The following is a 57,671-nucleotide window of genomic DNA, read 5'->3' on the forward strand; positions in this document are numbered from 1 at the left end:
TTGCCGTCGCCGTTGTAGTCCCCGGACGTCACCTTCGAGGCGTCCCAGTTGAAGGAACCGGAACTGGTCCACGTCTTGCGCGGCGCGTCGAAGCCCGTGCCGTTGCTGGAGAAGGTGAACAGGGAGGTGGCGAACTTGCCCTCGGCCGTCGTGCCTGCGTTGTAGAGGACGGCGATGTCGTCCTTGCCGTCGCCGTTGTAGTCCCCGGACGTCACCTTCGAGGCGTCCCAGTTGAAGGAACCGGAACTGGTCCACGTCTTGCGCGGCGCGTCGAAGCCGGTGGCGGTGCCGTTGAAGGTGTAGATGGTGGTGACGAATTTGCCATCGGCCGACTTGCCCGTGTTGTAGAGGACGGCGATGTCGTCCTTGCCGTCGCCGTTGTAGTCCCCGGACGTCACCTTCGAGGCGTCCCAGTTGAAGGAACCGGAACTGGTCCACGTCTTGCGCGGGCTGCTGAACCCGGTTCCGGTGCTGGTGAAGGTGTACAGCGACGACACCCGGCCGGTGTCGGAGGTGCCCCCGTCGTAAAACACCGCGATGTCGTCCCTGCCGTCCCCGTCGAAGTCACCGGCGACCAGCTTGCTCGCACCGTAGGTGAAACCGCCCGGGGTGCTCCAGACCTTCTTGGGCTCGCCGAAACCGCTGCCCGTGCCGTAGAAGGCGAAGAGCGATACCCGGTTCCTGCCTTCCGGGGACGTGCCGTTGTCGTAGAAGGCCGCGATGTCCTCCTTGCCGTCCTTGTTGAAGTCCCCGGAGACGACCTGGCTCTCGCGGGGCAGGGCACGCACCTGCTGGACCCACTCTCCGATGTCGTCGAGACGCGTCTCCACGGCGCCGCCGCGGGTCGCGTCGGACCCGAGGCAGCCCGCCTGCCACGACGCACTGTGCACGGCGACGAGTTCGACACCGCCGTCCTTCTCGCGCAGCGTGGGGCCACCCGCGTCACCTTTACAGATGCTCCCGCCGTCCCGGTCGATGCCCACGGTGGTGGCCCCGAGCTCCGTCACCGTGAACGGACCGGCGTGCAGCCGGTCCGGGACCCAGGTGTCCCCGGTCCGGCCGTACCCCGCCGCCTGGAGCGTCTCGTCCACCACCGGCGCGGAACCCGCCAGGACGACAGGCGCGATGTCCGTGACCGGCTTTGCCAGCTTGGCCATCACCAGGTCCCGGTCCGACCGGGGCACCAGCTCGGTGACCTCGACCGCCTTCCCGCCCGTGCCGGTCAGATCGGTACGGCCGATCGTCGCCGTGGTCTTCGTGGCCGGCGCACCGGCGGGGACCGGAAACGCGGGCTGCCCCGCCGCCGCGAAGCAGCTGCTCGCCGTCAGCACCCACTGCGCGTCGACGAGCGAGCCGGAACACGCGCGCTCCCCACCGATGTCGAGCTTCGCGGTGAACGTGTACGTGCCGTCGGCGACGGCGGTGCCGATGACGGCCTGGGCCGGGTTGGTGAGAGTGATCGCACCGACCGCGCCGGCGGCGACGATCAGCGCAACGGCACGCCTGCGGCGGGGCGATGGTCCGAAAGGCACGTGAACTTCCTTACAGGGGAGGATAAATGCTGGTGGGAAGGGGTGTGGCCGTCCCCCGCCGGGCGGGGGACGGCCACGCTCAGTCGGCGCTGCCGGTCAGAGCGACCGCGGCGGGGGTGCCGGGGTGGCCGACGACCTGTTCGACGGCGTCCCATTTGCCGTTGTCATGTCGCAGGATGTGCTTGATCCTGCCGTCGGTGGTGACGACAGCGACCTGGAGTTCGCGGGCGACACTCGCGGCGTCGACACTGATCGTCGGTTCCTTGCCGAGTCGGCTGCCGAGGTCTCCGAAGGCGCTCCACTTGCCGGTGGCATCGGCGCGGATGGCGTGTTTCTTGGCGCCGGTGGGGCTGGTGAGGATGACCTGGAGGTTGCTGCCGGTGCCGGCGAAGGCCATGCCGTTGACGGCGTCCAGGCCGGTGGGCAGGTTGCTGATGCGGCCCCAGGCGCTCCAGGTGCCGTCGGAGTGGCGGGTGGCGTGGTATGCCTTCTCGTCCGCGACGACTCCGACCTGGGTGTCCCCGTCGGAGGTCTGGGCGGTGGTGACCTGGGTGGCGTTGCCGAGCAGGCCGAGTTTGGCGCTGACGTCGCCCCACTTGGACCACTTCTCGTCCGCGTCCTGGGTGGCGTGGTAGACGCGCCCGGACGCGAGGCCGACCAGTGCCAGGCCGGAGCCGGTGGAGGTGACCGCGATGCTGGTCAGTCCGGGCTTGGAGCCGACTTCGCCGGTGATGTCGCGGAACGCGGCCCAGCCCCCGGTGGGACGGCGGTTGGCCTGGTAGAGGTGCCCGTCGCCGCCGACGGCGAAGACGTAGTTCTTGCCCTTGATCGCGGCGTCGGCCGCGTGAGCGAGGTCCGTGATGCCTCCGGCGACCTTCTGGACGTCTCCGAACGCCGTCCAGTCACCGTTGCTGTTGCGCATGGTGTGGTAGAGCCCGGTGCTCGTCCTGGCGAGCATCTGGAGGTTCCAGTTGTTCAGGGTGGCGGCGGTGTTCTCGGTGATCCAGGCCCGGATGTCGTCGACGCGGGCGGCGACCGCCCCGGTGCGGGTCTCGTCCGAGCCCAGGCAGCCGCCCTGCCAGGAGTTGGTGACGACGGCGGCGAGTTCGGGACGGCCGTCCTTCTCCCGGAAGACGGGCGCACCGCTGTCGCCCTTGCAGACGGGGGTGCCGTCGATGTCCACCGAGGTCGTCCCGACCGCGCCGACGGTGAAGTCCGCGGTGTGGACGGTGTCGGGGACCCAGGTGTCCTTCGTCCGGCCGTATCCCGCCCCCTTGACGGCCTCGCCCTCGACGGGCGCGGCCGTCGCCGGATGCAGGAAGCCGATCCCGTACACCGGGGCGGAGAGCCTGGCCAGCACCAGGTCACGGTCGTCGCGGGGAACCAGTTCGGTGATCTCCCGCGTCTCGCCGGTGGTCGTGGTCAGGTCGGTGCGACCGATGGTCGCGGTGGACTTGAGCTTCGGCGCCCCGGCGGGCAGGGAGGCCGCCCGGGCGGGGTCGTCGGCGAAGCAGCTCGCCGCCGTGATCAGCCATTGGTTGTTGATGAGCGTACCGGAGCAGGCACGCTCGCCGCCGATGTCGATCTTCGTGGTGAAGGGGTGGCTGCCGTCCGCGGCCGTGGAACCGTCCATCGCCTGCGCCGACGACTGTGCGAGGGTCCCTGCCGCGACGACGAAAGCGAGGAGTGCGGCCCCCCAAACGGAATGGAGCGATCTACGAGACATTCTTTCCCTGTGAATGGTGCGGTGAGCCGGATACGTCGCGGCCCACGTCCGAAATCTTCCGGTGCCGGGAGTCCCTTACTTGACCGCGCGGATCTCCAGGAGTGTGTGCCGCCGCTTCGTCGGGTCGGCGGTTTCTCCCACCGGCGTCCAGCTGTTCTTCGTGATCTGGTAGGACTTCTCCTCGCCGTCGACGGTCATGTCGACCTCGGTCGAGTAGTCGTTGCCCACGACGGCGTAGACGGCGGGCACCTCCAGGCTCAGGTAGCCTCCGTTCCCGGTGACCTTGAGGCAGAACTTCTCCCGGTCGCGTGCCTGCACTTCGAGCAGCCCGGCCCCGCTGACGCAGTCGGCGAGCAGGATGTGCCCGTCGCCGCGTTTGAGAACGATGTCGCGCTCCTGGAGGATCTTGTCGGCGTCCGGATAGGCGAAGTCCTCGACCACGGAACCGGGGGACTCAGCCGCTGCCGCCTGGACGGGCGGAGCGGACACCGCTTCTTCCTTGCCGTGGGCCACGCCGGTGAGGGCCAGGGCGGCGGCTCCGGCCACGACTCCTGCGACAAGGGCGCGGGACAGCAATTTCATTGATTCATGAGCCTTTCTTCTTCTGCGGCGGCGATCGGCCACGGAAGGACGAGCGCCCGGTCGTTCACGGTGCACATCGAAAATCGGGAACGTGATTTCGTCGTCGGCGGAGGACTAATGCGCCCGCCGCTCCACCGGCGATGCGCATTCACCATCCCGAGGCAAGGAGAAACGGAGGCAAGACATCGGCCTCCGAAATATCTCGGCCGCGCACGCCCCACGCAGAAGCCCCCGCAAGTCTTGACGTGCCCACACTCAAGAAGGGTCGATCCGACCCATCAAACACAACGAAGGTACACAGATGTGAAGCACACAACCCCCCGCCCGCTCCGATCGTGACGCCTCTTCATATCACCAGCAACATGGGACTCCGCAAGGGAGTTCGCGCAGATCAGAGGCCACTGAACCGACACACCCGACACCTGACCAAGGGTTGCCTAAGTCAAAAGTAAAATTCACTTGCCCCCAATTGTCCGTTGTACCCGTTCACACAATCTCCACTGACCGGGAAAATCGGGCACTTATCGGATCACGTTGCTTGCGGAATCGATTGAAAACCTGTCAGGTTGTACGGCGTTCAGCGAAGCTCAGGATTTTTCTGTGTTTGGCGACATACACCCGGGGGGAAAGGGGAAAGAATGATGAGGCGTACCTCATCGAGCCGCGACGTGTCCGATTTGGGTCCTTCGCGCAGACGTTTTCTTACGCTGGCGGTCGCCGCCTCCGCCGTTTCGATCGTCGGAACGGGGAGAGGAGTGGCGGCCACTCGGGTCGAGGGAGGAGAGGAACGGAGCCCGCGCTCCCAAGCCGTCGACGCGTGGTGCCTCGGCGGCCAGGCGGTGCGCCAGGAATCGCGGAAGGCGCTGACCGGCACCGAGGCGGCTCTGACGGCCTTCCTCACCACGGGGCTTGCCCGGGCGCGCGCCGAGGACGAGCGCGTCGCCGTTCTGGAGATGCTCAACTTCGCCGGTTCCGGTGTGAGCGAGAAGGCACAGCTCGCCCTGAGCGGATCCGATGACGATCTCCACGCCTTCGTCACCGGGGGCTACGAACTGCCGCTGGCGGACGACCGCCGGGCGGCCGTGCTGACCGTCATGGGAACCGGCGGCAGCGCGGTGGTGAGCGCGGCGAACAAGGCACTGACGGACGGTTCGTCCAAGGTCCTTGACGCCTTTCTGGAGAAGGGGCAGTTCACCGCGCGCGAGGAGGACGAGCGTGTCGAGACGGTGTCCATGCTCGTCGGCGCCGGGCCGAACCTGACCCAGGCCGCCAATCGGGCGCTCAACGGCACCGCGGCCGACATCACCGAGTTCCTGGCGAAAGGCCAGTACCTCGCGCGCGCCCGCGACCAGGAGATGCTGACGATCGATCAGCTGGTCGCCCAGGCCGAGATCGCCGGCGCACGTGCGCACACCGCCACGACCGAGGCGAAGGAGGCTTCCGTACGGGCCGAGGCCGCCTCCGTGGAAGCCAAGAAGGCCGCGCTGACGGCGGCCGCGGAGAGCGCCGCCGCCAAGGACGACGCCGTCAAGGCATCCCGGGCAGCCGGACGCGCGGCGGACGCCGCCAAGGGCGCCGCGGCGGCGGCCCGTACGGCGGTCGCCGCATCACGCACCGCGATCTCCGCCGCCCGCACGGCAGCCGGGGCCGCCCAGGCCGCGGCTGCGGCTGCGGCCACCGCCTCCCAGGCATCGGTCCGCGCCTACCGGGCGGCTTCCGCCGCGTCGAAGGACGCCGGGCAGGCCGCCGCGGCTCGTCAGGCCGCGCAGGTGGCACGTGACACCGCCAAGAAGGCGCGTCAGGCGGCCGCGGCGGCGTCCGCCGCGGCGGACGCGAGCGCGCAGGCCGAGTCCTCCAGCGCGGCCGCGGCACGGGCCGGGCAGAACGCGGCGGCCTCCGCTTCCGCGGCCGCGGAAGCGGCATCGGCCGCCGGTGTCTCCCAGGCCGAGGCCAAGCGGGCCCGGGACGCCGCCGCCCTGGCCACGAGCGCGGCGAACACGGCGACGGCGGCGGCCAACCGGGCCGGAAGCCTCGCGAAACGCGCGGCCGTGGCCGCGCGGGAGGCCAACAAGGCCGCCACCGACGCCGCCAAGCACGCGGAGGCGGCGGCGAAGGCCGCCGAGGATGCGGCGGATCACGCCGGCGAGGCCCAGGACTGGGCCAACGTGGCGACGGAGCAGGCCAACAAGGCGATTCTCGCCGCCACCGACGCCGCCACCGCGGTCACCCAGGCGCAGAACGTCGCGGCTCTCGCCCGCGACACGGAGGCCGCGCAGCTCGCGGAGGACCGCTCCCTGGCCATCGAAGTGGCAAAGGAGCTCAAGAAGGACGAGGCCCTCTACCGGGCCCAGATCGAACGGGTTCAGACCCAGCAGGCGCTGACCGACAAGGAGACCCTCGACCTGCTGACGCAGGCGCGGGCCGAGACCGATGTCGCCCGGATCGCGGACCTGGGTCGCAGAGCCGCGGCGAATCTGATGGACGCGACGGGGACGTGGACCCGTCAGGCCGCCCAGGAGGCCCTGTCAGGGGACGACCAGGCGGTCGCCGACTGGGTCGGTGATGCGCACCGCCGGGCCGAGGCGCTCGACGACCGGGAGAAGGTCCTCACACTCGCCAGTGTGGGCAGCTCGTCGCTGGCGGACGCCGCCCGCGAGGCGCTGGCCGCCCCGGACGAGCAGAGCATCACGGCCTTCCTGACCAGCGGCGCACTGGCCGTCCAGATCGACGACTACCGGGTCGAGGTCGTCAGGACGCTCAACGGTGCGGGCCAGGCGGTGAAGGCCGCGGCGAACGCGGCCCTGAACGACGGCGGCGCGGAGGCTCTTCGGACCTATCTCCTCACCGACTACGTCAAGGCCAAGGAGGAGGACGACAGAGTCGCGGTCGTCACGGCTCTCAACGGAGCGGGGCCCAACGTCGAGGCCGCGGCGCAGGCCGCGCTCGAAGGACCCCAGTGGATGCTTGAGCGCTTCGTCGGCTCCGCCTACTACCGGGCCCAGCAGGCCGATCAGGACACCGACACCCATGTGGCGGCCATCGCGGCGCAGATCGCCAGGGCCGCAGGCATCGCCGCCGTCGCGTTCAAGGAGGCCGCCGAGGCCGCGAAGGCGGCCGCCGACGCGCGCGGTTCGGCAGCCGATGCCAAGAAGTGGGCGGACCAGGCCACGAAGTCGGCGACCGACGCACGGAACTACGCCACCGACGCCGCCAATTCTGCGACCAGGGCGAACGAATCCGCGGCGGATGCCTCCGCCTCCGCCAAGAAGGCGGCGGACGCCGCGTCGGCGGCCCGCTCGGCCAGTCGGCAGGCCAACTACTCCGCCAATCAGGCAATCGCCTCCGCCAGCACCGCGGCCTCCGCGGCGGCAAGTGCGCAGGCCTCGGCCGACCGGGCCTACGCGGCGGCGCGTGCGGCGGGCAAGGACGCGGCCGCCGCCCGGGCGGCGGCCGACGAAGCCAAGTCCATAGCCCGCCAGAAGCGACAGGACGAAATAGCCGCGGAGGCCGCCAAGGCCGCGCAGCGGGCCAGGGAGAACGAGAAGAACAACGTCAATCCCGCCGATTCCGCCGCCAACGACACGGTCGATGTCGAGCAGATCAGGCAGGAGAGTGTGGACGACGCGGCGGATGCCGCGACGTACACCGCCAAGATCAGCTCGGTGCTGGGCTTCGCCGCGGTCACCGCCTCCCTCATTCCCGGTGGGCAGTTGGTGGCGGGCGGACTCGCCGGAGCCTCACTGGTCTTCGCCGGGATAAGCGCCTTGTACAACGCCAAGGCCTACGGGTGGGGAAGTTCCAACTTCGTCGGGTCCGTGGCCGGCATCGCCCTCACCATCGGTCTGGGGGGCGTGGGAAGCCTTGCCGCCTCCCAGATGGTCAGCAAGGTGGGGAAGACCGCGATCAAGGGGGTCCATGACACGGTGTCCTCGGTTGTGGGCTGGTTCACCTCATAACATGTAGCGAATAGCGGGCAGGGGCGGTGAGGGACCACCTCACCGCCCCGTCCGCCAGTGAGGAACGAAAGATGGCGTTGCAGAATTCGCCGCTGTGGTGGCTCTTCTCGGCGGTCTGCGTGGCGGTCTGGTTCGGCGTCATGCTGCCCGCCATGCCCACCAGGAACCACAGGATATTCGTCTCGCTCGGCCCGCCGGCGATCTTCGCGGCGGTCGCGGCGTACTGCGCCGAGTCCGGTGACGCCTTCACGGAGATACTCCCCGTGTACTGCGGACTGGTCCTCGCCGTTCCGGTCGGGATCCTGGGGCATCGCAAGGCGCTGCGCACCGTGCTGAGTGATCCGGACGTTCCCTACGAGGAGGCCTCCGGCCCCTGGACGCTGCAGGCGTCCGTCGCGCTGGCGGTGTTCTTCGGGCTCTCCCTCTTCTACGTGACTCGTTGATCCTCCCGGGCCGGGCCCCGGCCCGCCGGGCCCGGGGCGGGGCAGATTCCGGAACACGCCCGGGAGGGCGTTCACGTCACGGCGACGCGGACAGCGAGAGGGCCGCCTCGCGCCGCGCCGCCGCGGCCAGCGCGTCGAGCACCGGCGCGATCAGCGGGTGCCCCTCCGCCCCGTGCCGCACCGCGGCGAAGACCCGGCGGGTCGGCGCGCTGCCCCGCACGGGGCGCACGACCACCCCGGCCAGCGCCATCCCGCGCAGCGCCGACCGCGGCACCAGTGCCACCCCGGCCCCCGCCCCGGCCAGCGAGACGACCGCCCGGAAGTCGTCCGAGGAGTGCTCCATCCTCGGCTGGAACCCGGCGAACTCGCAGGACAGGACCACCACGTCGTGGCAGGGGTTGCCGGGGTACGGACCGACCCACCGGTCCTTCTCCAGGTCGGCGATCGCCACCCGGTCCTGCCCGGCCAGCGGGTGCGCCACCGGCAGCACCGCGTCGAACGGCTCCGAGTACAGCGGAACCCGGGTCAGCCGCCGGTCGTCCTCGCCCGGCGCGCCCCGGTACTCGACGGCGACCGCCACGTCCACCTGCCGGTCCAGCACCATCGGCACGCTCGCGTCGCCCTCGGCGTCCTGGACCCGGACCCGGATACCGGGCGCGGTACGGGCGAGCTCGGCGATCGCGGGGGCGAGGACCAGGCCGATGCCGGTGGCGAAAGCGGCGACGGTGACCGTTCCGGCGTCCCCGGCGCCGTAGGCGGCCAGCTCCGCCTCGGCCCGTTCCAGCTGGGCCAGCACCGCGTTGGTGTGGGTCAGCAGGATCTCCCCGGCGGCCGTGAGCCGGGCACCGCGCGCACCGCGCTCGACGAGCCGGTGGCCGGTCTCCTGCTCCAGTGCGGCGAGTTGCTGGGAGACCGCGGAGGGGGTGAGGTACAGCGCGGCGGCGGCTGCGGTCACCGTGCGGTGGTCCGCCACCGCGCGGAGGATACGCAGCCGCCGTGCATCGATCACGTGACCCATTGTCCCAGGTCACGAAGGTGCTCCCGACACCCCGGGGACAGCGGGGCTACTCCCCCAGCGCGGCGCGGGCGTCGACGAAGGCGTCCACGGCCCGGTTCACGTCCTCGGTGGAGTGGGCGGCGGAGAGCTGGACCCGGATGCGGGCGGCGTCCTGCGGGACGACCGGGTACGAGAACCCGATCACGTACACCCCGCGCTCCAGCAGCAGTTCCGCCATCCGGCCGGCCTTCGCGGCGTCCCCGATCATGACCGGGGCAATGGCGTGGTCGCCGGGCAGGACGTCGAAGCCCTCCTCGGTCATCCGGGTGCGGAACAGCTTGGTGTTGGCGTCGAGCCGTTCGCGCAGGTCGCCGGCGGCCTCCAGCAGGTCGAGGACCTTGAGCGAGGCCGCCGCGATGACCGGGGCGAGGGAGTTGGAGAAGAGGTACGGGCGGGAGCGCTGGCGCAGCAGGGCGACGATCTCGGCGCGGGCCGCGACGTAGCCGCCGGACGCGCCGCCCAGCGCCTTGCCCAGGGTGCCGGTGATGATGTCGACGCGGTCCATCACGTCGTGCAGTTCGGGCGTACCGCGGCCACCGGGGCCGACGAAGCCGACGGCGTGCGAGTCGTCGACCATGACCATGGCGTCGTGGCGCTCGGCGAGGTCGCAGATCTCGCGCAGCGGGGCGACGTACCCGTCCATGGAGAAGACGCCGTCGGTGACGATCAGGCGGCGGCGGGCGCCGGACGCCTCCTTGAGCTGCCTCTCCAGGTCGGCCATGTCGCGGTTGGCGTAGCGGTACCGCTTGGCCTTGGACAGGCGGATGCCGTCGATGATGGAGGCGTGGTTCAGGGCGTCGGAGATGACTGCGTCCTCCGGGCCGAGCAGGGTCTCGAAGACCCCGCCGTTGGCGTCGAAGCAGGAGGAGTAGAGGATCGTGTCCTCCTGGCCGAGGAACGCGGAGAGGCGCTGCTCCAGTTCCTTGTGGACCTCCTGGGTGCCGCAGATGAAGCGGACCGAGGCCATGCCGTAGCCCCAGCGGTCCAGGGCCTCGTGGGCGGCGGCGATCACCTCGGGGTGGTCGGCCAGGCCCAGGTAGTTGTTGGCGCAGAAGTTGAGCACCTCACCGGGGCGGCCTTCCCCGAGCTCTCGGCTTCGCTCGGGCAGGGGAGACCCCATTGCGGTGACGCCGACGCTCGCGGACTGCGGGGTGCCGATCACGCGCTCGGGCTTGTGCAGTCCGGCGGCCCGGATCTCGTCGAGGGTGGTGCGCAGGTCGTCGCGTACGGAGTCGAACATGAGGGGTGTCTCCCAGCTGCTTGCGAGGGCGTCGCCGCCCATGGGGGGCGCCCACGAGGGATGTCGGGGCGCGGGGCTCGGAACGGGTGTCTTCGGGTCAGACGGTCCAGTCGAGGATGACCTTGCCGCCGCGTCCGCTCGCCGCGTCGTCGAAGGCCGCCTCGAAGTCCCGGTACCCGTACCGTCCGGTGATCACGGGGGCGAGGTCGAGGCCGCCCTCCAGCAGGACGGACATGGCGTACCAGGTCTCGAACATCTCGCGGCCGTAGATGCCCTTGATGGTGATCATCGAGGTGACGACGCGGGACCAGTCCACGGGGAATTCCTCGGACGGCAGCCCGAGCATGGCGATCCGGCCGCCGTGCGTCATGTTCGCGATCATGTCGCGCATGGCCTCGGGCCGGCCGGACATCTCCAGCCCGATGTCGAAGCCCTCGCGCAGGCCGAGCCGGCGCTGCCCGTCGGCGATGGTCTCCTCGGCGACGTTGAGCGCGAGGGTGGCCCCGGCCTTCCTTGCCAGTTCCAGCCGGGCCTCGCTGACGTCGGTGATGACGACGTTGCGGGCACCGGCGTGCTTGGCGACGGCGGCGGCCATGATGCCGATCGGTCCGGCTCCGGTGATCAGCACGTCCTCGCCGACCAGCGGGAACGACAGCGCGGTGTGGACGGCGTTGCCGAACGGGTCGAAGATCGCGGCGACGTCGAGGTCGACGGGGACCCGGTGCACCCAGACGTTGGACGCCGGCAAGGCGACGTACTCGGCGAACGCGCCGTCCCGGCCGACGCCGAGTCCGAGGGTGGAGCGGCACAGGTGGCGGCGTCCGGCCAGGCAGTTCCGGCACTTCCCGCACACCAGGTGGCCCTCGCCGCTGACCAGGTCACCGACGTTGATGTCGACGACGTCGGCGCCGGTCCGGGCGACCTCGCCGACGAACTCGTGGCCGAGGACGAGCGGGGTGCGGACGGCCTGCTGCGCCCAGCCGTCGTAGTTGCGGATGTGCAGGTCGGTGCCGCAGATACCGGTGCGGAGCACCTTGATCAGGACGTCCGAGGGACCGATCTCCGGCTCGGGCACGTCCATCAGCCAGAGTCCCGGCTCGGCCTTCTGCTTCACGAGTGCCTTCACGGCGGTGGCTCCCTGCGCTGTACGACGTCGGATGCCCCGGGCCGGGGGCGCCATGGGGGGTTTGCCCGCGGCCCGGGGGCGATGAGGGGGAACGGCCCGGCAGCGCGTCGATCCGGCCGCCGCGCACCATCCTCCGCCGTCCCGGGGAAAATCTGCCGCACCCCGCGCCACAGGTCCATCGAGGATTTCTTAAGCGCGCCCGCAGTTCCGCTTCATGCCCCGGCCGTCGGGCGTCGCGGCGATCGCGGAACCCGGGCGGGCCGGGCGGGGCTCAGCCCTTGGGGTACGGCCCGAAGAACCGCGCCCGCCCCTTCTCGACCCGGTAGAGGAAGATCCCCGTTTCGTACTTCACCTGACGGCTGGGGTGGAACGACACCGTCCGGGTGATTCCGGGGTGGCTGGTCCGGAACAGCCGCTGCACGACACCGCCGCGTTCGCCGCCTGCCGCGCTCGTGGTTCCGGCCGCGCGGGCGATCAGGCCGACCGCGTCGTACGCCTCGGCGGCCCAGCGGGCCGGTGCGGTGCCGAAGCGCTTCCGGTGCGCGGCCGTGAACGCCTTCGCCCCGGGGAGCGCGGACGGATCGGTGTACGCCTCGGCGAACACCCACCCCTCGGCGGCCTCCCCGGCGTCCTGGCGGAAGGCGGGCGCCAGGACGGGGCCGGTGGACATGCGGGTGCCGGTGAACCCGGCGGAGGCCAGGGCCACGGCCAGACGGGCACCCCGGGTGGGCGACGATCCGGCGTAGACGACCGCGTCCGCACCGGCGGCGACGGCGGCGCGGGCCGCCGGGCCGAAGTCGTCGGTGCCCGCGGCGACCGGGCGCACGGTCACCTCCGAGCCCTCGGGCGGGGCGTCCCGGAAAGTCTGCGCGATCGCCCAGGCGGCTTCGGGAGCGGCTCCGTCCTCGACGACCATCACCCGTTCGGCCGGACTGGACCGGGCTATGTGGGCGACGAGGCCGGCGGGCAGCATGCTGTCGGGCGGGCGGATCACGCAGAGGGTCTTCGCGACGGCCTGTTCGGCGGCGACGGACCGGGCCGCGACGACGACCTGGGCGAGGCCGGCCTTCTCGTAGCGGCCGACGACGGCTTCGGCGACGACGGTCCCGGTGGGGCCGACGACGGCCAGCACCTTCGGATCGGCGGCCAGCCGGTCGGCCGTGCGCAGGGCCTTGGCCGCGTCACCCGCGTCGTCCTCGGTGCGCAGGGCGAGCCGGAACCGGGCGTCGGGGTCGGTGCCCGCGCGGGCGTTGTGGTTCTCCACGGCGAGCCGCATGCCCCGTTGGTGCGCCAGACCGACGGCGCGGCCCGGCCCGGTCAGGTCCGCGTGCAGGCCGATGGTGCGCGTGGGCAGCGTGCGGTGCTCCGTCCCGGTGCCGCGCCGCCGCGTCGCCGTCCAGGCCACGGCCGCGCCCCCCGCCAGCAGGACGGCAGCGGCACCGGCGGCCCCCGCGGTCAGGACGGTCCGCCGGGTGGGACGGGCCGGGCCGGGCTCCGCGACCGCGGTGGGCGGCTCCGGGGCCGGGAGGTCGAGCGCGGCGGCCGAACGGGTGGCGATCAGGGCGGACAGTCCGGCGGGCGCCCAGGCACGCGGGTCCTCGCCGGGCGCCTCGGCCAGCCGTCGCGCCACCTGCCAGGCCGTGGGCCGGTCCGCCGGGTCCTTGGCCAGGCACGCCTCGACGAGGGTCAGCAGCTCGGACGGCAGTCCGCGCAGGTCCGGTGGCTCGTGCACGGTACGGAACAGCACCGCCGCGGCCCCGCCGTCCCCGAACGGGCGGCGGCCGGTCGCCGTGTACGCGAGGACGCAGCCCAGCGCGAAGACGTCGCAGGCGGGCCCGGCCCGGTCCCCCGACGCCTGTTCGGGGGCGAGGTAGCCGGGCGTGCCGATCAGCGCGTCGGGCTCGGTGAGGGCGGTGGCGCCCTCGTGGCGGGCGATGCCGAAGTCGATGAGCCGGGGGCCGTCGAGCGCGAGGAGCACGTTCGCCGGTTTGACGTCGCGGTGGACGAGACCGGCCTCGTGCACCGCGACGAGCGCGTCGGCGAGGCGGGCCCCGAGCGCGCGGACGGTCGCGGGCGGCAGGGGGCCTTCGGCGACGACCTCGGCCAGCGAGGGGCCGGGTACGTACGCGGTGGCGATCCACGGCTCGCGGGCCTCGGTGTCGGCGTCCGTCACCGGGACCACCCATGGACCGGTCACCCGCCGGGCGGCTTCGGCCTCGCGCCGGAACCTGGTCCGGAAGCCGGGGTCGGCGGCGTGTTCGGCCCGGATCACCTTCACGGCGGCGAGTTCCCCGCCGGACGAGCGGGCCAGGTACACGACGCCCATGCCGCCCGCGCCGAGCCGCGCCAGGGCGCAGTGGACGCCGACGGTCCGGGGATCACCCGGGGTGAGTGGCTGCATGCCCGGTCATACCCCTTTCACGGGGGCCGGGCCGAGGTAGCGGAACGCGCCGTCGCGGACACCGTGCAGATGGGCCGCCTGCCCCTTGAGCCGGTGGTCCGCGTCGAAGGCGTAGTCGCGGGAGATGCCGTGGTAGGCGGACGCGGCGATCTTCGCCACGAGGGCGGCCCGTGTCGGCGGCTGCTTCCCCCGGGCGAGGGCGGTGAGGGCGGCGAGGGCGAGCCCGGCCGCGTCGTACGCCTCGGCGGCCCAGCGCTCGGGGTCGCTCCCGTACTTCTTCCGGTGCGCCGCCGCGAAGTCCTTCACGGCGGGAGCCGACGCGCCGGCGAAGGGCGCGACGAACTCCCAGGACTCGGCGGCGCCCCCCGCGTCCTTCAGGAAGCGGGTGCGCATGGCCGTGTGCATCGCCATGCGCGGCCCCGCGAAGGAGGCGGTGGCGAGTGCCCGCGCGGTCCGGGCGGCCCCGGCAGCGTCGCCCGCGTGGAAGAAGGCGTCGCTGCGGTGCGCGAGCATGTCGGCGACGACCGGAGTCAGATCGCGGGTGCCGGCCGGCACCACCCGCGGGTAGGACGTCCCGGTGGTCTTCTGGCCGACGATCCGGTTCAGCAAGGAGCCCACCTGGTAGGCCGACTGGCCGCCCGCCCGGTCGACCAGCACGCCGAGCCGTTCCACGTCGGGCCGGAGCACCAGCCGGTTGATGATGGGGAACGCCAGCGCGGCATCGGCGGGCGCCGCCTGGAAGAAGGACTTCTGGGACCGTGCCGGATAGGCGAGTTGCAGGGACGACACGGTGATCAGGGGCAGCATCGCCTCGTCGTAGGTTTCGAGCACCGCCGTGGTGGCGGGGTCGTGGGTCGGACCGATGACGGCGAGCACGTCGCGGTCACGGGTGAACCGCTCGGCGACCCGCACGGCCGCGGTGGTGTCGCCCCGGTCGTCGAGCGCCTCCACCCGAAGCTCGAAGGGCTTGTCCGCACGGGAGTTGAACCGGTCGACCGCCAGGCGCACGCCGCGTTCCTGGGCCCGTCCGTCCGCGCTTCCGGGTCCGGACAGGTCCGCCTGCACGCCGATGGTCCAGGTGTGCGCGTCCGTCCCGGCCGCACCGGAGCCCCCCGCGTCGTCGCGCAGCCACTCGCGTACGCCGAACACGCCCGCGCCCGCGGCGGCCACCACTCCGGCACCCGCGAGGAGGAGAAGTCTGCGCCGACCCGGTACGGGCGCGGGCACCGCGGGGCCCACGGCGACGGTGGCGTCGACGCCGGGCAGCGCCAGCGCTGCGGCGGACCGGTCGGCGATGAGCCGTACGACGTCCTCCGGCAGCCAGTCGATCGAACCGTTCGGGGCGTCCTCGGCGATCCGCTGGTCGACCCCGGCGGCGGTGGGGCGCCCGGCCGGTTCCTTGTCGAGCAACGCACCGAGCAGTTCGCGCAGTTCGGGGTCGTCGATGCCGTCGAGGTCGGGCGCCTCGTGCACGGTGCGGTAGAGCAGGGCGTCCACGGCCCCGCTCCCGAAGGGCGGTCGCCCGGTGGCGGCGTACGCCAGGAGGCACCCCAGCGAGAAGACGTCACCGGCGGGCCCGACGGCGGCAGCTCCTTCCGTGGCCTGTTCCGGTGCGAGGAAGCCGGGGGTTCCCACCACGAGGTCCGTGGCGGTCAGCGCGGTGGCGTCGGCGACCCGCGCGACACCGAAGTCGATCAGTCTCGGCCCGTCGGCGCCGAGCAGGACATTGCCCGGTTTGACGTCGCGGTGGACGAGCCCCGCCGCGTGCACGGACGCCAGGGCCCGGGCCAGCAGCCGGCCGAGGACCCGGACGCTCCGTGCGGGCAACGGACCGCACCGGGCGATCGTCTCGGACAGTGCGGGTCCGGGCACGAACTCCGTGGCCAGCCAGGGGCGTTCGTCCTCCGTGCCGGAACCGGTCACCCGTACCGCCCAAGGGCTGTCCACCCGGCGCGCGGCCTCGGCCTCCCGGCGGAAGCGGACCCGGAAGTCGGCGTCCTCGACGTGCTCGGGCAGGATCACCTTGACCGCCGCCAGTGCCCCGTCACCGGTCCGGCCGAGGTAGACCACGCCCATGCCGCCCGCGCCTAGACGTCCCAGCAGCCGGTGTCCGCCGATCCACGACGGGTCCGGGCCCCGCAGTTCTTCCATCGTCTCCGTCCTCAGCCCTTCTTCGCGACGGCGTCCTGCATCCGTATCAGCATGGCGGCCTGCGCCTGGTTGCCGAGAGTGCTGATCTCGCCTTCGGTCCACCCCCTGGCACCCTTGGACGTCACCGCCATGGTGAACCGGAGGATCTTGTCCTGGTGCCAGAAGTACGGGTAGGGGCCGCCGAGTTCGGCGCTTCGGTATTCACCGGATTCCATCAGCGCGTCCTCGGAGTTGACCCGCGCGCCTTCCCCCCGCAACATCGCGCCAGCGCCGAGCCCTGCGATGAACTCGCCCTGCCGCAACTGCTGCGTGGGACAGCGCATCGACTCCTCCAGCGACTCGGCCATCTCCCACCGCGCGCCCTCGTCCGTGCGGTGGACGGTCACGATCGCGGCGAACCGCAACGGGCCCTTGCCCCCGCCGGCGGGCAGCTCGAAGGAGCGGGCGAGGGTGGCGAGCACCCCGCTGCCGGGCTTCCGCTGACGCCAGACGCAGTCGGCCCCGAGCACCGGCCAGGTGTCCGGGCCGCTCTCGTACGGGCTTCGCGGGATCACCCCGGGGCCGAAGCTCTCGGGGTCCGCGATGACCCGCCTGATCAGGGCGAGGGCCGCTTCCCGTGTGGCGGGCAGTCGCGCCGGGTCCGCGTCGACGATTGGTCCGCCGTCGCCGTCCGCCCGCGCGGTCGGGGAGGCGTCACCCGGCCCCGTGCCCGTGGCGGCCCCGTGCGGGTTCCCCCGGGCACCCGAGCAGGCCGCCAGCAGCGTGCAGGCCAGCAGCACCGCCCCGTACCCGCGCATCGCTCCGGCCCACGACACGATCGATCACCCCTGTCCGTCCGACACCGCGTCGATGCTATGACCCCCGACCCGTGCGAGGCGGAGCGCATCAGAACTGTTGCATCATCAAGACCTTGCGGAGACAAGAGAGTTGATCCCCAGGCTCGACGGTTGCGGAAGTCGGCGGCTGTCGCGGCGACAGGCACGGCGTGCGACGGGGACGCGACGCGCGCCGCACCCACAGCCCCGCGTCCGTGACGGCCGCGGCCCCGTTCCTGGCATCGTCGTCCGCATGGACACACACGTCACCCCGTTCATCACCCCGCTCCGGGTGAGCGACTACCACCGGATCCTGGCCGATCACCCCCGCTACTGGGGCGAGCGCGACCTCCGGCCGCTGCACCTGCTGGCACTGGTGCAGGAATTCGGCTCCACCTGCCTGGCCGTCCGGGCCGACGACGGGATCCGTGGATACGTCCTCGGCTTCGTCACTCCGGACGGCACCGGCTACGTGCATCTGATCGCCACGCGGGACGACGCCCGCGGCACGGGCATCGGGCGCGCCCTGTACGCGGCCTTCGCGCAGGCCGCACAAGCCCGAGGGGCGCGGCGGCTGAAGGCGATCACCTCGATCGGGAACACCGGCTCGATCGCCTTCCACCGCGGTCTCGGCTTCGACACCGAGATCGTCGACGACTACAACGGGCCGGGCCTGCCCATGGTCGTCTTCCGGCGTGGACTCCCGCTCGGTCTCCCGTGATCCCGCACGCCTCGGCGAGACCCGGAGCCGTGCTCAGCGGAACTCGTGGACCACCTGGATCGGGCCGACGATGTGTGCGTTGAAGGCGTCGAGTTCCTCGGCCGGCACCCAGAGTTCGAGGATCGTCTCGCCACCCGCCTGCCGGACGGGGTAACGGCGCAGGAACTCCGAGTCGACCTCGAAACGCGTGACGAAACCGGCGCCGTCGTGCTTCACGTTCCAGTCCCGCGCGATCGTGATCGCGTAGTCCTCGTCGAGAACGGGATAGAAGATCGGCTGCTCGGGCAGCCGGGGCGGCCACGCGCTCCAGCCCGACGCGCGGACCAGATCGAGTTCGACCGGACCGGTCGGGCGCCAGAGGGTCGTCGTCGCTCGCGGGGTGGTCATGGCATGCACTTTCGAAGAATCGGGGAATCCGCCGGTACGGCCGGTCGGGAGATGGAGGCTACCGGGCACGCCGACCCGTCGGCGAACCGTTTCCCTGCCGGGTCGGCGCGTGTCAGCGGGCGCCGAGCCGTCCGGCGGCGGCACGAATCTCCTGCACCGCACCCGGATGCTCCAGCCTCATCACCCCGACCTCGCGGTCCTCGTGGTGGACGCGCAGTCGCGGACCGTCGACGACCAGTCGGAGCTCGGACCACGGGTGCCGCCAGAGCAGCACGGAACGTTCCCACATCTGCAACCCGCGGTTGGTCACCAGGAGTTCGTACTGCGGGCCCTCGTGGGGAGCGACCGGTGTGTGCTCCGTGTAGGGAGGCCGGACGGTGTAGGTGCCGAGCACGTCCTCCCCGGGCTCCAGCGCCTGGTCACGGATGCCGGACCGACGGCCGATCCGAGCTCCGGTCCAGGCCGCGGGCCACACCACCACCACGGCCGCACCCGCCACCACCCACCAGGGCAGGTCACCCACGACGCCGGCGCCCACGATTGCCACCAGGGCGGCGACCACCGTCGCGACGGCGCCGTTCACCTCCGAGCGCCGCATGCGCCCGTTGTCGCGGCCCTCGATCGCGACCATGCCCGACTCCCCGCCTCGACACGCCCTTCACATGACGACCACAACCCTACGGGAGCGATGAGAACGCGAGCCCGATGGGTGATGGGTAATGGGCGCTGCGATGGGCGATCGGGAACGGACGGAACGACCCGTCACGCCGGGCCCCGCCCCGTCGTGCACGGTCACGCACGTTGCGCAGCTCCCGTACGCCCCGCCGTGTCCGGGCCGTTGACCCGACATTCACCGGTTCCGGACGGGTGCCGCACGCCGTCGGCCGTGCGGCACCCGCGCGGGGCCGCTACTGCCGCGAACCGCACCCCGGGCAGAACGCCGACCCCTGGGGAACGGTCGCGTGGCACGACGCGCACTGCGGGCTCTGGGCGAGGCGGTGGCCGCACCCCGGGCAGAAGGCACCGCCGTGGGTCTCGGTGCGGCACTGCGGGCAGACCAACTGCCGGGCCGTCCGGGCGTCGTAGCCCTGTCCGGCGGTCTGGCCGGCGGTGTATGCCTGGTCGGACACGAAGTCGTTGAGCCCGCGCCGACGGGCGGCTTCCGCCTCGGCTGCGGTGTCGGGGGCGCACTGGAGGCAGAGGCCCTGCTCGGCGTTCCAGCACCGTCCGCAGTCGTACGAGGTGCAGCGGGGGCAGCGGTTGAAGTGCCCTCGCGCGTTCTCGATCGCGCGTTGGAACGCGGAGTCCCGTGCGCCGCCCCAGGTCGCCCCGGCCAGCCCGTCGGCGGCGTTGTTGATCGTGTTGGCACTGCCGCCCAGCAGACCCCAGGCGGCGCTGACGCCCTTGCCTATCCAGCCTGCCGCCTGGCCCGATCTGAAGGGTTCGAACTGCGAGCGCCAGGTGTCCGAACAGCGTTGGCAGCGGAACTCGAACTGGAAGCCCGCGCCGGTGCCGTGCTGCTGCGACAGGTCGCTGTAGTTGTTGCTGAAGTAGATTTCCTCGGCCACGTCTGAACCTCTGAGCCCTCGGGTGGTTGATTCGTTCGCAATGGTCATGATGGCAACGATCGACGGCGGCGGTACAACCTCCAGGTCATGGTTTGGCAATCCCGGCCCCCGCCGGAAGGGCGGGCGATCGGAGCGCCGCCCGGCGCCATGCCTCAGAGCGCCGGTCCGAGGTCGCCCTCGACGACGGTCCGCGGGATCGCGGGCCGGTTCCCCAGGGCGAGGATCTCGTCGGCGAGGTCCGCGATCCGGAGCGGGTGCTGATCGCCGCGGACCTCGATGGCCGCGGCCGACAGTCCGTGCGGCACGGCACCGGCGTCCAGCAGGACGCGCCAGTCCTCCGGCCCGAGTTCGAGGAACTCCAGCCCGGTCAGCCCGGCGATTTCCAAGGGGTCGGCGAGCGTTCCGGCGCAGGCCGAGAGGGTCCGCAGCCGGGGCAGTCCGATCACGGGGGCGAGGCTGACGGGCTCGTCCTCCCATGCGCCGATGCTCAGGACCTCCAGGTCGGGATGGGCGGCGGCCTCGACGCTCGGCAGGGCGCGGACGTTGACCCGGGCCACGGCCGGGAACTCGTCGTGGTGCTCGCGGCCCTCGGCGAGTCGGCCCATCACCAGGTCGGTGAGGGAGTCGGCGATCGGTTCGGCGCCGGTGTCCTCCTCGTGGCTCAGCATGATGACCTGTCCGAGATGTCCGCGCGGGCCCGGTGTCAGGTCGATCGCGAGCCGGTCGCCGCCGCCGTTGTCGCCGAACGCGATCCAGCCGGGCGAGCCGACGAGTCCCTGGACCTTCGCGTCGGGCGGGGTGATGACCGCCTCCATCGCCCCGAACTCCCAGAAGCAGCGACGTGATCGCGCGTCGGCGACGTACACCCGGTCCGGCGGGAGGAGTTCGCAGCCGACCGCCTGCGCTTCCCGTTCGGCGGCTTCGTGGTCGTCGCCCCAGTCCTCCCAGCGCGCCCGCGTCACCCGGTACAGCGCCCTGAGCTCCTCGGGCAGCGTGACGCCCAGGCGCTCCTCGGCGGCGGCGATCTCCTCCTCGGTGGCGCCGATCGCATCGGGCAGCCGTTCGCGGAGGGTCCGTTCCAGCAGTGCCGGGTCGGCGGTCGGTGCCGGTGCCGCCCCGGGCGACGGCTCGGGGAGACGGCGCCAGGGCTCGGGAACGGCGTCCTCGACCAGGAGCAGCGAACCGGGATACGGGCCCAGGCCGAACTGCGCGGCGGGACCGGAGCCGAGCAGGTGGAGCACGGTCCTCCCGGTCGGCGCGATCTCCACCATGAACGAGACGCCGTCGTCGTCAGCCCCCTCCCCGAGAGCGTCGCACACCCTTCCCACCGCGTCGTACTCCGCCTGCACGTCCTCGACCTGGGCGGCCCGTCCCGGCGGCGGGGAGGGGCGGCGCAGCGGCATGCTCCAGCTGTCCCGGCTGATCTGTCCCGCGACGTACCCGTCGGGGGCGGCCAGCTTCTGTGCGTTGCCGTCCCGCAGAAGCCTGAGCAGCGGCTCCCAGGTCGCGAAGTCGTGGATCGAGGACACGGGATGACCTCCGGTCGTTCCGGTGAACATGTCGGAGGCGATTGTCCCGGACACACGCTCGGCCCGGTTCCCCGGCCCGGCCCGGGAGGGCGGGGCCGGGGAACCGGGCCGGTCTGCGCCTCACGGTTCACGGTTCACGGTTCGTGGAATCAGGACGCGCCGATCGCCATCCAGATCGCGCCCGCTCCCGCCGTCACCACGCACAGGACGAGGGAGAGATCGGCACTCGGGCACCGCGTCCAGCGGACCTGCGGCGCCGGTTCGTCCCCGCTCGCCGCCGGACCCGAACGAAGCCATTGGTCGATGCTTCGCCCCGCCCGGTCGCTCGTTCCTCGGAAGCGGTCGACGAGGGAGCCTCCGAAGGCGAACACCGGAATCGTCCGGTCCTCGTCGAGTGCCACCTCCAGTGTGCCGTCGTCGGTGACCGAGACGGCCCGGATCGCCGTCCTCGGGACGATATGGGTCCGAAGCGGGTTGACCACCAGGAGCACCTCGTCGCGCACTATCACTTTGCAGCTCACGACCCTCCCGATGATTCCGGCGAGTGCCAGGTACACCGGAATTCCCTGCCATCCGGTCCGGAAACCGTTCACGGAACTGACCTTGTACACAGCGGCGATCGTGACGATCCCCAGACCGAGGACGAAAATCCCGGAAAGCACCGGCCAGGATCTGCGCCTCAGCACGGTCGAATTCATCGCTCTCTGCCTCACTGTCCTTTGTTCCGGTCGCCCGGGCAGCCCATGAGAGGCTACCCGGGCGCTGATTCAGCAGGCGCCTACGGCATTCCCCGGACTCGCGGCGCCGGCGCCGCAGAATGTTCCGCTCAAACCGGCGTTGAGGCTGACGTTGGCGTAGGTGGCGCCCCAGTCGACCGTCTTGCGGTATCCGTAGATGGTGACGTTCTCCGCCTGGTACACCGACTTGACGCGGGTGCGGCTGACGAAGGCGGATCCCCGCCAGCTTCCCGCGAGGCCCCGTGCCACGACTCCTCCACCGACGGTCCAGGCCAGGCTCTTGCCCGCGGCGGCGTAGTTCCAGCTTCCCGTGGTCAGGCCGTCACCGAGGAATGTCGCTCCCACGATGCCCACCCCGAGCACGGTGCACGCTCCTGCCGAGACCACCAGGCAGGCCCCGAATCCCACGGCCGGCAGAACTCTGTTCTTCCAGCCGTCCCAGGTGCCGAACGTGTCCTTCAGCCCGGATTTGGTCTGGCTCCAGGCGGCGCCCCAGTTCCCCTTCTTGATGTTGCCCCAGATGCCGTCCTTCTTGCGGCGTTCCTGGTCCGCCTTCTTCTTCGCCTGCGCCGCCAACTGCGCGTCGACCTTCTTCCGGGACGCGGCGGCCTGGGAGGCACGCTTGCGGGCGTAGCCGTCGTCGATGAGGTAGTGGGACGGGTTGGCCCGGTAGGCGGCGTACTTCTTGCGGGACGACTTGTCCTTGAGCGGAGTCTGCTTCCAGACCCACTTGCCGTTCTTGTAGACGTAGCCGGCGGACATACCGCGGTCGGCGGCCCAGCGGTCGTCGGCGGCCTGACCGCCGTCGGTGGGGCCGAGCGGGCGCATGCCGTCGGGGTCGGACTTGGTGACCGGGCTGTTGTGCGCGTAGGAGTACGCGTTCATCTGGGCCGGCTCGTCGGCGTCGATGACCGGGTCGACGGAGAGGAAGCGTCCCAGCTCGGGGTCGTACTCGCGGGCCCCGAGGTGGACCAGGCCGGTGGGGTCCTGGGTGCCGCCGACGAAGCCGCGGGTGCCCGGGAGGGTCTCGCCCCGATCGGAGCGCAGCTCGCCGAAGGGGAGCTGCTTGCGCCGGGTGACCGCGAGGGTGGTCATGGCCACGGCGGCCATGGAGGTGCCCTGGTGGTCCGGGAGCAGGAAGGAGAAGCCCTTGCCGGTGCGGACCGCGACGGTCTCGTCCTCGTGGGTGTAGTGGCGCACCCCTTCCTTGGTGCCGTCGGCGGCGATCTTGAGTTCGTTACCACCGGGCAGGGTGAGGGTCCGGCTGCCGTCGGCGTCCTCGGTGATCAGGCGGTCACCGTCGGCGTCGTACAGGTAGCCGGTGGTCCGGCCGCCCTCGGTGAGGGTGGCGAGGCCCCCCTCGTCGTTCCAGGTGAGGTCCTGGGTCCTGGTGCCGATGGTGCGCTTGGTGGTGTTGCCCGCCTCGTCGTAGGCGAAGCTGCTCTTCTGCCCGTCGAGGGCGCCGCCCTTGACCGACGTGGTCTGCACGGCGTGCGGGAGACCGGTGCCGGGGGCGTTGTGGGCGTACGTGGTGGTGGCGTCGGAGCCCGCCAGGGCGCCGGTGCCGTGGTCGGTCCGACCGGTGCGGTTGCCGGCGGCATCGTAGGTGAAGGTCTGCCAGTAAGGGTCCGGTCCGCCCGCGGTGGTGGCCGACGGTGTTGCGGCGCAGTCCTTGGTTGCCGTCCACGCCTCGGACAGGCGGCCCAGGGCGTCGTTGGTGAAGCACTGGGTGTCGGTGGTCCGGTCGGCGTCCTGGCCGGAGGTGGTGGTGATGCCGGTGATGCCTCCGGCGTCGTCGTAGGCGTAGGACGTGTCGTCGATCCGCTGCGGGGCGACGTCGCGGTCGGTGGTCTGCCGGATCACCCGGCCGGTGGACTCGTCGTAGACCCGGCTCCGGTAGACCTTCTTGCCGAGGGTGCCGTACTCGGTGCGCACCGGCCGCGAGAAGACGTCGTGGGAGGTGGCGTTGACGAGGGTGACGGCTCCGGCGGTGGTCTTCTGCGGCAGGTTGCCCTCGCCGTAGACCGTGGTCTGCCGTTCGGCGGGCAGGTTGCCGACGGCCGGGTGCTTGATCCATTCCGGGGCACCGGTGTAGGCGTTGTAGCCGTACGTCCAGGAGTACGTCCCCGCGAGCGCCCCGGCCTCGGCCGGGATGGTGACGGCACTGGCGGTGGGCTGGTAGCGGTCGTCGTAGGCGGTGGTGGCGGAGATGTACTCCTTGCCGTCGATGTAGCGGACGCCGGCGGTGGCCTGGCCCTTGGCGACGGTGTCGTAGGTCCACTTGGCCAGGAGGGCGGAGCCCTTCTTCAGGCTGGTGCGACGGCCGAGTTCGTCGTATCCGGTGGTGAGGGTGATGCCGCGGGCATCGGTGCTCGACGTGGTCCGGCCGAGCCGGTCGTACGCGGTGGTCGAGACGCCCTTGTCCGGGTCTTCGGTCCTGATCTCCTGTCCGCGGGCGTCGAAGGTGTGGGTCCAGGTGTTGCCCGCCGGGTCGGTGACGGTCAGCGGCTCGTCCCACTTGCCGTAGGTGTACGTGGTCTTCTGGGACGTGGTCCGCGCGGCGTCGGTGTACTCCAGGCGCGCGGTGGTCCGGCCGCGGGCGTCGGTGACCGCGGTGGTGGCGGTGCCGCCCGTGGGCGGGATCACCGTGGTGCGGTCGCCCTCGTGAACGGTCCGGGTGCGGTACTTCTCGTCGCCGTAGGAGCGGGTGATCGCGTCGGTGACCCTGCCCATGCCGTCGTGGACGTTCTCGGTCATGGACGGGATCTTGTTGTCCGCGCCGGACACCAGCGCCTCGGACGGCGCGCCGTCCGCGTAGTACGCCGCGTACGTCTTGTACACGTCGCCGCGGCTGTCGTACAGCGTCTCGGTGACCACGCGGTTCTTGGTCCCGATGGCCGGGGCCTGGGTCTCGCGGTCGCGCAGCAGCCCGTCGAACAGCTGGTACGTGGTGGCGTACGAGCCGTCGTACTGGAGCGTCTTCGTGGAGACGGCGTTCGCAGCGGTCCGGGAGATGGTGTAGCCGTACTCGGTGGAGGGCTGGTTCGCGTGGTCCGCCTTGGACCAGCCGGGGTTCCACACCTTGAGGGTGCGGCCGAGCCCGTCGTGGACGGCGTCGGTGCGCTTGCCGTTGGCGTCGACCACGGCCGTGGGCACGCCGCGGGCCGGATCGTTCTCGGTGGCGGTGACGTGACCGAGGGCGTTGGTCACGGTCGTCGTGGTCGGGGCCTCGATCGTGGCCGGCGTGTAGGCGGTGGTGGTGGTCCTGTCGTCGGCGTCGGTCTCGGTGAGCTCCCGGCCATGGATGTCGTAGGTGTGCCGGGCGGTGGTCAGGTAGCCGGTGCCCTTGTCGTCCTGCTCGTCCAGGCGGGTCACATCGCCCTTGACCGGTGCGGTGTCGAGGGTGGTGGCGCCGTCGTAGTAGTGCCGTTCGACGGAGATCAGGTCGGCGGGCAGCGCGGGGGTGCTGTCGCAGGCGACCGCGACCTTGCGGACCTCCTTGACGAGGGTGAGGAGGTTCTTCTCCGTATTGCGGGCGTACGAGGTGGTGGTGCAGCTCTCGTCGCCGGACTTGGCGGTGTCGCCGAGGTCGGACTCGGTCAGCGGCAGACCGTAGGTGTCGAAGGTGCGCGTGAGGCGGGTGGAGCGCCAGCCGTCGCCGACCGCGGTGCGGGTGGTCTCGGCCTTGCTGCCGGTGGCGTACGCCGTGAGGGCGGAGAGCCCGGTGCGCTTGTGGGTCGCGGTGGCGGCGCCGTGCCAGGGCTCGTACGCGGTGGTGGTGACCGGCTTGCCGCCGTCCCCGTCGTACGTGGCCTCCTCGCGGGTCATGCCCGCGAACGCCTCGTGGTCGGTGACCTTGACGCCTTCGTGGTCGGCGACCTCAATGCCGTCGACGCCGCGGAAGTAGCGGTACTCCTTGAGCGTCTGCTTGCCCTCGGCCGGGGCGCCGGTGCGGACCTGGACGCGGCCGTAGCCCTTGCGGTCCCCGTAGGTGAGGTGCTTGGCCTTGGTGAACTCGTCCTCCTCCTTGGCCCAGGCCATGCCGTCGAGGTAGCGGTAGTCGGTCTCCTTGACCGGGGCTCCGCCGGTGTTGTCGGACTCCAGGACCTGGGTGACGACGTAGGTGTGGAACCAGTCGAGGTACGGCTCGTACTCGGCGGCCGGGGCGTCCGGCGGCGACCACATCACCGGGTAGCAGCGACGGGTGTTGGAGGCGGGCTTGGGTACGTCACCGGCCTTGCAGTCGCGTGCGGAGTAGGTGACGCCGATGGTGCCGCCGGTCTCGGTGTCGATGCCGTAGACGCGGTAGCGCACCAGCGGCGGGACGGGGTCGGGGCGGCCGCCGGTGGTGGCTCCCTCGACGCGGTTGGCGAGCTGCTGGCCCTTGAACGTGACCGCGGGAAGCGTGACGTCGCCGGTGCCGGTGTGTCCGGTGCGGGTGATCGACGCCAGCCACAGGGCGGGGTCGGTCCCGTCGCCGGTGGCGGGGAACTGCTGGGTCAGCTTCCAGGTGTCGACGGGCTTGTAGGCGCCGCCGGTGAGCACGGAGGTGTCGATCCGGGTGAGCCGTTTACGGCTCCAGAAGGACGGCGAGTAGCGGTCCTTGCAGGTGTCCCCGGCCTTGCAGTAGCGGTCGAAGGGCACGTCGGGCCAGTTCTTGGCGTGGGCGGAGTCGAAGGTGCCGCAGTCGCTCAGGCAGCGTTCGGACACCGTGAAGTCGACCCGGCCGGCCGCCTTCTTGCCGTACATGGTGTCGGAGCGCAGCCCGTAGTCGATGTGGTCGAGGTGGCCGCCGCGGTCGTAGGCGGTGGCGGTGGAGGCGCCGGTGTTCGCGTCGACGTCACGGCCGTAGTGGTTGGTCTCCTTGTTCCAGTAGTAGGCCATGGCGTCGGAGTGCGGGTCGACGACGTAGTCGAGGTTCCATCGCCATGCCTGCTTGCACCAGGAGTCCTTGAACGCGCCGGCGTGGCACGGCTCGCCGGTGTGGTTGCCGAACACCGGGACGGTCCAGGTGGAGTTGGTCTCCGGCTTGCCCTCGGCCCAGCCGGGCAGTCGGTTGTAGCCGAAGTAGTAGCGGGTGCCGTCGGGGGTGGTGACGCGCCAGTACTCGCCGTCGTTGTCGCCGTTGCCGCGGTCGGCACTGGTGAGCCGGTCGACCTTGGTGCCGTCGTCGCTCTGGAGGTGCCACTCGCCGCTGGTGTCGTCCTTGACGAGCACGTTGGACTGGCCGCCGAGGTTGAGTACGGCGTTGTCGGTCTTCCAGCACAGGTCACCGCTCTTGTCGGTGCCGTTGCCGTCCTTGGCGTCGTCGGAGCAGGAGATGTAGCGGCGTTCGATGTAGCCGGGCTCCATCGACCAGCCGTCGCCGATCCAGTTGGACTGGTTGTTCGTCGCCGCGGTGCGTCCGTCGACGGCCTGCGAGGAGTAGGACAGGCTCAGTTCCGGTTCGGCGCCGCCGGGCACCTCGGGGGTGTCGATGTCGTACGTCCAGGAGAAGCCGCCGTTCGAGCCGCCCGCCGACCAGGACGCGGACGGTGCCAGGGACGTTGCCGCGAAGTCACCGGACGCTCCGGAGGCGGCGGCGGTGGCGGCCAGCAGGACGGTGCCACTGCTCGCGGACAGGCCACTGGCCGACCTCGCCGCGGCGGGGGCGTCCGTCACCGGCGCGGTCCTCGCGTCGGCGGCGGTTGTCGCCGGAAGCGCGACCGACGCCGACAGCGTGGCGTTCCCGGTGTCGTTGACCGTCTTCAGCGAGGTGCCCGTGCCGCATCCCTTGCCACCGGGCGCCAGGAGCACGCACGACGGCAACTGACGCAGTGTCAGCCGCGAGGCCCAGTCGCCGCCGAAGGCGTTCCGGAAGGCGGAGTAGTCGACCTCGACGTCGACCGTGCCGGCGGCCCCGTCCAGCGGGCGCACGGCGAGTACGACGCCGTCGACGCCGAGGGCCTCGGCAGTCTGCCGGTCCAGCACCTGGACCTGCGCCTGCCGGGGCCCGGACGCCACCGCCGCTCTGCCACTCGGCCCCCCGCCGGAGACGCCCTTGCCGGAGACGCCCTTGCCGGCCGTGGACCGGCCGATGCGGACGGGAGTTCCCGCGGCCTCGGCGGTGCCCTCGGCCGGCAGGGCGACCGTGACGGTCGCCGCCTTCGGCCAGGCGGCCTCCCGTTCGTCCTTCGCGGACCGGCCGGCGGTCCGGTCGGGCCTGGAGATCCGGTGCTTCTTCACTTCGGAGGTGGGCACCGGGTCCGGCTTCTTCAGTCCGGCCAGTGACAGTTCGGCAGCGGCAGCCACCGGGCCGCCCAGCAAACTGGCCAACAGATAGGCCACCAGGGACAGTGCGACCCAACGCGCCGCGCGCATACGTCTGTTGACCGCACGGCCGGGAAGCCGGAACGGTCTCGCCCGCAAAACTGACACCGAATTTTCCCCCACAGAATATTCATAATGATGGAGATCTCCGAGAACCTAACACCATGCAATGACCACGTAAAGAGAAGATCGCAAACGGGCGGAACGCATGGACGATCACCCGTCGACCACTCAAAAAGTGTCCCTGCGGGGGAACTTGCCCCCGAACGGACACATCCGGGTCCAGGACACATCATCCACCCGGGGAGATCTGCGGAAGCATGAACACAACGGCACCCAATCCAGACATAGTTGGCCATTGAATACGTTTCACGACTCATCACTCCTCTTTCCCCGCAACCTCACCCGGCAAGGTTGTAGGGTGCGCGGAAAATCATGTACGAATTGAAAAGGAGACGTAATGAGTAGCCAACGGAGACGGCTGAGATCCGGCCGTCCTCGCCGCATGCCCATCGCTATCGCATGGGCATGCGCCGTGGCTGCCACGGCGGCGATATCCGTGCCGGCGAGCGCGCACGACGGCGTCGCGGACGAGCCGTCGAGCCCGGTCCCGGCATACTCGGCCGAGGAGACCGGGGCGCTCGCCCGGGCGGAGTCGAGCGGGGAGCCGGTCGAGGTGCTCTCGCACCGCACCGAGGCGTCGCAGGTGTTCGCCAACCCGTCCGGCACGTTCACCGAGGAGCGGTACGCCACCGCTCAGTGGGTGCGCCAGGGAAACAAGTTGGTGGACCCCGACACCGATCTGGTGGCCGGCCGCGACGGGCGGATCAAGCCGAAGGCCGTGGCGGTGGGGCTGGAATTCTCCGGGGGCGGCGAGGGCCCGCTGGCCACCATCACCCGTGACGGACGCAGCATTTCGCTGTCCTGGCCCACGCCGCTCCCGAAGCCGCGGATCGCCGACGACACCGTGACCTACCCCGATGTGCTGCCCGACGTGGACCTGAAGCTCCGCGCCGGGGCATCCGGCTTCGCCCAGCTGCTGGTCGTCAAGTCCGCCGAGGCGGCGGCCGATCCGAGGCTCAGGACCGTCGCCTACGACATGTCGAGCCGCGGCCTCGACGTCGAGGCCGACGAACACGGCAACATCAGCGCCGTCGACCCGGCCGGCCAGGAGGTGTTCACCGCCCCCACCCCGCGCATGTGGGACAGCACGGCCGCCGCACCCGTGAGCCGGCTGTCCGCCGCGCCGTCCGAAGGCGCCCCGCCCGCCGACGAGTTCGAGCCGGGCCACGGTGCCCAGCAGGCCGCGATGCCGGTCTCGGTCAAGGGCGACAGCCTGGAACTCACCCCGGACACAGAGCTCCTGACGGGCAAGGACACCCGCTACCCCGTCTACATCGACCCGTACGTCGAGGGCTCCCGCTACTCGTGGACCATCGCGTACAAGAAGTACCCGAACACCGCCTACTTCAACGGTGCCGGGTTCAACGGCGGCACGACCACCGCACGGGCCGGCTACGAGAACGAGACCAACGGCCTGGCCCGCTCGTACTTCCGCATGAACACCAAGAACCTGTGGAGCACCGACAAGCAGGTCCTCAAGTCCACGTTCCGGATCAAGAACACCTGGTCCTGGTCCTGCACGGCCAAGCCGATCGAGCTGTGGCGCACCGCCGCCATCGTGTCGTCCACCACCTGGAACAACCGCCCGGCCCGGCGCGAGAAGATGGACTCCGTCAACGCGGCCAAGGGCTGGGGCTCGGGCTGCCCGGCCGGCAACCTCGCCTTCGACGTGACGAAGGGGGCCAAGGACGCGGCGGCCTCCAAGTGGAACACCATCACCTTCGAACTCGCGGCCTCCAACGAGTCGGACGTGTACGGGTGGAAGAAGTTCGACGCCAAGTCGGCGGTCCTGTCCACCGAGTACAACACCGTGCCCAACGCCCCCACCGCTCTGGACACCATCCCCAGCACCAAGAACAGCAAGGGCTGCGGCAACACCGCACCGTACGGCCTGATCGGCAACACCGACATCTACCTGACCGCCAAGGGCAGCGACCGCGACGGCGGCACGGTCAAGGTCAAGTTCCACCTGTGGGCCACCGGCCACCACCCCAATGACGATCCCAAGGGCGTCATCATCGTCGACAAGACGGTCTCGGTCTCCTCGGGCACCACGGCGAAGCTCAAGGTGACGAAGGCGACGCTCACCCCGTACCTGAGCACCGCCTCCGGCAACTTCTCCTGGAAGGCCCAGGTCAGCGACGCCTCGGCGTCCTCCGAGTGGAGCCCGCCCAAGGGCGCCGCCGGCTGCCGGTTCGTCTTCGACCCGACCCGTCCCAGCACCCCGCCCGGCATCGTCTCCAGCCAGTTCCCCGACGGCAGCGACGGCTGGCCGGCCGTCACCGGTTCGGTCCGCACCTCGGGTTCCTTCGTCCTCTCCAGCGGCGGCGTCAAGGACGTCACCTCGTACGAGTACTGGACCGACACCGCCCCGACCGTGCGCACGGCAACCCCGACCAGCGCCGGTGGCAGCGTCACCGTCAAGATCACCCCGACCACCGCGGGCAGCAACCACTTCTACGCCCGCAGCCTGGACAAGGCGGGCAACAAGTCGGACACCGCCGACTACCTCTTCTACGCCAACGGCCCCAAGGAGGCCGACAAGCCGGGCGACATCAACGGTGACGGCAATGCCGACCTGTACGGCGTCGACAAGGACGGCACGCTCAACCGCTTCTACGGAACGGGAGACGGAACCGTCGCCCAGGCGTCCGATGCGGCCTCCACGCTCAACTGGACCGGGGCCCTGATCACCCATCGGGGTGACTGGACCGGCGACGGCTACGAGGACCTGATCTCCCTCAAGCACGACGCCGCCTCGGACACCCACCGGTTGTGGATCCATCCCAACACCGGCTACGGCTACGCGTGTTCCGACTGCGAGGGCACCGACAACGACCAGCGCGAACTGACGGTCTACGACGAGGCGAACAACCACTGGAAGAACGGCGCCAAGCAGATCCTTGCCGTCGGTGACGTCGACGGCCCCCTGGACATCGACAACGACGGTGTCCCCGACGTCCCCGGTCACCCCGACCTGATCGTCAACGACGGCACCTTCATCTGGCTGTACTACGGCAGCGCCGACGACCGCCTCGACCTCGACCGCGAGCCGGTCCTGCTCGCCGGTCCGGACGACCCCATCTCCGACGGCGTCTCCAAGGTCAGCGAGGTCACGCTCGCCGCCCCGGGCGACTGGAACGGGGACGGCCAGGCCGACCTCGTGGTCCGCTACGAACGGCCGGACGCCGGAGGACTCTTCGTCTTCCACGGCAAGGAGGGCGAGGGCGGCTTCGACATCAGCGTCTCGGAACGCACCACGATCGGCACCAACTGGAGCACCACCACGGTGCCATTGCTCACCGCCGCGCCGGACGCGAACAACAACGGCAAGCTCGACCTGTGGGTCACCACACCCAACTCCGGTCGGCTGCGCGTCTTCCGTGACCTGAGCGAAAGCAACAGGAGTGACGTCGGCGTGGCGTCGGAGGCGTTCGCCGGATACCAGTCGATCGGCTGACGGCGGCCCGCGGGCAGCCGGACGGCCCCGCCCGGGGCCGTACTCCGGCCCCGGGCGGCACGACGATGCCGGGAGCGGGCCCCGCGAGGGCTCGCCCCGGCATCGTCGTGGACAAGTGCCCCGCGGATGCCGGGAGCGCGGGGTGCTGCGGTCCCGGCCGAACCCGGTGCCGGACGGTCTCCCCGGGACCGGGCTCGGTCTTCCGTGCCGTCGGTGGTCGAGTGGGACCGTGGACGGCTTCGAGATCGACGAGAACATGGTGCGCTCCCGGGCGCGGGAGGAGCATCCGGACCTGGTGGGAATGGGGTGCGCGAGGTGGTCGGCGGTTGGGACAACCGGCTGTTGCGCCTCGGGGCGGGCCGGAGCCCGACCGTTAGGGTACGGGGGTCTGCATCCGCGTCCGTGGGGCGAGCACCTTGCCACCGGGGACGCGGGGGCGGATTCACCCGTGAGAGCCCAGGATGGCCTGCCGCAGGCCATCCATGACCAATGGAGTTCGAACAACATGAGACCCAGACGCCTGCGCCGGTACGTGTGCATAGCAACTCTCCTCGCCGTCGGCCCCCTGGCCGGATGCTCCTCGTCGGACGATTCGGCCGAGCCGACGCGGACGGAATCGTCGTCCGGCCGGCCCTCGGACGAGAGCGGCAGCCCGAAGGCGTCGGCCCCGGCGTTCGCCACCCCGGCCGAGTGCGGCGGCCTCCAGCTCAAGGGCGACGCGACCTTTGCCGGTCCGGCCCTGTCGAAGTGTCTGGTGGCCGCGATGAACGCATACGGATCGGGCACGGAGTCCGTGCAGTCGGGGGAGGAGTCGGGGACCTCGCAGTTCGTCTTCGGGGACGAGCCCGCGCTGTCCGGCTCGATGACCGGACCGGAGGGGGAGAAAGCGTTCGTCTTCAAGGGCGACGACGAGTGGATCAAGACCCCGGGGCTCGGCAAATGGGTCAAGGGGGACAAGAACAGCACCGATCCGCAGGAGCAGATCGTGGCCGCCACCGGGAAGCTCTATCGCGCGCTCGCCGATCCGGCGATGACGGCCCAGATGATCGCGTCGGCGCCGGAGTGGACCGTGGAGCGGGAACGGCCCGTGATCTCCCTGGACAACGGGGAGGACGTCACGGCGTGGCGGATCGTGAACAAGAAGCCGTACACCTTCCTGGGCTCGGAAGTCCGGGAGCACATCCTGTGGTTCGGTGACGACTTCACGCCTTACGGCGGGCAGGCCGAGTCCCGAGCGGCCGGTGTGCTGGCCACGACCACCCAGCGTTTCTACGATCTGGGCGAACCGGTGACGATCGAGCCGCCCGAGTAGACGTACCGGTCCGGGCTTCGGTCCCGGTCCGCGCATGCGGCCGGACCGGAGCCCCCGGGACGCCCCAGCCCCCCGGCCGGTACCACGGCCAGCCGGCCACAGCAGCCTCCGGCGTGACCGGCCCGCGCTCCAATGCGTCGGAGGGTGATCGGAGAAAATCTTGAGGCACGTGGCTTTCGGGTGTGCCGAGGCTACGCGTTGCCGAACCATCCGGGCACGTCGAGCAAGAATGGCTCTGCGGGAGTCATTCTGCGCAGGTCGGCTTCCAGCGCGCGAAGGCGATCTTCTCCGAGGGCCTGAGCCCAGTCGGCCCGGAGGCGGTCGAAGATGCGGGCCGACAAGGCCAGGCACTCAATGCCGCGATCGGTGAGTCGCACGATCTTGCGCCGCGCATCGCGCGGATCTGTGCCGCGTCCCACGTAGCCGAGGCGCTCAAGTGTGTCGATCGTCTTGCCCGCTGCCTGTTTGGAGATTCCGAGCCGACGGCCGAGATCCGCGGCGGTCGTGCCGTCCTTGCCGATTGCCTGGAGGACGTAGCCGTGCATCGGCCGGACGTCGGGATGTCCTTGGCGTGCGAGCTCGTCGTGGAGGTCATCGATGAGGACGCGGAAGGCAAGGAACAGTCGCAGCGGCAGCTCGAAGCCAGGGGAGTCACTTGACACGATCGACAACCAGGTTCACCATTTCGACAACCATGTTGTCGAGTTTAAGGGATTCCGCGATGTCTGTCATCCGTCATGCCGAGAGCCGCCGGACCGAGACGCCCAACGCCGTCATGACCACGCTCGCCTCTCCGACGCTGGGCGGCGCCGAACAGGCTCTGTGGCGCGTCGATATGCGACCTGGCGCCACGGGCCCTCTCCACGCATTCGATGCCGAGCAGGTGTGGACAGTGGTGGACGGCGGCGCGACCGTTGAGCTCAAGGGTGAGACGCTGATCGTGGTGCCGGGCGACACGGTCGTCATGCCCGCCACAGCGCCGCGGCGCGTGTACGCCGACCCGGAGGTGGGCTTCGCCGCCATTGTTGCCGCCTCCCCGGGCGCGTGCGCTTCCGCTCCCGATGGCACCGGCAAGACGGTGCCGGCCTGGACCGTTTAGGCGGAACGACGCCTGGACCGCCGGGCCCGAGGGCCGAAGTTCGACGTGCCGAGGTGAAAGGTGGCACAGCACCGGGGGCACATGACCGCGGCCACACTCCCCCGGCCGCCGCTCACGGCAGATCCAGCTCCGCGCGGACCGTCTTGCCCGGGGACTGCCGGTCCAGCACCGCCCACCGGTCGGCGAGTGCGTCGACGAGGACCAGCCCGTGTCCGTGGGCGGAGCCGGACGGCGGCGCCACCAACTCCCGCGGCCCCGGGGGCCGTCGCTCGCCCCGGGTGTCGCTGACCTCGATCCGCAGCACAGCGGGCTCGTGTCCGTTCCGCGGTGTGTGGCCGAGCCTCAGCTCGAAGTCCCGGCCCGGCACCCGGCCGTGGGTCGCCGCGTTGGCGGCGAGTTCGGCGATGATCAGTTCGGCCGTCTCCGAAGCGTCACTGCGGTACGGAATGCCCCAGTCGTGCAGCACGTGCAGGGCCAGGCGGCGGGCGAGCCTGACCCCGCGCGGCGTGGAGCTGAAACGCTGCACGAACACACGTACGGTAACCGGAGGTTGGGGGGTGGTGATGGCTTCCATGCCTCCACCGTGGCGACCGGAAACCCCTCGGACCAGCGCGGAAACTCGTACGCTGTGTCAGCGTACGGGTGCGGAGGGTGGACAGTAGGGGTAACCGTCCGTGACCCTGGGCGAGTTGTCTGCCGGTGGCTGTGACCGGCACGGAGTACGGCGAGCACGGAGGTGGCCGGACATGACGGACGGCGTCGGTATGGCGGGCGGGACGACGGGGTCGAACGGGGAGCCGGAGCCCTCGGACAGCCTGCGGACGTTCGGGGAGATCGTCAAGATCTTTCGCAAACGGGCCCTGCTCACCCAGGAGCAGTTCGCACCCCTGGTGCAGTACTCGGTGCCGACCGTCGCGTCGATCGAACAGGGCCGCAGGTTCCCGCCGTTGGCCTTCATCGAGCGCTCCGAGGTGGTGCTCGACGCGTTCGGGGCCATCAAGGCGGCGGCGAAGCATCTGTCCCGGCGGCCGGGCATCGCGAGTTGGTTCCACCAGTGGGCGCAGCTGGAGGCCGAGGCGATCAGCCTGTACACGTACGAATGCCGGTTGATCCCGGGGCTGTTGCAGTCGGAGTCGTACGCACGGGCACTGTTCCTCAACCAGCTCCCGCCGCTCGGCGACGAGCAGATCGAGAAGCAGCTCGCGGCGCGGCTGGACCGCCAGCAACTGCTGCGGGAGCGGCCGAACACCAACTACAGCTTCATCCTCGAAGAGCACCTCTTCCTGCGGCGCACCGGCGGCACGGAGGTCACCCGGGAGGCGATCGACCACATCCTCGACTTCGCCGAACTGCGCAACGTCGAGGTCCAGATCATGCCGCAGACCCGCGAGAGCCACGCCGGGCTGCACGGCCCGATCCAGCTGCTGGAGACCCCTGAGCACAAGTGGCTCGGATACAGCGAGGGCCAGAAGTGCGGCCACCTCCACGCCGACCCTTCTGTGGTCAGTGTGCTCCAGATGCGGTATGCCAGGATGCGTTCACAGGCCCACACCCCCGAAGACTCCGTGGGCCTGTTGCAGCGGATGCGAGGAGCGGTATGAGCACCACCACAGAACTGTCCTGGTTCAAGAGCAGCTACAGCAGCGGCGACGGCGACTCCTGCGTCGAAGTCGCCCTCTCCTGGCACAAGTCCACCTACAGCGGCGGGGACGGCGACTCCTGCGTGGAGGTCGCCGCCTGCCCCACCACCGTCCACGTCCGCGACTCCAAGGTCGAGCAGGGCCCGCAGCTCGCCCTCTCCCCCGCCGCCTGGACCGGCTTCGTCGGCTACGCGGTGGGCACGGCACGCGCCTGACGACGCACAGCGCCGCCGAACGGCACCGCGCGACACCGCGCCGCGCACCGGAGTCGATCCGGTGCGCGGCGCGGCTGTTCGGCGGACGGTGCGCGGCGCGGTGTTCGGCGGACGGTGCGCGGCGCGGCAGTCCGCGGGCGATGCGCGGCCCGCGACAGTTCCGCAGGCGATGCGTGACTACGAGAGCGCGAGCTCGGTGACGTCGGTGGCCTCCAGGACCCACGTCGCGCTCAGGCCGCCCTCCTTCACCCGCGCGGCGCCGTCGCCCTTGAGGACGCCGATCCGCTTGCCGGACAGGGCGATCTGAATGGCGTGGGTGTACTCGTGGACCCACGAGGCGCTGAGACCGCCCTCCTTCACGTACGCGTCCCCCGTGTCCTTCAGCACGCCGATGCGGTTGCCCGAGAGTTCGAGCTGGATGACGTCGTCCGCCTCCCGGACCCATGTGGCACTCAGGCCGCCCTCCTTCACCCAGGCCACCCCGGTGCCCGAGAGGACACCGATGCGGTTGCCCGAGAGGTCGATGCCGATGACATTGGTCGACTCCTTGACCCAGGTCGCGGAGAGGCTGCCCTCCTTGACGAACGCGTCGCCGTTGCCCTTGACGACGCCGATGCGGTTGCCCGACAGCTCCAGCTCCTTGACCTTGTCGGACTCCTTGACCCAGGTCGCGGAGAGGCCGCCCTCCTTCACGTATGCCTCGCCGTTGTCCTTCAGCACACCGATGCGGTTGCCTGCCAGGGCGATCTGCTTGACGTCGTCGGCCTCGCGGACCCAGTTGGCACTGAGGCCGCCCTCCTTCACGTATGCCACGCCGTCGCCCGTGAGGACACCGATGCGGTTGCCGGAGAGGGTGATCTGCTTGACCTTGTCGCGCTCCTTCACCCAGGTCGCGGAGAGGCCGCCCTCCTTCACGTAGGCGTCACCGTTGGCGCGCAGCGTGCCGATGCGGTTCCCGCCGTCGCCGGAGACCGTGTCGGGTGCCGCGTTCGCCGTCGCCGCGCCGGCCAGACCGAAGACGGCGAGAACGGCGGTCACCGCGGTGAGAGTCTTGAGGTTCATCCGAGTAACTCCTTTACGGAGAGCGGCCCTTGGGCCCGGTTCGCGGTGCCCCAGGGGGATCTGTCGATCCGGACCCTCAACGACCAAAGGACACTGATGGTGTGTAGGCCATTGGAGTGATGACGGCGCGCTGGACGGAGCTTTGCCGAGCGCCGTACAACCGATGGTGAAGGCATGAACGGGATCCCGGACGAGAGGGGCACCGACGGTCCTCGCCGCAACCTGTCGACAGGGTGCGTGCGGAGGTGCACGAGGGGTGCGCGCCGGGGTGCGCGCCTTGATAGCGTCGCTCCCGCGATCGCGGTCCGCTCCCCACCGGGGTCGTCGCCGTGCCTCTTACGGCCCTCGGACGGGCGGTCGGCGGAGCGGGTGTGCTGTCGGCACGGGGAGGTTGGCGGCAAGGACGAAAAGGGCCCGACGCATGAGTCTCGCGCAGTTGCACTACACCTCTGCCTCTGCGGACGACGACGGAGGCGGTGGGGGTGGTGGTGCGCGGTTCACGGCGGTCAGCGCGGGACTGCCCACGCAGGTGCTCGCCGACGCCGAGCAACTCCTCCATTACGAGCCGCCCGCCGACGCCCCGGCCCGCCCGAACTCCGACGAGCTCCGTTCCTTCCCCGAGGCGTTCGGCTTCAGTGCGCTGTCGGACGGCGGATACCTGCTGAGCCGTACGGTCGCACTCGGCGGTCCCGGGTCCACGTCGCCCGCCGACCACGGCCCCGGATCCGGCACCGGCAGCGTCGGATTTCACGCGCACGCGGTGCACCTCCCGGCCGGTACACGGCTGCCGGACGACGCGCTGCCGATCAGCGCCTGGCGGTCACCGAGCTGGTCCTCGACCCCGCCGGACGCGGGCGCACCCGACCGCATATCCGCGCTGCCCGCCTCCGCCGCCTTCGGGCCGGAGGCGCTGAACGACTTCGCGGTCTCCCGGAGCCCCTGGCTGGCGGCGGTCTTCGCCGATCTGCGCCGGGTGTACGAGGACCCGGGCGCCGGGCGTCTGGTCCTCGTGGAGCGGCACAGCGTCGATGTGGCCCGGTGGATCGCCCTCGCCTCGGCCGTACTCCCGCCGGACGACGCGCACCGGCTGACGTTCACGACGTACACCCGCCGTCCGGCGCACTCCCCGCACCAGCTCGTCGGGGTGCTGCCGCAGGACGCCCCCGGGCCCGACGGCCCCCACTCCGCGGCACTGCGGGTGCACGACTGCGCCGGGGCACGTCCGCAGAGTGCGGCGAGCGGCGATGCCTGGGCCGAGACCTGCGCCCGGATCTGGCGGAACCGGTCCCCGGAGCTGTTCCGGACGGCGGCCGAACTGCCCGGCGGCCCCTTCACCGCCGGTCCGCTCGCCGTCACGGCGCTCTGTGCGGGCGTTCCGCTCGGCCCCGACGAGCGGGCCGCGGCGGCCGAGTGGGCCGCCGAGCGGCCGTACGCACTGGACGAGGAGCAGACCCACCGGCTCACCGATGCGCTGACCGATCCGGACATCGATCGCACGCCTCGCGAACTCGCCGCCGTGGCCCACCTGTTGACCGCACTCGACGGACGGTCCCCGGCAGCCGTGACGGCCTCCCTCGGTGCCCTGCTGGTGACGGAGGCGGTCTACGGCGGCGATGTCTCCGTGGAGCCCCCGGGGCGTTCCGTCTTCGCCGAGCCGGACGGGGAACGCGTCGCCGCGGCGCTCGTCGACGCCCTGGGCGACGATCTCTGTGCCGAACTGGCCACCGGCACGCCCGTCGTCGCGGACGCCGCGCCCGGCCGGAGCGTGGGACGCACCGTGCAGTTGCTGCGGATCGCGCGACTGCTGGACGTGGACTGCGCGGACCTGCTCCCCGAGGTCGTACGCCGGATGGCGCGGGCGCTGCTGGACGAGGGAGCGGGCGACTGCGCCCGGGTGCTGCTCGACCTCCTGGACGAGCAGTTCGACGTCCGTACCGCGCTGCTCGGCGAGTTGGACCGGATCGCCCCGTACGACCCGTTGGCGGCGCAGCGGCTGCTGACCGAGGTCGCCCTGCCGTTCACCGGGGCCCAGGCGCTGCCGCATCTGCGGATGTGCGCGGCGGCGGAGACGGCCGGAACGGGTGCGGGCGACGACCGGATGAAGACGCTCGGCGGCGTGCTCCGCGCCGGTGGCATGTCGCCGTTCACCGAACCCCTGGTCCTGCTGACCGGGGTGGGGCTGGTATGGGGCACGGACACGCCCACCGCGGGCGAGGCCCGGCTGCTCCTGGGCTCCGCCACCTCCGACGTGCACCGCACCGCCGGTACGTGGACCGCGCTCGTCGCCGCGGCGCTCGGTGCCCCCGCCGATGACACGGAGGCCCCCGAACTCGCCCACGACCTGCTGCGCGGTTTCCCGCAGGAGATCGACGCGCGGGTGCGCGGCGCCCTGCTGCTCCTGGAGTTCGCGCGGGACCTGCGGTCGGGGGCGGCGGAGCCCGGCTGGGCGGAGCGGGCCCGGGTGCTGTGCGCGGGGGCCGATCCCGTCGAACCGGGGGTGCGCGAGCAGGCGTTCGGCGCCCTCGCCGAGCGGCTGCTCGATCCGGACCGGCCGGAGGACGAGTTGTACGCGTTCGTCCACGGCGGCGACGCGGACCTCTTCGCGGCCTACGGCCTCGCCGCGCGCCGGGACGCGGTCCTCACCCGGCTGCGCACCGACCCCGCGTACGCGGCCGACTGCTTCGCCGTGTGGAACTCCCACCCGCACGCAGGCCCCGCCTGGAGCGAGACCCGCGCGGCGCTGCTGGAGGAGGTGCTGCGGCCGGTGGTGCGCGGCCTGTCCGCCGACGACGTCGCCGCGGTGGAGGAGGCCGCCGGGCGCGTGGGCAGCAGCCGCACCGCGGAGGCGTTCCGGGCCTGGAACCGGCCGAGCGGCTTCGGCAGGCGGCTCGGCAGCCGGCTGGTGGCCCGCGTACGACGGACGTGACGGCACCCGACGGCAGCACCCCGGACAGCTGATCACGCATGGGGGCTCGCGCTACGACGGCGTTCGGGACCGGCCTTCGTGGTGGCGCGCGTCGCGGAACCTGCCGCACACGACGAAGCCGACGGACGCGACCACCAGATAGGCCGGGACGAGCAGCACCGCGTCCGGCGTCGTTTGCTCCACGGACAGACCCGCCCCACGCGCATCGCCCTCCAGCACGGCCCGGTTGACGGTCAGGAAGGTGAGGTGCGCGCCGATCGCGGTCCACAACGGGGCCTCGGCCAGAGCCGTCCTGGCTGCGACGAGCATGAGGCCGAACACGGTGAGCAGGACCAGGTAGTCCACCGGATTCTGCCCGCCCGGCGCGAGTCCGACCGGCGGGGGTTCGCTCCCGGCCAGCCATGCCGTCCCTGCCTGGACCACCGTCGAGACACCCGGCACCAGCAGGAAGACCGCCGTGGTCCCCAGGGCCGACACCATTCCGCCGAACCGTCCGCGCAGCGCCGTCCAGGTATGGCCGCGCAGCGTGGTCTCCTCCGGCAGGGCTTCGAGCAGCAACGCGACGGCGGTGTTGGAGACGAGGAAGCCGATGAGAACGACGGGGTCGAGCCGCCGCCAGTCCAGCATCCCGGCGGCCGTGCCCGCGCCCAGTACGAGCGCGGCCGAGGCCGCCGTCACACCGACGCCGACGAGGAAGGCCCGCAGACTCGGGCCCACTCCGCCGAAGCCGAGGACTCGGGGGCGGGCCCCGCGGAGAATCAGCGGTACGGCCACAACGGTGACGAGCGCCGCGGGGAGCAGCCGGGCGGACAGCCCGTCGAGCCCGGCGGCGTCGGCGAGCGCCGGGCCGAACCCGGTACCGACACCGAGCGCCACGGCCATGACGAGACCGCCGCCGAGCGCCCGGACCACGGCCCCGAACGCGCCGGACGAGGACGTGCGCGGGGCGGGGCGGGCGGCCGTGCGGAGAAGGGGTTCGGACATGGTGCTCCCGGATCTCGACTGGACTGGAGAGAAGGAAAAACCCGTCCGGGCGGGGGCTCACACCACCGCAACTCGCCTCTCACCCCTGGGTGTTCGCCCCTGAGTCTTCGCCTCGCCCGGACGTTCTCCAGCCTCGCCCGTCGATACGGCGAGCCCGTCGTCCACGCGAAGGAATCGCCGGTACATCCTTCGACGGACCACCGGTCGCGACGGCGGCTCGCCGCACCGAACCGGCGGGCGGAGCGCCAAACGGACCGCGCGCCCGCGGACCGCCGTCGGAAGAGTTCCGCTCCGCACCGGTGCGCACGGGACCCACGGCCGGAGGCCGACCACATCAGAGACCGGCCGCATCAAAGGCCGACCACGCCAAAGGCCGACCGCGACGGAAGCCTGCCGCATCGGGGCGACGATCAGCGGGTGCATGAGTCCGTCGGCGGCGGCGTCGGCGCTCACCGGGTGTCGCACACCGCGTCCGGAGCCCCGGTACGGCTCGAACGTCCCGCTCGAACGTCCCGCTCGGGCGACTTGCTCGGGCAGTTCGGCGACCGTGTGGTGACTGCCCTCGATTTCGAGCACACGCAGGTGCGGCCGTTCGGAGCGGAGGGCAGCAGGTCGCGGCGGATTCCCGCCGCACATGGGCGGGGGCGGTGCCCGGTGGGCGCTCAGGCGTCCAGGAGTCGCGCGGCCCGTCGCTCGTCGAGTCCCCCGCGCCACCCCGCGAGCGGCAGCGTGATGTCCGAGCGCGGTGCGCCGCGCAGCATGCGCCCTGCGGCATGCCGCTCGGCGGTGGGAACGAACCGGTCCCACATCGGCGGCGGGGACGGGGCGGGAAGCACCCCGGTCTCGGCGAGCCCGATGAGAATCCCGTAGCGCTGGTACTTGTCGGTGCCGGGCACGATCTTCGCCCGTGCGACCTCCTTCTCCAGCTCGCCCGGTGTCGTCCCCGCGGGCATCGAGCGGATCAGCGCGAACAGTGTGCGCATGCGCTCGCGGTCGTCCTCCTGCGGCCGGGGCAGCCCGTGGGCCGCCGCGGCCTCCAGGTCCGGCAGGTAGTGCTCGGGCACTTCGTTCCAGGACCACCCCAGGGCGAGGCGCAGCAGCACTTCGGTGACGTCGACCTCGGACACCGGCCGCAGACCGCAGTCGGGGACGCCGTCCCCGTTCCGGGGTGCGGTGCCGAGGAATCGCGCCCAGCCGTAGGAGATCACCGTCTGCCGACCGCGCGGGGCGCTGCCCAGCCCGGCGACGAACGCCGCGAGCACCGCTTCCTCGCGCAGCACCCCGGCCGCCGCGACGGCGCGCTCGACGATCCCGGCAGCACCCCACGACTCGGCCTCACCCACCGGCCACCCGGCACGACGGGCCGCGGCCCGGTCCTCCGGGTCGCCGGACCGCTCGGTTCCCTTGACGGTTCCGGTCCGCGTGAAGCGGTATCCGTAGCAGCGCATCAGCGGCTCCAGGTCGTCCCTTTCCGGGACGGCGCGCGATATGGCGTTCATAGAGGGAGGCTACCGATCGGGACGTGTCTCGATGGTCCGGCCGTCGGGCACGACCCGATCGCGAACCTGCGGGGCGGGGCGACAACGGCCGACCGACCCGGACGACCGTCGGCCCCGCCGACGCCCCCCTCCACACACCTGCCCCCACCACCGGGCGTCCGCCCCCGGGAACAAGCCGATGGACGGCCGGAACCGCCCGCTGAAACACTGTCCACACCGTCCGGAACCCGGCGCTCCGCCGCACCCGCACGTCCGCCGATCCCCCGGGGAAGGAATCACCGATGAGCCTGAGACAGGCGGCACACAGCGCCCTTTCCCGAGCGTCCCGGCCAACGGGTCCCCGGCACACAACAGTTGCGCACTCCGCCGACCGGGTCCTCATGACAGACGTCTCCCTGCACGGTGACGTCGGGTTCGCCCTCGTCGTCCACCGTCGGCGCGACGGTTACGTGGCCGAAGAGATCTACTACGGGCTGCGGGACTCCGCCGGCACGTGGCAGGAGCCGGATCACCTCAGCGGCGGTCTCGTCGGAATCGAGCCGGAAGCCCCCGATGAGGTCCTGGAGGCACTGCGCGGCGAGAGCATGGCGGTCGTCTCGGAATCGGAATCCCTTGTCCACACCGGCCGGTGCGATCTCGACGACGGGTACGAGAGCGTGCGCTTCCTGGAAGTGCTCACGGCTCCTCGGGTCGATCACATCGAGGTGATCGACCTGAACCGGCCGGGCGCGGCCCCCGTGCGGAAGCCGACCTCTCACGCGCTGTCGGTCCTGGTGGCCCTCCCCGGGGAAAGGCTGCTCCTGAGGGCCGGGCCGGGCGGTTCGGGTCACTCCTCGCCCATCCGTTTCGACGGGGCCGGAATCACCGTCGAGGGCACGTCGTGACGTGATGACGACGGCAGGCCCACACGTCGGGACCTGCCGTCGCGCCGTCCACGGCACGCGACTGAACGCGACCGGCGCGGCCCGGACGGGACAGGGGACCGGACAGGACCCGACTGGACGGAACGGGAGTCCGGTCCGGGCCGTCACCGGGGAGTGCTCGTGCGCCCGGTCAGCCGCAGCCGTACTGCTCGGCGAGGTTGTCGACGGCCTCCCGGAGAATCGGGCGGGAGGCTTTGATCAAGGCAGCGTCGTTCCAGTCCTCCGCCATGACAACGCCGGGCGCGACCTTCAGCACGACGGTGACGTACCGCTTGTCCGTCCTCATCTCCTTCGGGCAGGAGGAGGGCAGTTGGACCTCGCTCTGCCGGGGGCTCACCCACCCGGACCCGCCGTCGGTGAACGGGACGGCACCTTTCAAAGGCTCGTTCAGGGTGTTGGCGGGCTGGACGTCGAGGGAGTACTGACCACGAAAGTTGTCGCCTTCACCCGTCTCGCGTCCCACGAAGCAGACAGTCGAGAACACCGGGTCCGCCTGCTTGTCCTTGCTGGGGCGGAACTCGTCCACGGCGAGCTTGCCGCCCTTGCGGTCGTACAGCAGGCTCGCCGTCTCCTCCGTCAGCATTCCCAGGCACAGATTCTTCGCCCGGAGGTTCTTCAACTGACTGGGCCACAATTGAACGATAGCCACAACGATTGCCCCGATCACAAGCACAACCGGAAGCACCAAGTATTTTCTGTTCATCAAATTCCTTGTGTGCGCGTGAGGTTCGCAGCACTCTCACTCAGCACTGCCACACTGTTGCGGACCGTCGTGTCGCGAGCAACGGTGCCGTGCTTCTCCGCCCGGGAAGGTACGCTCAGCCCGACCAGCTCGGCCGTCGCCTCGCTCAGCGATCCGAAGCACAGTCTCTGCCCGCGTCGTCCGTCGTCGGCCCGGGGCCATAGCGCCCATGCCGAGGGCGCCGCTGCAACGGCGGTCAGCGCGACGGGAAGGAGCAGCTGCTTCCCGTTCACTACCGCTCGCCCATCTTCATGTCGGCGTCCTTGATGCCGCTCTGGTACCACTGCTGGACCTGCGGCTGGATGCCGTCCTCGTACTCGCCGGGACTCGCGTCGAGATCGCTCTCCGTGAGCCCCCTCTTCATCGCCATCTGCCGCAGCATGGCGTACATTTGCCGCTCGCCGTTGTCATAGTGGTTGACCATGTTGTTGCGGGTATCGGCATCGATCTTGGCGTTCAGATCGTTCATGTACGAGGTTGTGCCTGCGTCCACAACACGCTGGGCCACGTCACCGATGACCGGGATAGGGGTCAGCGGCGCCCCGTAGACGTGGTAGTTCATCATCTTGTTCCAGGCGACCACATCCTTCTTCTCCTGGCCGAGGTCGTAGATGACTTCGCCGCGCACACGGTCGAGATGGCCGAGCACAGCCGAAGACTGCTTAACCCATGCACGCAGCTCGGGGTCCTCCTTGCGGAACGACTCCTCCGGGAAGCGCTCCAGCCCCTGGGCATTGACCGCCGTCTGCGAGGCGTGGATGACGCCGAAGGCATTGGGGTCCTCTGCGGTGGACCGGATGATCCGGGTCAGGTCGCCCCGGTCGATGGCGAGGTTGTTGAATTCGGTGTGTCCGTCCATGTTCTTGCCGAGGATCTGGTGCACGTCCGGCGCCGGGAAACGGCAGCCGGGCACGGGGGAGGCGGACCGGCGCGAGGAGGCGGACCGGGCCCATGAGTCGCGCCGACGCCCGACGCGGCGCGCGTCGGGCGTCAGGCGTCAGGCGTCAGGCGTCAGGCGTCAGGCGTCAGGCGTCAGGCGCAGCGAAATCGAGTTGATGCAGTACCGCTGGTCCGTCGGGGTCGGGTAGCCCTCCCCCTCGAAGACATGGCCGAGGTGCGATCCGCAGCGGGCGCAGCGGACCTCGGTGCGGACCATGCCGTGGCTGTGGTCCTGGACCAGTTCGACGGCGTCCGTGTCCTTCGGGTCGTAGAAGGACGGCCAGCCGCAGTGCGACTCGAACTTGGTGTCGGAGCGGAACAGCTCCGCGCCGCACGCGCGGCAGGAGTAGACGCCCGTGGTCTTGGTGTCGGTGTACTCACCGACGAAGGCGGGTTCGGTGCCGGCCTGGCGCAGGACGGCGTACTCGGCGGGGGTCAGTTCCGCCCGCCACTGCTCGTCCGGCTTCTCGATGTCGTACGACACGTCGCTCCTCAGCTCGACAGGTGCTCCAGGATGCGCGGTCCGAGGTCGGTGACGTCGCCCGCGCCCATGGTGAGAACGATGTCGCCGGGCTTCGCCATTCCCGCGACGACGCCCGGTACGGCGTCCTTGTCGCGGACGGCGGTGGCGTCGGCGCCCGCCGCCCGTGCCGCGTCGATGATCAGCTCGCTGGTGATGCCGGGGATCGGGTCCTCGCGGGCCGGATAGATGTCCAGGACGATGGAGGCGTCGGCAAGGGCGAGTGCCTGCCCCATCTCGGTGCCCAGCTCCTGGGTGCGGGAGAAGAGGTGGGGCTGGAAGACGACGAGGAGACGGGCGTCGCTCACCGCACCGCGCATCGCTTCGAGGTCCGCGGTCATCTCGGTCGGGTGGTGCGCGTAGGAGTCGATCACCTGCACGCCCGCCGCCTCGCCCTTGAGCTGGAGGCGGCGCTTGACCCCGGTGTACGCGCCGAGCGCGGAGGCGAGGTTGTGCGCCGGGAGGCCGACCGCGACACCGGCGGCGAGTGCCGCGACGGCGTTGAGCGCGTAGTGGCGGCCGGGCACGGAGACCGTGAAGGTGAGGAACTTCCCGTTGAGCAGCACCGTGACCTCGCTGGTCAGGCCGCGCGGGGTGATCCGGTGGACGCGCACGTCGGCGGAGTCGGACTCGCCGTAGGTGACGACGTTCACGGAGGACCGGGCGCGCACCCGTCCGGTCAGCTCGACGGCACCGGGCTGGTCGGCGGAGATCACCAGCGTGCCGCCGGGGACGATCTTGTCGGCGAACGCCTCGAAGGATTCGTAGATCTCGTCCATCGAGGCGTAGTTCGCGTGGTGGTCCAGCTCGACGTTGAGGACGATCGCGACCTCGGGGTCGTACTTCTGGAAACTGCGGTCGCTCTCGTCCGCCTCGGCGACGAAGATCTCGCCCTCGCCGTGCACGGCGTTGGTGCCGGGCCCGGCGAGGTCGCCGCCGATGGCGTACGAGGGAGCGAGGTTCAGCTCCGACAGGGCGACGGCCAGCATGGACGTGGTCGTCGTCTTGCCGTGTGTGCCGGCCACCGCGATCGCGCGCAGGCCGCCCATCAGGGAGGCGAGCGCGTCGGAACGGTGCACGACCGGGACGGACAGCTCCGCCGCGCGCACCAGCTCCGGGTTGTCGGGGCGGATGGCGCTGGAGACGACCACGCAGGAGGCGTCGTCCGCCAGGTTTCCGGCGGCATGCCCGATGTGGACGGTCGCCCCCAGCGCCCGGAGCGCCTCGGCCGTGCCCGACTCCTTGGCGTCGCTGCCCGCGACCTTCGCGCCGCGCTGGGCGAGGATCTTCGCGATGCCCGACATTCCGGCGCCGCCGATGCCGATGAAGTGCGGTCGTTCCATGGCGGCAGGAATACCGGGTGCCATGTGTGAGTCCTCCGGGTGCTGGGTGTGTGCTCGATCGCGGACCGGTACCACCCGGGCCGCAGGGGCCCAGCCTATTCGCTGTGCGCGAAGAGCTTGAGCACCGGGACTCCGACCTTGTGACGGGCCCGGGACGCCCAGTCCCGGTGGAAGAACTCCTCCACGTAGTGCGGCGCGGTCAGCACGATGACCTCGTCCGCCCCCGCCTCCTCGACCACGGACTTGAGCATGTCCAGGGGGTGTTCCTCGACCACTTGTCCGACCGCTTCGGAGCCTGCCTGCCGCAGGGCCTCCAGCGATACTTCGAGTGCCAGTTCGGCCTGCTGCCTGGCGTTCTTGCCCTCGGGCTCCTCGCCCTCCCGGGCGGCTTCCTTCAGTTCGCCCATCGCCAGGTCGTCGATGGCCCGCAACAGCACATCGGCCTGGTCACCGCGCGGCTGCATCAGTACGACGAAGGAGGTCTGCTCGTCCCCGTGCAGGGTGGTGACGAAGTCGACGTCCTCGGAAGTCAGCGGCTTCTCGATCATCAAAACGCTGGTGAACACCACGGGCGCCCTTCTGCTTCAGTGACCGTCGCCGGTCTCTGCTGAAACCATCCTTCCCCGTGTTCGCACGGGGTCTGCGAGAGTAATTGTGCCCGCCGAAGGCTAAGTGGAACGGGATATTCCGCTGTTTTCCACCCGACGGTATCGAGTGAACAGGAACCCGTCCTCCTCCAGCATCGACGCCAGGGCGAATCGTTCCGGCACCTCCATCCGGGGGCCGCCCGCGATGCGTTGCGCGTCTCCGGCGGTCAGCATCGGCGAGAGCGTCAGACACAGTTCGTCCAGCACCCCGGCCGCCACGAACTGGCCCAGCAGCCTGGGCCCGCCCTCGGTGAGCAGTCGGCGGAAGCCGCGGTCGGCCAGTTCCCGCACGACTCGGGCGGGGTCCACCCGGGAGCCCTCCCCGGCGATCACCACCTCGGCGCCCGCGTCGCGCGCCGCCGCCATCCGGCCGGGCGGGGCCCCGGCGCCGGTGAGCACCAGGGTCGGGACGAGCGGCGAGACGAACAGCGGCAGCGAGAAGTCCAGGTCCAGGCTGCCGCTCACCACGGCGATCGCCGGGGCGGGTCCCTGCCCGGCGGCGGCACGGCGGGCGACGAACGCCTCGCGGGCCCTGGCCGGACGGTAGCCCTCCTGCCGCACCGTCTGCGCCCCGGCCACGACCACGTCGGCCAGCCCGCGCAGGGTGCCGAAGATCCGCATGTCGCTCGCGCAGGAGATCGGCTGCGACCGACCGTCGTGCTGGGCCGCGCCGTCGAGCGTCGACACCATGTTGGCGCGCAGCCAGGAACCGGCCGTCTCGGGGTAGGCGTAGGCGTCGGCAAGGGCGTCCAGGCTCCACTCGCCCTCGGGGCCGGTCGGTCCCCCGGTGCCGGTCGGTCTCTCGGCTTCGGTCGGTCCCTCGGCACCGGCCGGTCGCTCGGCGTCGGTCGGTGTCGGGTCGGTCACAGGGAACAGGCGTCGCATGTCCGGAAGTCTTCCACGGCCCCCCGGAGCGGGCCCGGCGGGAGGCGGTGCGACCGGGAGGATCGGGGCCGCGGTCCGTTCCCGGGCCCGCGAGTGCTCCTGCCGGACCCGTCTACAGTGGGGGGTTGTGTCGTCCTCCACCGCCGTACCGGGGCAGAGCCCCATATCCGAAACGGCCCCGCTGTCCCTGTGCGCCCGCGAGCCGCACGTCCCCGCCGACCGCCTGGTCGCCGAGATGGTGCCGCCGCCGCGGTTCGACTCCGTGCGCTTCGACACGTACGTGCCGGACCCGAAGCAGCCGAGCCAGCACGAGGCGGTGGAGGTGCTGAGCGGCTTCGCGGCCGGGCTCGGCGGGGCGCATGCCTCCGGTTCGGGAAAGCGCAAGTGGTTCGGCCGGAGGGCGGCGGCCCCGACGGCGCCGCTCGGGGTGTACCTCGACGGCGGTTACGGTGTCGGCAAGACCCACCTGCTGGCTTCCCTGTGGCACGCCACGCCCGCCGCGCCGTCGCTCAAGGCATTCGGCACCTTCGTCGAACTCACGAACCTGGTCGGTGCGCTGGGCTTCCAGCAGACCGTGAAGACGCTCAGCGGCCACCGGCTGCTGTGCATCGACGAGTTCGAGCTCGACGACCCCGGCGACACCGTGCTGGTGTCGTCGCTGCTGAGCAGGCTGGTGGAGGCGGGCGTCGCACTCGCCGCGACCTCCAACACGCTGCCCGGCAAGCTCGGCGAGGGCCGCTTCGCCGCCGCCGACTTCCTGCGCGAGATCCAGGGCCTGTCCGCGCACTTCCGCCCGCTGCGGATCGACGGCGACGACTACCGCCACCGGGGACTGCCCGAGGCACCGGCACCGTTCTCCGAGGATCAGGTCACCCGGACCGCGTACGCCACGGAGGGCGCCAGCCTCGACGACTTCCCCTCGCTCCTCGCCCATCTCGCCCGGGTCCACCCGAGCCGCTACGGGGCGCTGACGGACGATCTGCGGGCGGTCTGCCTCACGGAGGTCCAGGCGGTGCCCGACCAGGCGACCGCGCTGCGGCTCGTGGTCCTCGCCGACCGGCTGTACGACCGGGAGGTCCCGGTGCTCGCCTCCGGCGTCCCGTTCGACCGCCTGTTCAGCGACGAGATGTTGAACGGCGGGTACCGGAAGAAGTACTTCCGGGCGATCTCCCGGCTCACCGCGCTGGCGCGCGACGCGAAGGGTCTGGTGGCGCAGTAGGTTCGGGGCGTGCGCCTCTTCGCGGGGCGTACCGCACGGGTTCCGGGACGTCCCGCACGGGCGTCCCCGGGAACGGCCCGTGCGTCCAGCGCGCACACCGTCCGAAGGGATCGATCCTGCATGGCTACCACGCGTCAGGCGCACACGGTCTGGGAAGGCAATCTGCTCCAGGGCAAGGGCGTCGTCACCTTCGACTCCTCCGGCATCGGCGACTACGACGTCTCGTGGCCGTCCCGCGCGGAGCAGGCGAACGGCAAGACCTCTCCCGAGGAGCTCATCGCCGCGGCCCACTCCAGTTGCTTCTCGATGGCGCTGTCCAACGGCCTGGCCACGGCGGGAACCCCGCCGACCCGGCTGGACACCCGGGCCGAGGTCACGTTCCAGCCCGGTACCGGCATCACCGGAATCCACCTCACCGTCCGGGGCGAGGTGCCGGGGCTGGACGAGGCGGGCTTCGTGTCGGCCGCCGAGGAGGCCAAGGCGAACTGCCCGGTCAGCCAGGCGCTCACGGGTACGACGATCACGCTCACCGCCTCCCTGGCCTGACGGCCCGGGGAGCAGTGACGGCCCGGGGAACGATGGGGAGTCCGCTCCCTCCTGCGCCCCGGGTCGCAGGTCCTCGCACGGGATCCGGGGCCCCGGCCGGGATCCCGTGACACGCATGGGGCACGGTGGCTCGCATGGTTCCCGCGCGGCGGTACGCGTGGTACACACATGCGGGTCACTTCTCCTGTCCGCCAGCAGGGAGTCGCCTCATGTCATCAGCAGCGTCACGCCTCCGCGCCACCCGTCGGCAGGTCCTGGCCGGCAGCGGCGCGGCCGTCGCCTCGGTCGCCTTCGCCGGGGCGTTCGCCGAACTCTTCGCCGGTACCACCGAGGCCGTGGAACGCGGCGGCCACAGCGGCAGCACCGGCTACGGCCCCCTGGTTCCCGACCCGGACGGTCTGCTCGATCTCCCGCGGGGCTTCCGCTACCGGGTGCTGTCCCGGGAGGGCGAACCGCTCCGCTCCGGCGAGGGGCGGGTGCCCAGCCATTGCGACGGTATGGCCTCCTTCGCGGGCCGCCACGGCCACGTCCGCCTCGTGCGCAACCACGAGAACCGCGCCGACGCGGCGATCCGCGTCCCGGCCGTCGACGGCCTCACCTACGACCCGATGGGCAAGGGCGGCTGCACCGCCCTGGAACTGGACGGTCGCAACAACGTCCTGGGCGAACGCGTCGCGATCGCCGGCACCGCGGTGAACTGCGCGGGCGGCCGCACGCCGTGGAACACCTGGCTGACCTGCGAGGAGACCGAGGACAGGGCCGGTACCAACGGGTACACGAAGGACCACGGCTTCATCTTCGAGGTGGACGGCGCCGATCCGCGCCGCACCGGAGCCGTGCCGCTCACCGCGATGGGCCGCTTCCAGCACGAGGCGATCGCCGTCGACCCGGGGAACGGGATCGTGTACGAGACCGAGGACGCCTTCGAGCGGCCGTTCGGGCTCTTCTACCGCTTCCTGCCGGAGAAACCGCTCGGCGGCACGGGGTCGCTGCGGGCCGGCGGCCGCCTGGAGGCCATGCGCGTACCGGGCGTCCCCGATCTCTCCGCCGTCCAGGAGACCGGTGCGAGCTTCACGGGCGTGGAGTGGGTGCCCGTGCCGGATCCGCTCGCGACCGGCACCCCGATCCGGTTCCAGGACTTCGGCCCGAAGGGCATCACGCACGCGCAGAAGCTGGAGGGCTGCTACTGGGGCGGCTCCTCGGTGTACTTCGTCTCCAGCTTCGCCCGTAGCGCGGAGGGCTCGGCGGCCGATCACCGCGGCCAGGTGTGGCGGTACGAGCCGCGGCGGCGTCGGCTCACGCTGGTGATCGTGTTCGGCCCCGATACGGACGTGCAGCTCCCCGGGGAGTCCCCGGACAACATCTGCCTGGCCCCGGACGGCGGGCTGATGGTGTGCGAGGACGGCGACGGGGCCCAGCACGTGTTCGGCCTGACCCGGCGCGGCGAGGTGTATGCGATGGCGCGCGGGCGACAGAACATCGGGACGGCCGCGGAGCCCGCCTGGGGCGAGTTCGCCGGGGTCACGTTCGCCCCGGACGGCGGAACGATGTACGTCAACTGCTACACGCCCGGAACGACGTTCGCGGTGACGGGTCCGTGGCGCTGAGGCGCTGAGGCGGAGGTTCCGGCGCGGCGGGTACGGGCGGTCGGCATCCGCCCGTACCCCCGGGGACGCGACGTCCTGCCGCCGTGCGGGACCGTTCACCGGTCCGGTGTCCCCGCGCCCCGACGCGGGGGCTCCGGTGCGCCGACGCGACCGCCCGTCGGCAGCCGAGCCGGGCTTTCGGCGGACCGGGTGATTCCGGGAGCGAATCCCCTGCCGGGCGGCGCCGCGCCCGTTCCCCCATCGGATCGTCCACTAGCTTCCGCAAGTGATCAACTTTGTCCGGAAGCTGATGGTTTCGATCGCTCTGGGTGCGGTGGGGACGGTGATCGGCGGCCTCACGGGCTGCGGGCACCCCGCCCCCTCCCCCGCCGCCTCGCCCACCGGAGTACCCCCCGATGTCCCCGCACCGTCGCGGCCCCCCACGATGCCCCCGCGCCCGGACGGGCTGATCCCGGTCTTCACGCACGGGGCGAGGAACGGCGAGAAGGTGGTGGCGCTGACCTTCGACGCCGACATGACCGCCGACGAGGGGCCGCGCGCCGCGGCGGGCGAGCGCTTCGACAACCCCGAACTGATCGCGCTGCTGCGGCGGTTGAAGGTACCCACGACCGTGTTCATGACGGGGCGGTGGGCCGAGGAGTATCCGGCGCAGGCCCGGTCCGTCGCCGCCGATCCGCTCTTCGAGGTGGGCAATCACTCGTACCGCCACTACGCCTTCGTGTCCCCCTGCTACGGGCTCCCGGTGGTGCCGGAGGGCGGGGCGCGCGATGACGTGGCCCGAGCCTTCGCCGCGTTCCGGAGGGTCGGCCTGCGCGAGGTGATGCCCTACTTCCGCTTCCCCGGCGGCTGTTACGACGACGCCGCGCGGCGCGCCCTCGCCCCCGAGCGGGTGACGGCGGTCCAGTGGGACGTGGTCGGCGGCGACGCCTTCGCCACGGACGCGGACGCGGTGGCGCGGCAGGTGCTGGACGGGGTGCGGCCGGGCTCCCTCGTCGTCCTGCACTGCACGCGCAGCGCGGCGCCGGTCACGGACGAGGCGGTGCGCACGGTGGTCCCGGAACTGCGCGCACGCGGGTACCGGTTCGTGAAGGTGTCCGAGCTGATGCGCGGCTGAGGGCGGGCGGGCGCGGGCGGCTCAGCCCGAGCACGCCGTGCGCTGGGCCTCCTGCCACTCGCAGACCGGACAGAGCGTGATGCCCCTGGTCGTCTCCGGGTACTCGGTCGGCTTCCGGCACAGCACGCACTCGGCGTACAGGGGCGTCGAAGCGGGTCGGAGGCGTTCGGACGCCGCCGCGCGGGAACGCCGGTCGCCGTGCTCGTCCGCGGGCCCGTCGGTGTGCTCGTCCATGACGGCGAGCGTACGGGACGGCCCTTGTTCCCCGGGCCGTCGGTCAGCCGCGCACCGCGGCGAGTCGGCAGACGAGCGCGGTCACGGCCGCGGCCGACACGGCGGCCAGGACGAGGGGCAGGACCGGCAGCTGCACCGCGCCGGTCCGGGATCCGGTGACCAGACCCGTCACGGCGCTGTTCGCGGGCGAGCCGGTGGTCACCAGGCACAGCAGCGCGGCAAGCACGGTGGCCGCGACGGACCAGCCGCGCCGGTGCAGCACCGGCCGGGTGCACAACGCGCCGATCGCCCCGCCCAGCAGCGCGCAACAGGCGGCCGCGAGCAGTCCGGCGATCCCGGCGGACAGGAGCGGCACCGGGACGGTGCGGTCGGTGCTCGCCGGGTCACTGATCAGCAGCACGATCACGGTGGTGACCGCGCCCAGCGCCCCGGCGCAGCCGAACCCGGCCAGCAGCGACGCCAGATGGGCCCGTGGTGTGCCGACCGCCGCGGCGACGACGGTCCGGGCGGCGGGCGGTTCCAGGCCCGCGCCGAGGTGCACGAACCAGGCGGCGACGGGCAGGAGCCCGGCCGCGGCATAGCCGAGCGCATCGAGGACGGGCTGCGCCGACTGCACGCCGACGGCGAGGAAGGCCGCATGGAGCAGGACGGGGGCGAGCCAGCGCTGGGATCGGAGCAGGAGCGCGGTGTGGTAGCGCAGGAGAGCGGTCATGGCGGCTCGGGAGTGGAGTGGGAACGGGGAGCCCGGGTGGTCCGGCGGGGCGGCGCGGCCTCGGCTTCCGGTGCGGGTGTGGGTACGGCGGCGACGTCCGACGCGGAACCGCCGACCGGCCCGGGGCCGTCGGCCGGTACGGCGGCCGGGCCCGCGGTCCGGGTGCCCGGTGCGGCGGTCAGGCGCCGGATGTGCCAGGGCGGCCGGGCGGTGAGCAGCGCGCGCAGCAGCGCGTCGGAGTGTGCCGCGTCGACGGTGAAGCGCGTGCCGCCGTCGGCCGCGGCCGTGTGCGCGGGTGAGCCCGGCAGCCCGGCTGGGGGTGCGGCGCCCGGTGGGCCGGCCGTCTCGATCCGGACCCGCTGCCCCGTCGCTGCGGCGCGCGGTGACGGGAGGGCGCGGAGCCCGTGTCCCTCCACCCGGAACACGTCGTCCGACGTGGCGGCCAGGCGGCGCGGGTCGTGGTCGACGAAGACGACGGTGGAGCCCGCCGCGACGCGTTCGGCGACGGCCCGGTCCAGTTCGTCGCGGGCCGCGGTGTCCAGACCGGTCCATGCCTCGTCCAGGACCAGCAGCTCCGGTTCGGCGAGCAGCGCCTGGGCGACGGCGACCTTCTGGCTGGTGCCCTTGGAGAGCTCCGCGAGCGGCGTGCGGGCGTGGTCGGCCGCGCAGAAACGTTCGAGCCAGGCCGTCGCCCGTTCCGCCGCCTCGGCGGACCGCAGTCCGTGGATCCGCCCCAGGTGCACCAGGTAGCCGACCGCCGTGAACGGCAGCGCGGCCGGGAAGCGCTCCGGTACATAGCCGGTACGCGGTCCGCGGCCGATGATCCTTCCCTCCGTCGGGGTGTCGATCCCGGCGAGCAGGCGCAGCAGCGTCGACTTGCCGGTGCCGTTGGCGCCCTCGACCCGGACGAGGCGGTGCGCGGGCAGATCGAGATCGACCCCGCGCAGCACCCAAGGTCCGCGAAGGCCGTAGCGACGTCCCACCCCGTCGAGTCTCAGTTGGCCGACGCCCTCTCCTGCTTGAGCTCGCTGGGCCGGACGATCACGAAGCCCTCACCGTCCAGCCGCAGTTGGACCGCCTCGCCGGAGCCGCCGCGCACCATCGAGCCGAAACTCTGCGAACGGTGCAGGGACGTGGTCAGGTGGGCGCTCCAGCCGACCACCGCGTCGGTGTCGACGCACACCGGCTGCTGGGGTGTGACGGGTATCACGATCGGGTGGCCGTCGCACATCAGGCCCAGCTTGCCGTAGCCGGTGAAGGTGCTGTTGAAGAGGCCGCCGCCGACCATCCCGGCGCCCTTCACCGTCTTGATCTCGTAGGAGAGCGTGGGGTCGAAGCAGAGCACGTTGCGGCCGTTGACGGTGAGCATGTCGCCCTGCTCCATGTCGACGATGAAGCAGTTCTCGGCCTCGTGGGCGAACCACGCCTCGCCCCGGCCGCGGACCGCCATCAGCGGCAGGCCCTCGCCGGTGACGGCGCGCTTGAGCATGCCGCCGATGCCCTGGCCCTTGCGCTCGAACTGGAGATCACCGCGGAAGGCGATCATCGATCCCTGCCGGGCGTGCATCTCCCCGTTGACGGCGTACTTGATGGACTTGGCGTTCTGCAGGGTCATCCCCGGGACCGTGGCCTGCTGCGCCAGGTTCTCGCTGGAAAAGAGATCGCTCTTCATGCCGTGCATCCTCGCCCGGAGCAGCCCGTTCCGCCAAGAAGCGCTTCTCCGCACCCCTCGCGGCGTCCGCGGACCGCCCGGGGCGGGTCCGGCGGCGACTGGCAGACTGGTACGAGTGAGCGACGACAACACCACAGTGTCCCCGGCCCCGTCCGCGCCGGAATCCGGCCCCGCCGCGACGGACAGCCCGTTCGAGTCCGAGCGGACGAACCGTGACGAGGCCCCGCAGTACGTCCTGCCGTTGGTCGTGCACATCGAGAAGGCCGCGCCCCCGGCCCGCACCGACGCCCTGCGGACCGCCGCCCGCGCGGTGCTCGTGATGCTCTCCGACGACCGCTCGGTCGGCGAGGGCGAGTGGGCCCGGGTGATGCGGGACTGGCAGGACGCCCGGATCCGGAAGGTGGTGCGCAGGGCTCGCGGCGCGGAGTGGCGCAAGGCGTCCGCGCTGCCCGGCATCACCGTCGCGGGCGAGAGCGCCGAGGTGCGGGTCTTCCCGCCGGTGCCCCTGGACGGCTGGCCGAAGGAACTGGCGAAGCTCCAGGTGTCGGGGACGGATCTGGACGATCCGGAACCGCCGGCCGTGCCCGACCGCACGGGGCCCGTGCTGTGGCTCAACCCCGAGCTGGACATGTCGGCAGGCAAGGCGATGGCGCAGGCCGGGCACGGCGCGCAGCTCGCCTGGTGGGAGCTGTCGGAGACGGCACGCAAGGCGTGGCGGGAGGCGGGCTTCCCGCTCGCCGTCGCCGTCGCGGAGGCGGACCGCTGGCGGGATCTGACGACGAGCGGGCTCCCCGTGGTGCGGGACGCCGGATTCACCGAGATCGCCCCGGGTTCGTGCACAGTGGTCGCCGACCATCCCGCGCTGCGCGGCTGAACGATTCGGCCGACGGACGCCTCCCGTGCGCGTCGGCCGTCGCGGCCGGTCCGCGCCGGAGGGGGAACGCCCAAGGGGGAACCTCAGATCTACCTCTGAACGTCCCCACCCACGGGTTCGCCACCGCCCATCGGGGTCATCACCCCTGCACGCACGAGGAGGAGGGGGACGGCATGAGGCTGGGCATCGGCATCGGCTGGCGGCCGGAGATCGCGGAGGCCGTCGCGACACTGCCGGGGATCGACTGGGTGGAGGCGGTCGCGGAGAACATCTGCGCCGATCATCTGCCCGAGGGGCTGCTGCGGCTCAGGGAGCGCGGTGTCACGGTCGTCCCGCACGGTGTCTCGCTGGGCCTCGGCGGGGCCGAGCGGCCCGATGCCGGCCGGCTCGCGGATCTCGCGGCCCGTGCCGAACTGCTCGCCGCGCCCCTGGTCACCGAGCACATCGCGTTCGTACGCGCGGGCGGGCCGCGCACGGCCGCTCCGGGCATGGAGGCGGGGCACCTGCTGCCGGTGCCCCGCACGTGGGACGCGTTGGACGTGCTGTGCGAGAACGTGCGGATCGCCCAGGACTCGCTGCCGGTGCCGTTGGCGCTGGAGAACATCGCGGCCCTGATCTCCTGGCCGGACGAGGAGCTGACGGAGGGGCAGTTCCTGGCGGAGCTGGTCGAGCGCACCGGGGTCCGGCTGCTCGTCGATGTCGCCAACCTGCACACCAACCACGTCAATCGCGGGGAGGACCCCGCCACCGCGCTCGACGAGCTGCCGGTGGAGGCCATCGCGTACGTGCATGTGGCGGGCGGGGTCGAGAAGGACGGTGTCTGGCACGACACCCACGCCCATCCGGTGACGCGGCCGGTGCTCGACGTCCTCGCCGAACTGCGTTCCCGGGTGGACCCGCCCGGTGTGCTTCTGGAGCGGGACGACGACTTCCCGCCCGCCGAGGAGCTCGCCGGTGAGCTGGACGTGATCCGCGCCACGCTGGGCCGTACCGCCGCCCCGGGCGTCGACGCGTCGGCGCCCGCACCCGCGCAGCAGACCCCGACGCCTGTCGCCACACTCCCCGCAGCCCGGCGCCCGCCCGCCTCCGCGCCG

Annotated in this window: 46 protein-coding genes (1 of these 46 running past the window's edge); 16 read left to right on the plus strand and 30 right to left on the minus strand. The window is 71.5% G+C overall.

The features are described from left to right. From ACFC79_RS26315 to ACFC79_RS26325, 3 genes are all read right to left on the minus strand, one after another. Positions 1-1,532 (minus strand): FG-GAP-like repeat-containing protein (locus ACFC79_RS26315; RefSeq protein WP_376244516.1); only part of this gene is annotated, 1,532 nt, incomplete at its 3' end. Positions 1,533-1,611: 79 nt separating this feature from the next. Beyond that, positions 1,612-3,165: a trypsin-like serine protease gene (locus tag ACFC79_RS26320; RefSeq protein ID WP_376244519.1), complete on the minus strand. Its 1,554-nt coding sequence runs from the start codon at positions 3,163-3,165 to the stop codon at positions 1,612-1,614. A 168-nt stretch (positions 3,166-3,333) separates the two neighbouring features. Further along, positions 3,334-3,840: a hypothetical protein gene (locus ACFC79_RS26325; RefSeq protein ID WP_376244522.1), complete on the minus strand. Its 507-nt coding sequence runs from the start codon at positions 3,838-3,840 to the stop codon at positions 3,334-3,336. 755 nt (positions 3,841-4,595) lie between these two features. Here ACFC79_RS26325 and ACFC79_RS26330 point away from each other — a divergent pair. Both ACFC79_RS26330 and ACFC79_RS26335 read left to right on the plus strand, forming a co-directional pair. Further along, entirely contained in the window at positions 4,596-7,796 is a 3,201-nt protein-coding gene (locus ACFC79_RS26330; protein WP_376244524.1) for an ALF repeat-containing protein, read from the plus strand. Positions 7,797-7,867: 71 nt separating this feature from the next. After that, positions 7,868-8,239, plus strand: a complete 372-nt coding sequence (locus ACFC79_RS26335; protein WP_376244527.1) for a hypothetical protein — start codon at positions 7,868-7,870, stop codon at positions 8,237-8,239. Between the two features lie 76 nt (positions 8,240-8,315). On the opposite strand, the gene ACFC79_RS26340 is transcribed toward ACFC79_RS26335, so the two are convergent. The 6 genes from ACFC79_RS26340 to ACFC79_RS26365 form a co-directional block, all read right to left on the minus strand. Beyond that, positions 8,316-9,248: a LysR family transcriptional regulator gene (locus ACFC79_RS26340; protein WP_376244530.1), complete on the minus strand. Its 933-nt coding sequence runs from the start codon at positions 9,246-9,248 to the stop codon at positions 8,316-8,318. 55 nt (positions 9,249-9,303) lie between these two features. Beyond that, positions 9,304-10,536 carry a glycine C-acetyltransferase gene (locus tag ACFC79_RS26345; RefSeq protein ID WP_376244532.1) on the minus strand — a complete coding sequence of 411 codons (1,233 nt, stop codon included), beginning with the start codon at positions 10,534-10,536 and terminating at the stop codon, positions 9,304-9,306. Between the two features lie 97 nt (positions 10,537-10,633). Then, positions 10,634-11,662 (minus strand): L-threonine 3-dehydrogenase, encoded by a 1,029-nt coding sequence (tdh, locus tag ACFC79_RS26350; protein WP_376244535.1) that lies wholly within the window; start codon positions 11,660-11,662, stop codon positions 10,634-10,636. A 271-nt stretch (positions 11,663-11,933) separates the two neighbouring features. After that, complete coding sequence (locus ACFC79_RS26355; protein WP_376244538.1) at positions 11,934-14,063, minus strand: bifunctional serine/threonine-protein kinase/ABC transporter substrate-binding protein; 2,130 nt, start codon at positions 14,061-14,063, stop codon at positions 11,934-11,936. A 6-nt stretch (positions 14,064-14,069) separates the two neighbouring features. Beyond that, positions 14,070-16,214 (minus strand): bifunctional serine/threonine-protein kinase/ABC transporter substrate-binding protein, encoded by a 2,145-nt coding sequence (locus tag ACFC79_RS26360; RefSeq protein WP_376244541.1) that lies wholly within the window; start codon positions 16,212-16,214, stop codon positions 14,070-14,072. An 11-nt stretch (positions 16,215-16,225) separates the two neighbouring features. Further along, positions 16,226-17,029 (minus strand): hypothetical protein, encoded by an 804-nt coding sequence (locus ACFC79_RS26365; protein ID WP_376244544.1) that lies wholly within the window; start codon positions 17,027-17,029, stop codon positions 16,226-16,228. 253 nt (positions 17,030-17,282) lie between these two features. On the opposite strand from ACFC79_RS26365, the gene ACFC79_RS26370 reads away from it, so the two are divergent. Next, positions 17,283-17,750: a GNAT family N-acetyltransferase gene (locus tag ACFC79_RS26370; RefSeq protein ID WP_376244545.1), complete on the plus strand. Its 468-nt coding sequence runs from the start codon at positions 17,283-17,285 to the stop codon at positions 17,748-17,750. 33 nt (positions 17,751-17,783) lie between these two features. On the opposite strand, the gene ACFC79_RS26375 is transcribed toward ACFC79_RS26370, so the two are convergent. The 6 genes from ACFC79_RS26375 to ACFC79_RS26400 all read right to left on the minus strand — a co-directional run bounded on the left by ACFC79_RS26375 (position 17,784) and on the right by ACFC79_RS26400 (position 28,331). Then, positions 17,784-18,137: a hypothetical protein gene (locus tag ACFC79_RS26375; protein WP_376244547.1), complete on the minus strand. Its 354-nt coding sequence runs from the start codon at positions 18,135-18,137 to the stop codon at positions 17,784-17,786. Positions 18,138-18,249: 112 nt separating this feature from the next. Continuing rightward, on the minus strand, positions 18,250-18,768 hold the full coding sequence (locus ACFC79_RS26380) for a hypothetical protein (protein WP_376244550.1): 519 nt from the start codon (positions 18,766-18,768) through the stop codon (positions 18,250-18,252). 277 nt (positions 18,769-19,045) lie between these two features. Next, positions 19,046-19,705, minus strand: a complete 660-nt coding sequence (locus ACFC79_RS26385; protein ID WP_376244552.1) for a zinc ribbon domain-containing protein — start codon at positions 19,703-19,705, stop codon at positions 19,046-19,048. 152 nt (positions 19,706-19,857) lie between these two features. After that, a complete protein-coding gene (locus tag ACFC79_RS26390) occupies positions 19,858-21,234 on the minus strand; it encodes an SMI1/KNR4 family protein (protein ID WP_376244555.1) in 1,377 nt (458 codons plus the stop codon). Positions 21,235-21,383: 149 nt separating this feature from the next. Next, positions 21,384-21,920: a PH domain-containing protein gene (locus tag ACFC79_RS26395; RefSeq protein ID WP_376244558.1), complete on the minus strand. Its 537-nt coding sequence runs from the start codon at positions 21,918-21,920 to the stop codon at positions 21,384-21,386. An 81-nt stretch (positions 21,921-22,001) separates the two neighbouring features. Continuing rightward, positions 22,002-28,331: an RHS repeat domain-containing protein gene (locus ACFC79_RS26400; protein ID WP_376244561.1), complete on the minus strand. Its 6,330-nt coding sequence runs from the start codon at positions 28,329-28,331 to the stop codon at positions 22,002-22,004. Positions 28,332-28,785: 454 nt separating this feature from the next. Here ACFC79_RS26400 and ACFC79_RS26405 point away from each other — a divergent pair, with 454 nt between their 5' ends. Both ACFC79_RS26405 and ACFC79_RS26410 read left to right on the plus strand, forming a co-directional pair. After that, positions 28,786-31,863 (plus strand): FG-GAP-like repeat-containing protein, encoded by a 3,078-nt coding sequence (locus tag ACFC79_RS26405; RefSeq protein WP_376244564.1) that lies wholly within the window; start codon positions 28,786-28,788, stop codon positions 31,861-31,863. Between the two features lie 505 nt (positions 31,864-32,368). Beyond that, the gene (locus tag ACFC79_RS26410) at positions 32,369-33,175 is read left to right on the plus strand and encodes a hypothetical protein (RefSeq protein WP_376244567.1); all 807 of its coding nucleotides are present in this window, start codon (positions 32,369-32,371) and stop codon (positions 33,173-33,175) included. 191 nt (positions 33,176-33,366) lie between these two features. Here the strand turns inward: ACFC79_RS26410 and ACFC79_RS26415 are convergent, their stop codons facing one another. Next, positions 33,367-33,837 carry a MarR family winged helix-turn-helix transcriptional regulator gene (locus ACFC79_RS26415; protein ID WP_376244723.1) on the minus strand — a complete coding sequence of 157 codons (471 nt, stop codon included), beginning with the start codon at positions 33,835-33,837 and terminating at the stop codon, positions 33,367-33,369. A 59-nt stretch (positions 33,838-33,896) separates the two neighbouring features. Between ACFC79_RS26415 and ACFC79_RS26420 the strand changes: the two genes are divergently transcribed. Then, positions 33,897-34,274 (plus strand): cupin domain-containing protein, encoded by a 378-nt coding sequence (locus tag ACFC79_RS26420; RefSeq protein WP_376244569.1) that lies wholly within the window; start codon positions 33,897-33,899, stop codon positions 34,272-34,274. A gap of 112 nt (positions 34,275-34,386) precedes the next feature. On the opposite strand, the gene ACFC79_RS26425 is transcribed toward ACFC79_RS26420, so the two are convergent. Then, complete coding sequence (locus ACFC79_RS26425) at positions 34,387-34,848, minus strand: ATP-binding protein (RefSeq protein WP_376244572.1); 462 nt, start codon at positions 34,846-34,848, stop codon at positions 34,387-34,389. Positions 34,849-35,020: 172 nt separating this feature from the next. On the opposite strand from ACFC79_RS26425, the gene ACFC79_RS26430 reads away from it, so the two are divergent. Beyond that, the gene (locus tag ACFC79_RS26430) at positions 35,021-35,875 is read left to right on the plus strand and encodes a Scr1 family TA system antitoxin-like transcriptional regulator (RefSeq protein WP_376244574.1); all 855 of its coding nucleotides are present in this window, start codon (positions 35,021-35,023) and stop codon (positions 35,873-35,875) included. Beyond that, a complete protein-coding gene (locus ACFC79_RS26435) occupies positions 35,872-36,129 on the plus strand; it encodes a DUF397 domain-containing protein (protein ID WP_376244577.1) in 258 nt (85 codons plus the stop codon). Before ACFC79_RS26430 ends, ACFC79_RS26435 begins: the two co-directional genes overlap by 4 nt. 177 nt (positions 36,130-36,306) lie before the next feature. Here the strand turns inward: ACFC79_RS26435 and ACFC79_RS26440 are convergent, their stop codons facing one another. Beyond that, a complete protein-coding gene (locus ACFC79_RS26440) occupies positions 36,307-37,191 on the minus strand; it encodes a peptidase S1 (RefSeq protein WP_376244580.1) in 885 nt (294 codons plus the stop codon). A gap of 421 nt (positions 37,192-37,612) precedes the next feature. Between ACFC79_RS26440 and ACFC79_RS26445 the strand changes: the two genes are divergently transcribed. Then, entirely contained in the window at positions 37,613-40,117 is a 2,505-nt protein-coding gene (locus tag ACFC79_RS26445; protein ID WP_376244583.1) for a GTPase-associated protein 1-related protein, read from the plus strand. 51 nt (positions 40,118-40,168) lie between these two features. Here the strand turns inward: ACFC79_RS26445 and ACFC79_RS26450 are convergent, their stop codons facing one another. Next, positions 40,169-41,101 (minus strand): type II CAAX prenyl endopeptidase Rce1 family protein, encoded by a 933-nt coding sequence (locus tag ACFC79_RS26450; RefSeq protein ID WP_376244586.1) that lies wholly within the window; start codon positions 41,099-41,101, stop codon positions 40,169-40,171. Positions 41,102-41,763: 662 nt separating this feature from the next. Next, the gene (locus ACFC79_RS26455; protein WP_376244588.1) at positions 41,764-42,600 is read right to left on the minus strand and encodes a hypothetical protein; all 837 of its coding nucleotides are present in this window, start codon (positions 42,598-42,600) and stop codon (positions 41,764-41,766) included. A gap of 380 nt (positions 42,601-42,980) precedes the next feature. On the opposite strand from ACFC79_RS26455, the gene ACFC79_RS26460 reads away from it, so the two are divergent. Further along, positions 42,981-43,484, plus strand: a complete 504-nt coding sequence (locus tag ACFC79_RS26460) for a hypothetical protein (RefSeq protein WP_376244591.1) — start codon at positions 42,981-42,983, stop codon at positions 43,482-43,484. A gap of 169 nt (positions 43,485-43,653) precedes the next feature. Here ACFC79_RS26460 and ACFC79_RS26465 read toward each other — a convergent pair whose 3' ends face one another. The 6 genes from ACFC79_RS26465 to ACFC79_RS26490 form a co-directional block, all read right to left on the minus strand. Continuing rightward, positions 43,654-44,142 (minus strand): hypothetical protein, encoded by a 489-nt coding sequence (locus ACFC79_RS26465; RefSeq protein WP_376244593.1) that lies wholly within the window; start codon positions 44,140-44,142, stop codon positions 43,654-43,656. Positions 44,143-44,497: 355 nt separating this feature from the next. Beyond that, entirely contained in the window at positions 44,498-45,148 is a 651-nt protein-coding gene (locus ACFC79_RS26470; RefSeq protein WP_376244596.1) for a hypothetical protein, read from the minus strand. A gap of 135 nt (positions 45,149-45,283) precedes the next feature. Beyond that, on the minus strand, positions 45,284-45,688 hold the full coding sequence (gene msrB / locus ACFC79_RS26475; protein ID WP_376244599.1) for a peptide-methionine (R)-S-oxide reductase MsrB: 405 nt from the start codon (positions 45,686-45,688) through the stop codon (positions 45,284-45,286). An 8-nt stretch (positions 45,689-45,696) separates the two neighbouring features. After that, a complete protein-coding gene (gene murC, locus ACFC79_RS26480; RefSeq protein ID WP_376244602.1) occupies positions 45,697-47,091 on the minus strand; it encodes a UDP-N-acetylmuramate--L-alanine ligase in 1,395 nt (464 codons plus the stop codon). Positions 47,092-47,162: 71 nt separating this feature from the next. After that, a complete protein-coding gene (locus ACFC79_RS26485; RefSeq protein ID WP_376244726.1) occupies positions 47,163-47,615 on the minus strand; it encodes an indole-3-glycerol phosphate synthase in 453 nt (150 codons plus the stop codon). Positions 47,616-47,735: 120 nt separating this feature from the next. Further along, on the minus strand, positions 47,736-48,599 hold the full coding sequence (locus ACFC79_RS26490; RefSeq protein WP_376244605.1) for a pyrimidine reductase family protein: 864 nt from the start codon (positions 48,597-48,599) through the stop codon (positions 47,736-47,738). A gap of 127 nt (positions 48,600-48,726) precedes the next feature. Here ACFC79_RS26490 and zapE point away from each other — a divergent pair, with 127 nt between their 5' ends. The 4 genes from zapE to ACFC79_RS26510 all read left to right on the plus strand — a co-directional run bounded on the left by zapE (position 48,727) and on the right by ACFC79_RS26510 (position 53,085). Next, positions 48,727-49,818, plus strand: a complete 1,092-nt coding sequence (gene zapE, locus ACFC79_RS26495) for a cell division protein ZapE (protein ID WP_376244608.1) — start codon at positions 48,727-48,729, stop codon at positions 49,816-49,818. Positions 49,819-49,938: 120 nt separating this feature from the next. Beyond that, the gene (locus ACFC79_RS26500; RefSeq protein ID WP_376244611.1) at positions 49,939-50,364 is read left to right on the plus strand and encodes an OsmC family protein; all 426 of its coding nucleotides are present in this window, start codon (positions 49,939-49,941) and stop codon (positions 50,362-50,364) included. A gap of 209 nt (positions 50,365-50,573) precedes the next feature. Beyond that, positions 50,574-51,971, plus strand: coding sequence for an alkaline phosphatase PhoX (locus tag ACFC79_RS26505; RefSeq protein WP_376244614.1), 1,398 nt, complete (start codon positions 50,574-50,576; stop codon positions 51,969-51,971). Between the two features lie 289 nt (positions 51,972-52,260). Beyond that, on the plus strand, positions 52,261-53,085 hold the full coding sequence (locus tag ACFC79_RS26510; protein ID WP_376244729.1) for a polysaccharide deacetylase family protein: 825 nt from the start codon (positions 52,261-52,263) through the stop codon (positions 53,083-53,085). 21 nt (positions 53,086-53,106) lie between these two features. Here the strand turns inward: ACFC79_RS26510 and ACFC79_RS26515 are convergent, their stop codons facing one another. Genes ACFC79_RS26515 through ACFC79_RS26530 form a run of 4 tightly spaced genes read right to left on the minus strand, consistent with a single transcriptional unit; the run spans position 53,107 to position 55,703 of the window. Continuing rightward, positions 53,107-53,319 (minus strand): hypothetical protein, encoded by a 213-nt coding sequence (locus tag ACFC79_RS26515; protein WP_376244616.1) that lies wholly within the window; start codon positions 53,317-53,319, stop codon positions 53,107-53,109. 43 nt (positions 53,320-53,362) lie between these two features. Then, complete coding sequence (locus tag ACFC79_RS26520) at positions 53,363-54,031, minus strand: ABC transporter (RefSeq protein ID WP_376244619.1); 669 nt, start codon at positions 54,029-54,031, stop codon at positions 53,363-53,365. After that, positions 54,028-55,029: an ATP-binding cassette domain-containing protein gene (locus tag ACFC79_RS26525; protein WP_376244732.1), complete on the minus strand. Its 1,002-nt coding sequence runs from the start codon at positions 55,027-55,029 to the stop codon at positions 54,028-54,030. Before ACFC79_RS26525 ends, ACFC79_RS26520 begins: the two co-directional genes overlap by 4 nt. Further along, a complete protein-coding gene (locus ACFC79_RS26530; RefSeq protein ID WP_376244622.1) occupies positions 55,026-55,703 on the minus strand; it encodes an AIM24 family protein in 678 nt (225 codons plus the stop codon). Before ACFC79_RS26530 ends, ACFC79_RS26525 begins: the two co-directional genes overlap by 4 nt. Positions 55,704-55,818: 115 nt before the next feature. On the opposite strand from ACFC79_RS26530, the gene ACFC79_RS26535 reads away from it, so the two are divergent. Continuing rightward, the gene (locus ACFC79_RS26535; RefSeq protein ID WP_376244625.1) at positions 55,819-56,577 is read left to right on the plus strand and encodes a peptidyl-tRNA hydrolase; all 759 of its coding nucleotides are present in this window, start codon (positions 55,819-55,821) and stop codon (positions 56,575-56,577) included. Positions 56,578-56,750: 173 nt separating this feature from the next. Further along, positions 56,751-57,671 carry the 5' portion of a DUF692 family multinuclear iron-containing protein gene (locus ACFC79_RS26540; RefSeq protein WP_376244628.1) on the plus strand. The gene runs 417 nt beyond the window's last position, so 921 of the gene's 1,338 nt are visible here — the first part of the coding sequence; it begins with the start codon at positions 56,751-56,753; the stop codon falls past the right edge of the window.

Source organism: Streptomyces sp. NPDC056061, assembly GCF_042266885.1.
Lineage (GTDB): Bacteria > Actinomycetota > Actinomycetes > Streptomycetales > Streptomycetaceae > Streptomyces.

Bases quoted from the DNA above. Each gene is read 5' to 3' on its own strand.
- ACFC79_RS26500 (WP_376244611.1), top strand. From the start codon at position 49,939: ATGGCTACCACGCGTCAGGCGCACACGGTCTGGGAAGGCAATCTGCTC.
- ACFC79_RS26460 (WP_376244591.1), top strand. From the start codon at position 42,981: ATGACAGACGTCTCCCTGCACGGTGACGTCGGGTTCGCCCTCGTCGTC.
- ACFC79_RS26425 (WP_376244572.1), bottom strand. From the start codon at position 34,848: ATGGAAGCCATCACCACCCCCCAACCTCCGGTTACCGTACGTGTGTTC.
- ACFC79_RS26530 (WP_376244622.1), bottom strand. From the start codon at position 55,703: ATGAAGAGCGATCTCTTTTCCAGCGAGAACCTGGCGCAGCAGGCCACG.
- ACFC79_RS26325 (WP_376244522.1), bottom strand. From the start codon at position 3,840: ATGAAATTGCTGTCCCGCGCCCTTGTCGCAGGAGTCGTGGCCGGAGCC.
- ACFC79_RS26375 (WP_376244547.1), bottom strand. From the start codon at position 18,137: ATGACCACCCCGCGAGCGACGACGACCCTCTGGCGCCCGACCGGTCCG.
- ACFC79_RS26485 (WP_376244726.1), bottom strand. From the start codon at position 47,615: ATGATCGAGAAGCCGCTGACTTCCGAGGACGTCGACTTCGTCACCACC.
- ACFC79_RS26450 (WP_376244586.1), bottom strand. From the start codon at position 41,101: ATGTCCGAACCCCTTCTCCGCACGGCCGCCCGCCCCGCCCCGCGCACG.
- ACFC79_RS26455 (WP_376244588.1), bottom strand. From the start codon at position 42,600: ATGAACGCCATATCGCGCGCCGTCCCGGAAAGGGACGACCTGGAGCCG.
- ACFC79_RS26355 (WP_376244538.1), bottom strand. From the start codon at position 14,063: ATGCAGCCACTCACCCCGGGTGATCCCCGGACCGTCGGCGTCCACTGC.
- ACFC79_RS26380 (WP_376244550.1), bottom strand. From the start codon at position 18,768: ATGGTCGCGATCGAGGGCCGCGACAACGGGCGCATGCGGCGCTCGGAG.
- ACFC79_RS26335 (WP_376244527.1), top strand. From the start codon at position 7,868: ATGGCGTTGCAGAATTCGCCGCTGTGGTGGCTCTTCTCGGCGGTCTGC.
- ACFC79_RS26420 (WP_376244569.1), top strand. From the start codon at position 33,897: ATGTCTGTCATCCGTCATGCCGAGAGCCGCCGGACCGAGACGCCCAAC.
- ACFC79_RS26490 (WP_376244605.1), bottom strand. From the start codon at position 48,599: ATGCGACGCCTGTTCCCTGTGACCGACCCGACACCGACCGACGCCGAG.
- ACFC79_RS26410 (WP_376244567.1), top strand. From the start codon at position 32,369: ATGAGACCCAGACGCCTGCGCCGGTACGTGTGCATAGCAACTCTCCTC.
- ACFC79_RS26520 (WP_376244619.1), bottom strand. From the start codon at position 54,031: ATGACCGCTCTCCTGCGCTACCACACCGCGCTCCTGCTCCGATCCCAG.
- ACFC79_RS26435 (WP_376244577.1), top strand. From the start codon at position 35,872: ATGAGCACCACCACAGAACTGTCCTGGTTCAAGAGCAGCTACAGCAGC.
- ACFC79_RS26505 (WP_376244614.1), top strand. From the start codon at position 50,574: ATGTCATCAGCAGCGTCACGCCTCCGCGCCACCCGTCGGCAGGTCCTG.
- ACFC79_RS26345 (WP_376244532.1), bottom strand. From the start codon at position 10,536: ATGTTCGACTCCGTACGCGACGACCTGCGCACCACCCTCGACGAGATC.
- murC (WP_376244602.1), bottom strand. From the start codon at position 47,091: ATGGCACCCGGTATTCCTGCCGCCATGGAACGACCGCACTTCATCGGC.
- ACFC79_RS26510 (WP_376244729.1), top strand. From the start codon at position 52,261: ATGGTTTCGATCGCTCTGGGTGCGGTGGGGACGGTGATCGGCGGCCTC.
- ACFC79_RS26445 (WP_376244583.1), top strand. From the start codon at position 37,613: ATGAGTCTCGCGCAGTTGCACTACACCTCTGCCTCTGCGGACGACGAC.
- ACFC79_RS26430 (WP_376244574.1), top strand. From the start codon at position 35,021: ATGACGGACGGCGTCGGTATGGCGGGCGGGACGACGGGGTCGAACGGG.
- ACFC79_RS26440 (WP_376244580.1), bottom strand. From the start codon at position 37,191: ATGAACCTCAAGACTCTCACCGCGGTGACCGCCGTTCTCGCCGTCTTC.
- ACFC79_RS26370 (WP_376244545.1), top strand. From the start codon at position 17,283: ATGGACACACACGTCACCCCGTTCATCACCCCGCTCCGGGTGAGCGAC.
- ACFC79_RS26515 (WP_376244616.1), bottom strand. From the start codon at position 53,319: ATGGACGAGCACACCGACGGGCCCGCGGACGAGCACGGCGACCGGCGT.
- ACFC79_RS26320 (WP_376244519.1), bottom strand. From the start codon at position 3,165: ATGGACGGTTCCACGGCCGCGGACGGCAGCCACCCCTTCACCACGAAG.
- ACFC79_RS26405 (WP_376244564.1), top strand. From the start codon at position 28,786: ATGCCCATCGCTATCGCATGGGCATGCGCCGTGGCTGCCACGGCGGCG.
- ACFC79_RS26360 (WP_376244541.1), bottom strand. From the start codon at position 16,214: ATGGAAGAACTGCGGGGCCCGGACCCGTCGTGGATCGGCGGACACCGG.
- ACFC79_RS26400 (WP_376244561.1), bottom strand. From the start codon at position 28,331: ATGCGCGCGGCGCGTTGGGTCGCACTGTCCCTGGTGGCCTATCTGTTG.